The sequence below is a fragment of the Legionella santicrucis genome (assembly GCF_001468135.1).
In the GTDB taxonomy this organism is placed as follows: domain Bacteria; phylum Pseudomonadota; class Gammaproteobacteria; order Legionellales; family Legionellaceae; genus Legionella; species Legionella santicrucis.
In genome coordinates, this window is the sequence record NZ_LNYU01000081.1 from 115,344 (window position 1) to 171,028 (window position 55,685).

Sequence of the window (55,685 nt, forward strand, 5' to 3'; positions counted from 1 at the left end):
TGCAAAAGATCGACTTCTCTTTCTCTTTTAGTTCGAGGAGCCACAAAGCTTTCTTGCATATCTTCTTCTGAACTAAAAGTAACATCACTATGCTGACTTCCTTCGTAGCCCCTTTCAGAAATTTCTATGCCTGCTATCATCTCTTTAACTAAAACTATTTTATCGTCACCTAAATTAAGCTGTCTACTTAACAAATACTCTTGCATTTCCTGAGCTAATGCCAGTTCATCGAGTATTTGCTCAGAAGAAGTAACGATCTCGACTTTTGTTGGAGATATTTGCTGTAGTTGTACGTGTTCGGAAGGTGAAGAAAATTGTTTTTTAAGTTTCGTTTTTAATTGGCTTATTTCCTCATCCAGTTTTCTTAGTCGTTGTACGTGGTATTCAGTTAATTTGGAAGAAATAACAAAAAATTTTTTTCCCTTCTTTTCTTCATATTTTTTTAAACTTTTGGAAAATTCTTCATGGGATTCACATTTATTGAATTGTTCAATCACTTCCAATCGTCTTTTTTCAGCCAACATAAAAGATTTCATTTCGGCTTGAGCACGTTTTCCCATTTCATCTCCCTTGTCCAAATTGTAAAGAGCGATTAATTTACACTGAATACAAAAAAAAGACCATAAAATTAAAATAAAAACATTTTACGGGTTGTGATTCATTGTATTAAAAGAACTTTGATTTTTTAAAACAAAAAATATAATCCATTGAAAAATATAGATTGAATATTGTTTAGAAAATTTGTCATTGATTTATAAAACAAACGGTATCGAATAGGAAGTGTTAAATAAGCACACAACGTTAAAACCAAGAACTTTAAAATGGTTTTGATGACGAATAAATTTACTATTCCTTATTATCACACAAGCAATATAAATAAAATCTGGCTATAATACAACTAAATCATATAAGCGATGAGTTTTAGGTAGTTTGCTTCCCTATTTTATGATAAAATTATTTCATTTTTCGCTAAGACGTAAAAATTAGGTATGCAAGACGACTACAGCCACTTTGAACAATGCAAAAACGACCTTATTAAACTTGGCGTTAATGCCGGCTAACCCAAGGAGAAAGCATGCCTTTATCTTCTAATACTGATGAACTATTCCGCGGATTCTCAAAGCTGTCACGTGAAGAACGATTTAAACGCTTGCTAGCCTTAGGTGCAATCACTGCAGACGATGTTGCTTTTCTTAAAAGTGGTGGTGTAAAAAATTTAAACTTGGCAGATAAACTCATTGAAAATGTTATAGGCTACTTTCAGCTTCCTTTAGGTGTAGCAACTAACTTCAATATTAATGGACATGATTATGTTATTCCCATGGCTGTTGAAGAAACTTCAATCATTGCCGCTTTATCCAAATCAGCTAAATGGATCAGACAATGTGGTGAAATAAAAACATGGGTACAAGGTGAATGCATTTTAGGCCAAATCCAATTAGCTAAAGTTAGAGACTTCAACAAATTTTCTCAAATTTTTAATGAAAATCGCACCTATTTGATTAGCAAAGCAAATAAAGATGTAGCAGAGAATATGGTAAAGCGCGGTGGTGGCGTTGTTGATCTGCAGCTACGTCTGCTTAAAAGAGAAGACGGTCAAGAGATGGTTGTCATCCATTTAACAATGAATAGCTGCGATGCGATGGGTGCTAATATTATTAATCAAGTACTTGAATACTTAAAGACACCTATAGAACAGTTAACAGGTGAAGAAGTCACCATGTGCATTTTATCCAACCTAAACGACCAAAAACTAACTACAGCCCAAGTCACCATTCATACCATTGATCCAATACTTGGCCAAAAGCTCCAGGAGGCCTCTCTTTTTGCTGAAATGGATCCCTATAGAGCAGCCACGCATAATAAAGGAGTAATGAATGGAATTGATCCTGTCTTAATTGCAACGGGCAATGATTGGCGAGCAGTGGAAGCAGGAGTACATGCTTATGCGGCCCGTAATGGGCAATATCAGGCAATCACGCGTTGGCGCTATGAAGACGGCACTCTCACCGGCCAACTTACAGCTCCTATTGTAGTAGGTACTATAGGTGGAGTTACTTCGCTCCATCCTACAGCTCAGATGTGTTTACGAATGATGAATATTTCTTCTGCAAACCAACTATCACAAGTTATTGCTGCAGTAGGCCTTGTACAAAATTTAGGTGCAATTAAGGCATTATGCACTGAAGGCATTATTCAAGGACATATGAAACTTCATATCGACAATTTGCTCCTTGCTGCAGGAGCTAATGAAAGTGAAATGCCCCTTCTTAAAGAGCATTTACAAAAGTGGCTTGCTTTACATAAAAGAATCAGCCTAAATAACGCTCATGATTTATTGGCAAAAATCAGACAAACTCCAATTGCAGTATGAAATGGCTAATTCCTGCAAAAACATTTCTATTAGGAGAATACGCTGCATTAGCCGGAGCATCAGCGATTCTTTTAACCACATCCCCTTGTTTTGAGCTTATCTTAACGTCTGAAAGCAATAAACCATCAGAAATTCACCCTAAATCTCCAGCAGGAATATGGTGGCAACAGCAACACTTAGATCAAGGTTTAATTTGGAATGATCCATATGCAAAACGAGGGGGGTTAGGTGCATCCAGTGCACAATTTTTAGCAAGCTATTTAGCAAGCTGCTTTCTCAAAAAAAAGAAACCTAATTTAGATGACATGCTCAATGCTTACTATAAGGTATCATGGGTAGGTACGGGACTCAAGCCTAGTGGGTATGATGTTATAGCGCAAGCACAAGATGGTTGTGTTTATGTTAATCAACAAAAAAAAATGATTCAATCTTATGGGTGGCCCTTCCAAGAGCTGTCTTTTTTTCTTATTCATACAGGAGTAAAGCTTGCAACACATCATCATTTACAAACCACTGCCCTACCCGATCAGATTGACCATTTATCTGCTTTAGTTGATGAAGCTAAGCTAGCATTTGAGCAAATTGATTCTACAAAATTAATTGCAACTATTAATAATTATCATAAAAAATTAGTTGATTTGAATTTAGTCGCAGAGCACAGTTTAAATCTGATAAATCGACTTAAAGAATATGCCGAAATACTTGCCATCAAAGGTTGTGGTGCTTTAGGTTCAGACGTAATCTTAATCGTTACTGCAAATCATAAGGTCCAAATTTTAGAAAGCCGCTTAAAAGTACACAATTGTACGATTTTAGCTTCTGAAAAAAACATCTATTTTACAAATCAAAAATTAATAACTTTATCCCACTTTTGTTAATTCTTTGTCCTCAAAAACAAAAAATAACCACAAAAATAACAAAAATATGAGAAACATGATAAAAAGACTTGAAATTCTATCTTAATCCGGTATGATTCGAGCCTCTTTAGGGCCGTTAGCTCAGGTGGTAGAGCAGGAGGCTTTTAACCTCTGTGTCATAGGTTCGAATCCTATACGGCCCACCAGTTTTGTAGTATTGTTTTAAATATTTAGCTCTTTAGGGCCGTTAGCTCAGGTGGTAGAGCAGGAGGCTTTTAACCTCTGTGTCATAGGTTCGAATCCTATACGGCCCACCATTTTGGTTTCCAGCTATCAACCAAAGAAATAGATGCAGAAAATGTATCAAATTCTTACCTTATTGCGCTCGTAGCTCAGCTGGATAGAGTACTTGGCTTCGAACCAAGGTGTCGGGGGTTCGAGTCCCTCCGAGCGCACCATATTTATCAAAGACTTAGCTCTGATTTGTGTCATAAAAACCAAGCTACTGTGGCAAAAACGTGTCATAAACCTGTGTCATAAAAACCAACTACGCGGGTAAAGACACATCATGAATACGTTCTGCCGCCGTTCTTAAATGCTCACTAGAAAGGTGTGCATAACGCAGCACCATTTCATAAGTTGACCAACCACCCAGTTGTTGCAGCTCGTGTAACGGTGTACCATTTTGGACATGCCAACTTGCCCAAGTATGGCGTAAGTCATGCCAACGAAAATCACTAATGCCTGCACGCTCTAATGCTTTTCGCCACGCGTGATTGTTACAGCGTGTCACCGGCTGCCCCTGATAGGTAAAAACATAAGTAGGATTTTTACCTATTTGGTCTTTTAATATCGCAATCGCTTGTTGGCTCAATGGGACAGGAATGGGGCGTTTTGATTTAGATTCATCTGCATGAATAAGCGCATGCTTTTTTTCTAAATGAATTTCGCTCCATTTTAGTTGAGTCACATTGGATTCCCGAAGACCGGTCACTAAGGTAAAAGAAGCCATGTCCTTTAAGTGGCTTGGCAATTCTTTTAATAATTGACTAGCTTCGTTCTGTGTTAGCCAACGAATACGTCTATTTTCAACTTTTCTCATTCGGATAACGGGCAATGTTTCTAACCATCCCCACTCTTTTTGAGCACGGTTTAAAATGGCTCTGACTAACTCCAAAACCCGATTAACCGTAGTTGGTGAGACATTCGATTGCTCCTTCTTTTTTGCAATAGATTCGATTAAGTCACGATCAATATCTGTTAATTTTTTTGTTCGAAAGTGTTGATCGAGCCAAGCTAAATGAATTTTATCCGTTTCCAGACTGCGTTTATGCGCAGATTCCTCTAGCCATCGAAGTACCGCGTCCATCCATGTTTTATTGGGGATTGATTTTATTTGCTTTTCCGTCCATAACTCATGTTTTAATTGAGCATGAAAATATTCAGCATCTTGCTTTACTTCAGTCCCAGTACTTTTACGTACTCGTTTTCCTTGGTGGAAAATGTCAACCCACCAGATCCCATCTCTTTTGTAGAGTGCCATGTTTTACTACTCCTATTATGGACACCCTGCGACGCATCGCAGCTAGAGTACTTGTTTCTAATATGCATCACAAGATCTTGTTCTAAAAAAATCCAACTTCTACCAACCTTGACACCTGGTAATTTCCCAGTGGCAGCCATACGTCTAATAGTTTCTCTATGTGCACCAAGAAATTGTGCCGCCTGATTGATATCCAGTGTTTTCATGTGAACGACTCCTATTCGCTATCGCTATGCAATTTGTTTTTGTTCATTTGAATGTCGAGGATAATCTGATAAAGCCTTGTTAAAGCTATTTCGGACAAAAAATGTGGGGGTATCGTTTGATCATGATAAATTGAACGTATGCTGCTGATCGGTGCCCCTGTATGATTAGCAATATCCTTTAAGGTAAAGTGTGTCGATGACAATAAATAGTCAATTATTCCTTTATAAATAGTGACCTTGAATTTGCACTGGCACTTCATAAGATGGCACTCCTGTAATAACGCACAATTATTATTGTGTTATGAATTTAAAAATTGTTTAGTAAGTTCTTACTACGTGATATTTTCGTCAGATGTGTTAATATCTACTTTTACATCAGTGTAATTAGTTACATCGATGTAAACTATTACATTAATGTAACTAAGTCAAGGTATGTCGACAATTCTTTTAAACGATATTAATCAACTCTCATTGGCGCAAACGCTGACAGATTTAATTGAACGTGAAAATAAACTCACGCCGGCTGCCCTTGCACGAAAACTAGGAATTCCGACCAATAAAATTACCCGCATCCTAAATGGAGATGTTACCGATCCTAAAGCAAGTACTTTATTGCAAATCGCAAATTACTTTGGCATCACTATTGAACAATTGCTTGGTGTGGAACCTATGGTGCGTGAAGGCATCTCTCAACGATTGACAACAACTCAGGCATTGCCAATTTTTGAATTGAGTCATCCTGAACAAATGACAAAGGAATGGTATCGTTGGATTCCAAATGATATTGCCGGGGATTATTTCACTCTTGCGCTTAATACGGACTTGTATGAACCTACTTTCCAGAAAAATTCGCTACTGATTATAAACCGAGATATAGCTCCTGACGATCGTTCCTATATTTTGATTAAAAAGAACGATAACCCCCATCACTATTTGATAAAAAAATATGTTCAGGAAGGCGATCAAATCTATTTGTATCCAATTAATCCTAAGTTGCCGATAGAAATTTTTGATGAAAACTTATACACTGTTATTGGGGTAATATTAGAAGTGCATCAAAAATTACGCACTAAAAAATAAGTTTCAGGATGTAAAGATGGAAAAGTGGAGTAAAGGAAACAAATTTTTACGCTTTATATATCAGCATGTTGTTGTCAGATTTGTTGGCCAAGTCAGAGAGCCTTACTTGATACGTATTGATAATATTTTTACTGATCCCAATAGCAATGAACTATCGGTTGCGTTTCATGTTGCCAATAAACGTGTTAATGAAGAAAGGACCGTCGCTGATTTTGTGAAATCCGATATGATTTATCTTGTTGATCCGCGTATTGTTTTTGATATGGGACAACAATTTGGTTCTCATATGGAGAAACTTCTTGTTACAAAAAAGAAAAATCCCAGTTTAAAAGCAAAATGCGTTACTGGCTTAAAACGGGTATTTATTGATGACTAATTTAATATCGGGTAAATCAAAAACCCCCCCTTCAATTTAAAGTATTTCATACCTTGCTTGGTTTTGCAGTTTTCTTTTCCTTAATAACTATCCCTGCTGAAGCTCAGGTAATCGATATTTTTAGCATACGAATGGCATCAGAATTTTTGTGGTGGCCTGTTGTTTTTTTTGTATTTCAATTGATCTATAGAGTCTATGGATTAGCATACTTGCGGCATACTGTTTATTTAGTAATCGTGTTCCACGCGATCTATATTTTGTTCTTAAAGTTTGCTATTTGGTTACCTGCATCGTCGTTCTGGAAGATGCAAGAGATCTATACACAAGTCCTTGGCAGAGATTTCTTTTATGTGGTAAGGAGCTCACTATTTTTGTGGGGTTGTGCGTTGTTACCCATTCAATTTATAACGCGCATTGATACAAAACAAAGCCAATATGTATTTCTAACTTCGTTGTTTGTCTTTTTTGTGCTGAATATGGTTTGGCTTAATCCTCATGATGAAACCAGCAAATTACAGCTAATCATTGGATTGATGATTCTCGGTTTTTTGAATATTTTCTGTCAAATACTATGCAATCTTATTTCCAAGATCGAGCAAATAAACGCTCTGCATGAAGCTGATCAGAGACTGTTCCAATTTGGACCACCCCAACGATCACCTGAATATGGGAATAAATTTAAATATCATCATATTCTTTTTTGCTCAAGTATCGTTTTTTTTATTGCATCAAAAACTATGGCGGCTAAATTCATCTCGATAGGATTTCTAACCATTAATGTTGGTGGCATTGTTTTTTCACTAGCTTACTTAGCTGCAGATATGATGACCGATGTGTATGGCATTGAACGTACGAAGCAGATGATCTTATTCGTTATTTTTTGCAACCTACTGTTTGTTTTTGATGTTTGGATAACAAATTTGCTTGCTATTCATGAAAGTGATCCTTTTAGATCGATTTTACATAATCAGGCGCGCATGTTTATTGCCTCAGCTACAGCTTTTTTTCTTGGCATGACTATTAATTCAACGGTAATCTCCATTATTAAATCGAGACAACGAAAGCGAGGTATTTCGCTAAAGAAAGAGTTCATTACTACTGTATGGACGAGAATTGCTACGTCCTCTGCCTTTGGAATCATTATTGATGTAAGTCTTTTTTCATTGGTAGCTTTTTATGGCATAGTACCAACCGAAAAGCTAGGCAGTGTCATTGTCTTTGAAGACGCTTACAAAATATCGTATGAAGTTTTGCTGGCACCAGTTTCAATCCTGCTGATTTATTTTCTCAAGGTAAAAGAAAAAGTCGATATTTATGATGAACTATCGAATTTAAATCCCTTCAGGATTGACACTAATTACAAACTGAGTGCAAACAAATTTGCAGAAAATTATATTCCACCAGAGAGGAAAAATGATGGATAAATGCCTACATGATTTTATGACGGCAACAATAGAGATAGCTGCATCAAATCCCATAGCTCCTTATGGCGCAATCATTGTTTATGACGATAAAGAAATTTTACTGAAATCTGTTAATAGCGCCCATCATCATCCATTAATGCATGGTGAATTATCTGTTATCCATACCTTGTTTAATAAGGGCTTCAATGGTGATGTTAGCAAGCTAAGCCTCTATACTACAGCAGAACCTTGTCCTATGTGTGCGGCTGCGATTTACTGGGCAATGATTCCAAAAGTAGTGTATGGCACATCTATCCCTTTTCTCCATGATTTATTTGGTCGACAAATTGAGGTTAGAGCCACAGAAATTTTTTCAAAGACACCGAATTTTTATACTTGTGAGCTTGTTGGTGGTGTCAAAGAAGCAGAGTGCAATCAATTATTTATTAAAGCAAAAGAATTAAGAGACCTACAATCTGTCAAATAGGACGTTTGATTGACTGGCAAGAGTTCCGCCAGTAATTGTTCCTTTATAGAAGGATGACCTTTTATTAATTTCTGCCGCACGAATATTAATTTGATTCCAACCATGGTTTATCAAATATTCAAAAGAAGTGGCAAATACAACCCTTGATATTTTTGTCCAAACAACAGCACTTTGGCACATCGAACAAGGCTCAGCGGTGGTGTATAAAGTCACTTGTGACCAATCCACCTTGGGATGTTCTTTAACACAATTGTTGATCGCCACCATCTCCCCATGAAAAGTTGGATTAACTTTGCTTGCATTGATTCCTTTTGACAAAATTTCACCTGTTTTATTGTCAACGATGAGGGCAGCAAATGGAGCCTTTGGATTGCTTTTTGCGAGATCAATGGCTATCTGCATATAATATTCATCAGATTTTTTAGCCTGGAGCTGCTTGGTATCAACTGCGAAGCATTGCAGGCCATTTATTGTAAAAAAGATAATCGTTGAAATAGTAAGTTTGTTCACTTGTGATCCTCTATACCGCGATAATGATATTTAATCGATCCACCACGTTTTTTAATGGCCTAAGAATGTAAAATTTATATCGATAGCCATTTTTTTGCTATCCAAACAAGATGTTGATCTTGAGCGCTTTCCTTTAAAAGGATTTCAAGTCCATATTTTGTTCATTGTTTGGGCTCCTAAAATTTCATAAAATTTTTTTCATGTAATACCGTTTATGTCCAGTGGGGCAATCCTCAAGAATACCGAATATCTTATAGCCATGCTTTAAATAGAAATCTTTTGCCTGGAGGTTAAATGTATCTAAATGGATCAATTTGGCGCCCATAGCTCTAGCATCAGCTTCAACTTGATTAAGTAATAAAGCGCCTAATCCTTTGAGCCTATGATTTTCTTCCACAAAAAGCACATTAATAGCCAAGCATTCTCCTAGATAAAAACAGCTTCTAACGCCAGCAATAATCAAGCTATTTTCTTTGATAACATAATCTTTCAAAACTTCAGTATCGCCATGAAATGAAAATTGCTGGGCAACAAAAGCATTAATTTTATCATTGAGTGCTTCTGCTTCACCGTTTGTAGCAGGAGATAATTCGTAAGCAGATTTAATTGTGTTCATAACTTCTTTCTCATCTTTAAATAAGGGATATTATCTTCATCGAAATAATTACCCTCTGCCATATATCCATTTTTCAGATAAAAATTCACTGCTGAATCACGTGCATGACAGTAAATAGTTCTGAATACAACATCCAAATTCATTTACAATACCTTCTTGAGAAAAAATCGTGAATGTTCATACCAATATTTTTTTATTTCTCCTATGCGTTGATATCCATTTTTTAAATAAAAATCTTCTGCTTGAAAATCCAAAGTATCTGTTATTGAGAAAATGCAACCTTGTTTGATGGCTTCTTGCTCCGCAGCATTCATTAATTTTGAGCCATATCCTTGTTTTCTGAGTTTTTCATCGACCCACAATGCTTCTATATAAACTGATTCTTTATCAAAATGTGCTTGTATTCCACCCAAAACATTCCCTGAATCATTTTTTAAAAATACTGAAAATTCTTTATCCCTAGGCTCTCCCATGATACGTTCATTGGAGGAAATTAATCCTTCCATTACAGTATCATTATCAAATTGACTGGGACTATGATCGATAACAATTTCCAATTGGTCAGATTGATCATATTTATGATTCAACACCTTCTTCATAAAGAATCTCTTATGGCCTTTGGGGCAGTCGTCTAAAACGCCAAATACTTCATAACCCTGTTTGAGGTAAAAGTCTTTAGCCTGAAAATCAAATGTATCTAGATGAGCTAGGGTTGCCCCAAGTTTCTTAGCCTCGTTTTCTGCATGGCTGAGCAGTTTACTACCCAGACCGGTTTTATAATATTTTTCGTCTACTGCTAAAATATCTACAAACAGGATACCCCAACAATACATCAGAGATGTAATACCCGCGATAATTACCCCACTATCATCTTTTATAGAAAAATTTAAATTTATAAAAGGTTGTTCCTGGATAAATGGTACTTGGCTGTTATTGTATGATGTTATTTTACTTCCTATAACATCTATTTCATTTGGCTGGACTTTAACAATATGAAATGGTTCGATATCAAATGATAAAACCCAATCTGCCAATTCTTGAGCAACCTCATGCAAAGCAAGATCGGTTGTATCGAGGATTTGTACATTCGCAACTTCTTCATAACTTTTAAGAGCAGATAATCGGCTAAAATCCATGATACTTGCAGTATCTTCTTGGATAACATGTTGCATCCATTGCGGATCTTGATGATGCATACGCAGCCAAGATGACCAATTCAGCATGTTTTGATCAACACCGTAGGTACTACGCTTTTTGAGTCGTTGAATTCTTTGAAAATCGCTGACGTCTAAGAGACAGAAGTTGATTTTATCTATTTGCTTGGCTGAAGGACAGCTCAGTATTTCGCCCAAAACAATTTGACCAAGCAAACAAGCGTCTTTTCCATCACTCAATAATTTTTGCAACCACTTCTCTGTGGATTCTTGACGCCATTTTTTATCAGCACCTTCGGGTACACCTATATCATCAAAATCATAAACAGCGATATCACCTCCCAAAAGTTCTTTCAAATGTGATATTACTGCTGTTTTTCCGCTGCCACTGGCGCCGCCTATAAAATATAATCTCATAAAATTTTCCTCGTATTATAAGAGTCATATGCTCTCTCTATGGCACCATTCGGCAGAAAAACTGGCTGTAAGTGTTCAAAGCATTGCATTCGATCGTCACCACCTTCATCAGACAGAAAAATGTATTCACAATAATCGCCGATATCTTGGATGATACGCTCGAAGCGGTAATAAGCGATTACATCCCAATCTATCTTTGTTTGGCCATAGCCCTGATAAAATAATGACTCCTCGGCAAAAACTGTGCGACCGCTGCCCCAAATACCGGCTCCGATAAACATTAAATCACGTTCTTTAGGAGCAAAGATAAGGGTATCCCAATCAACAATATAAAAAACTGCTTCTTTATCAACAATCAGGTTCCAGCCATGCATATCTGCATGGCATAAAACATAGTTGAGGGGTTGTTTTTGGATCGTGATCGCAAGCTTTGCAGCGTGCTCAAGCAGTTTGAGTATTTCGTTCCTTTTGGATTTCAGGAACATGGCCATTTGTACAGCGACAGGCTCTTCAAAAATTTCATTTTCAATACGCATCAAAAATGCTTTGACGGTTTCTCTCCATTTGGAAGAGAACGCTTCCCGCGGTATATCTTTTGTTATTGATGAAGGAGTATCGGTGGTATGCAGCCTTTTAATTGCCACCCCAAATTGGGCCCATTGATCTTCCGATAGTTTGGCTTCGACACCATTACGCCCTTCAACATAGGGGTAGAGAATCGCCTTGAAGGATCCCAAGCTCGCCCAAAGTTGCCTTGTCTTGGTTGGAAGCGGAGGAATCACTTGTTTGACACCTAGATCCGCCAAGTATTTCGGAACTAATACCGAAGCCTCTAAAAATTCACCACTTCTTAATTTAAGAAAATAATCCGTTTGGTTGCTTGTTGTAATGCGATAAACAGCCGTATTAAAGTCAGCTCCAATAGGTAGAAATAAAATGGTTGCTACCTCTAGCCCATAGGCATCCTGTAAACATGTAATGATTGCTTCATCGTTAAGATCAGGTTTTATTAGCATAGTCTTTGTACCCCAAAATCAGCACTCATGGTTTCCTCGAATAAATATTGTTTTTAAAAAGAGGCTCAAACCCCAGTTTTTGATAGACTCCAAGCCCTGAATCAGAGGACTCTAAAAAGCAATATTGAGCACCTAATCTTTTTGCTTCGGATAGTACATAACGCATGAGCGCGCTAGCATATCCTTTGCCTTGAAATTTAGGCTGGGTTCCCACATCATCTATTCTTGCAATGCTGTTGTCGCACATTGATAAGGTAATCGACGCGATGGGTTTTTCCTGTTTGTATAAGCTGAAATGGCGAAGATTAATATTCTTTTTTATGGCAGTTTCATGGGTGATTGCATAGATCGAACAAATTTCAAATGTAGATTCGAATGCGCCTATCAATGGGATCATCCAGTCATTTAATTGATCATCATTCGATTTAATCACTGTTTCATCGGTAAGATTGGCAGTTTGATCAAATGAAAATTTATCTAGGTCCACAAGCATTGAAACCGATTTGCTTTTCTGGGAATAACCTATGGTATTTAAAATATCTATTATTTGAGGCGTGCACAATTCTTGTGGAATGATCACATCAAAAGAAAGGTTATCTTGGTCGAAAAACTGCTTTCCTTGGATTAAAATTTTATCCAGGGCATTTGTGTTTCTTGTAATGTAGATAAAATTGAGTTCAGCACCGCCGGTCATATAAGCATGAGCGCTGGTTTCTAGATCCATGCATTTTGAGGAAATACCTCTGAAAAAATAATCCTCAGCTTGGCGGTATAAATCTATTAACGGAGCGTTCATATGCCACTCCCATCTCTTGATTCAAATGCGTGTTGTTGAAGTTTCAGCAAATAAAAACCCTCCCACTTGTGTTTTCCAAAGAGCTGCAAATACACCACCCTGTTTTTTTGTTAAAAGCTCAAGCCTGCCTTGTTCAACTATCTCCCCATTATCAATAACCACAATGGTATCCACTTCCTGCAATGTTGAAAGTCGATGTGAAATAATCAATGTTGTTTTATCTTTCATTACTTCATGCAATGCTTTTTGGATGGCTTGTTCCGTTTCAGTGTCTAATGAAGAGGTTGCCTCATCAAGAATTAGAATTTTCGTATTTCTAAGGAATGCCCTAGCAATAGAAATGCGTTGTTTTTGTCCACCTGAGAGTTTTAAACCACGCTCACCAACAAGTGTGTTATATTGTTCCGGCAAGTTCATAATAAAGTCATGACAATTGGCTTTTTTTGCTGCACTAATCACTTCATCTTTGGTTGCAGTATCGTTAGCAAAGTGTATATTATCAAAAATACTTCGATGAAATAATTGCGTTTCCTGAGGAATAATTGTTATTTGTGAACGAAGAGATTTGAACTGCACTTCGCTTATCCTTTGTTTATCAATAACGATATTTCCTGAAGATGGTTCTACAAGACGCAGTAATAATTTCAAAAGTGTTGATTTACCACTGCCTGACTTACCTACAAGCCCAATTTTTTCTCCTGCAGCAATAGATAAATTAAGTTGATTAAAAAGGAATGCCGAATTAGGATATGAGAAGTTTATGTTGTCAAAAATAATTTCACCTTTTGAAACCTGTAATGGAGGGACGTTAGGTTTATCAATAATGGCATGAGGAATTTTAATGAAGCTTAATGCATCATTACATGCGCCAATAAGTTGGTGTACTTTCAAAATTTGCTGTCCTAATCCAAATATCATCATCAAACATGAGAGCGCAATACTAAGTACTAAAGCAAAATCACCTGCATGAATAGAATGTTTTTGAGCTCCATATATTAGCGCACCCACAAATGCTGATATTAATGCAGTGACTAAACACCCCTGATAAAAGAATACTTTAATCATTTGGCATTGTATTTTTTTCTCGGATTTTGCTACTTCAGTGACTGATTTTTGAATCGTTTTAGACTCTTTAGTACTACCTGAAAATAATATGGTGCTAGAAATATTGCTAATAGAGTCAGAAAGGTATCCGCTTAATTTTGTTTTGGCATTCGCTAGTTCTGCTGAGGAGGTTTGTGTTGTATCTGCAGTAATAAATGAGATACCTACAAATAGAATTGCCCAAATAAAGAGAATCAATGCATAAATACCACCTACAAATAGATACAGAGTGAGCACAGCAATTAAAATTCCCAAAATAGAGTTATAGATCCAACCTGAAGCGATTTTAAGTAATTCCTCAATATTTTCAGAAATATCTATTATTTTTTTGGTTAATGTACCCGAGAAATTACTTTCAAAAAATTCATAGGAATGACCTAATAAGTACTCAAACATATCTTTTTTAATGTCCGATTTCATTGAGGGGTATAAACAGGCCTCAAAATACTCTTTTGATCTAACAGCAATGTTAGTTACCATGGGCATCATTGCGTAAAATATGGCAGGCCAGAGGATAAGGGATAAAAACTGTTGGCTTGAATTATAATTACTTACAATAGAAACCATTTTTCCTAATAAATAGGGAGAGATCGAACCTTCTAATGCATAAATTGTAAACATTGCAAGTATGCCAATCATAAGACGCTTATTCTTTTTTATCTTTAGATAACGACTTATAAAATGGCGTAATGTCGATGGGATCTCTGGGTTATAATTCATATAGTGGGCCTTCTAATGTTGGATTTTTATCATCCCATTTGGTCTTGTTCCCTGAAATTGAACTACAATCTTAAACTGGTTCACCCAGTTTATATTTATATATCTTCGCAGATGACTTGATAGAAAAATGACGGTCAGAGTTATATGTGTAGCGACAATTAAAATGTCTTATTTTTATTCTATTTTTTGGAACTTAAACAAGGTCATGATTATACCATCAAAAAATCAAAATCTATCAAGTCATCTTCGTTAACCTAATGGCTTACTTCCCAAGGGCTTCCATAACTTTGTTGACATCTTCCTCAATAATTTTATTGATTTCCAAAGCATCATCTGAATAACCAACAGATTCAACAACCGTCGTTGCAACTTCTTCATAAAAAGCATCTCGTTCGCGATGTTGTTTTTCCAAGAAACTCTTCATATCATCCACCGGAAGTGATGGAACTCGTCCATTTTGCATACGACCAAGTTGAGTTGGAATAGAGACTTTCAAATAAACAACAAATTCAGAGGATAACAATTCCCGACATTGTTCGCTTGATACAACACACTCTTCCAATAAAACAACAACATTTTCTTTTCCAGTACAATGAGCAATGATGTCTGCTTGACAGCGATTAAATGCGGCTTCACCTTGCTCACCAAGAATATCTCGTGTCTGCCGGCCAATGTAACGTTCAATACTTGGGTTTGCATCGACTATTTGCCATCCTAATTTTTTAGCCAATGCTTCTGTAAATATAAACTTGCCTGCCCCCATATGGCCAACAATGAAGATACGCTTTGTCATTTTTTATACCTCTTTTTAGTTTTTGTATAAACTTTTTTCCAATAATTTAAATCAAACGAGCAAAAATAACATAAATAAAGAAGATGCCGCTAATATTACCACTGATGAAACCAACATAAACCAACCAAATTTCTTTGTCTGTTGTGACAGATCACGTGCCTCTGCCAATGAAACAGATATCATCCTGTCTATAGATTGAACCGATGCGTTAGTAGATTCCAGCAATAATTTGGCCATTGCCTCTTTACTACCCGCAAGGGCTGCATTAATAATTTTTTCAGCTTTTTCCTTTGCATCGTCTCTCCATTGAGAGGAAATGCTCTCCATTTCCTCTCTGAACTCTGTCAACATAGCTGCTTGGGCCTGCCGGGATTCTTCGATCAATCTATCATTCATAGTCTGCAGTATGAGAATCGGATCATCCTTGTTTAAAACCACACCATGTCTGACGGCGATCTCCTGGATAGCTGCATCAAATTTATCTGACATTAAATCACCCTGGCATTATCTAATTGACTAAACAGCTGATCACGAACAATTTTTAATCGCTGGCGAGTCATGATGCTTTTCTCTGGCATACCCAGGACTTCATCAAAGGTCAGCTTTTGTTGCAACATCTCGGTAAGATCCCAGCCGTAGGTTTCCTTTTTCAGATCGGGGATTTGAATTAAGGCTGATATTTTGTCTTTGTTATCTCGGTAGGCTTTCAGTTGTTCAAATGCTCTGCCTTCATGCTCTATGGCTCCCCAATAGGGATTGAGCCAGACGACAAACTGGGCTTCGTTTTCAAATTGGTCGATCAGTTGGGCGAAGCCGTTAATGGTGTCGAACATGGCTTGGCCGCCGGTGATGACGGTGTGGATCACCATTTCATGACCTAATTCCTGCAGCAAGGCCGGAACCTGGTTACTGATGAGGTAGTGTGATAGCGGTACAAAGGAACTGGCGCCATTATCGATGACTACATCGTTAGTTGCTGGGGCAATTTTTTCGATGAGGCTATCGAATAGCCGGGGGTTGATTTCGTCACCGCTCATGACCTGGATATGATCGACATTTAGGGCCTTAAAGCCATGAAAGGTTGAATTGATGGGGTCGGTGTCAATGCAGAGTGGGGCTTGGCCTTTGTAGTGTTTGTATTGGGCTGTGGTTGCTGAAATAAATGATTTGCCAACACCGCCTTTGCCTTGCAGTGTGATGTGAATTTTTGCCATTACAAGAGTTCCTCCAAATTGGGTTTTGGATTAAAAGTAAAGCCGCGAATTTCATTTTTTGCTTTACTTTTAGCCTGTTCATCTTCCTTGGTGTTTTCCTGCATAGACGGCTTTTTTTCTGCAGCAATCAAACGTGCTACATAGCCACAAAATGTTTTATATGAAAATGAGATTTTGCCTTCCTCAACTAAGGTTTCCCAGACAAGCTTTATGGACCAGCCGTCATTTAGCGCTGAAGCTATATCTTTTTTTAGCGCGAGAAAAGCGGCTTTATTTACAGATTTGTCAGAGGCTTTCCTTTTTATCTGCTTGGCTGCGATTCGTTCGCTGAGGGAGTTTCCCATGTCATACCGTCAATTTATTATTGTTCTCTCTGATGGTATGAAATATTGCGCTACTCTGCAATAGCCTATGTTAGTTTCTTTCCTTTTGGCGTAATTAAATATCTTCTTAATAAGATAAATGTGTAATTTAACGCCATTATTGGTAATAATCCGTAATTAATAGGGGTTTTAACGAAATAACCTTGAAATTACGTAAAATTACCTGATATTATGAAGTCAAATGAACTTAAAACACTGGGCAAGATAGGTGAAGTTAGCTAACCAGCAAGCTGGCTACCAAACTTCACTTAGCCTTATTCGCACCTTCGGTGCTCAACGGGAATCCAGTGATTTGAGGCCATAACCAGATACCCAAAGGATTGCATAACCACTTTATTTAAGAGGTCAGCATCCTTATGGACGATAAAACTAAATCCCCCACCAGAAAAAATGGGCGTCACCTTCGTGTTCCTGTTCTTCCCAATGAAGAATCGCAAATTAAAGCCAATGCGGCTAATGCCGGTTTGTCTATTGCGGAATACCTAAGACGTATAAGTCTTGGGTACCAGCTGCAAAGTGCAATTGATAAAGACCATGTAATCCAGCTTGCCAAAATCAATGCAGATGTCGGCAGACTTGGTGGACTGTTAAAACTTTGGTTGACCCAAGATAAGCGCGTCGCGCATTTTGACCATGCCACGATAATGACCCTGTTAAATAAAATTCGGATCTTGCAGGAGACAATGTTGCAGGTGGTGAAAAAGCTATGATTGTTCGCCATATCCCAATGAAAACCGCACGACTTAGCAGCTTTTCAGGCCTGGTCCAATACATCACCAATCCCCAGGATAAACAGGAACGGGTGGGAAAGATTAGCTTATCCAATTGTAACAGTATCGATCCCACTTGGGCGGTTCAGGAAGTCTTAGCAACTCAAGCCAAAAATCAACGGGCTACAGCGGATAAAACTTATCATTTATTGATCTCTTTTGCCCCGAGAGAGATCCTGTCTGATAAACTGTTGAACATTATCGAAGACCGGGTTGTCTCCTCTATTGGGCTTAAAGAGCACCAGAGAATCAGCACCGTCCATCATGATACGGATAATCTTCATATCCATGTCGCCATCAATAAAATCCACCCCAAAACCCTCAACATGATTGAGCCATACAGGGTTTATAAAATTTTTGCGGAGGTGGCAACCCAATTGGAAATTGAGTATGGACTGGAAATAACCAATCATCAATCACGAAAGGGACGGTCTGAAAATTTAGCCGATGATATGGAGCAGCATTCTGGTATTGAAAGCTTGATTAACTGGATGAAACGCCATTGTAAGGATCAACTAGAGGCGGCCAGCAGCTGGAATGAGCTTCACCAAACACTGGCAGCGCATGAGTTGGCAATTAAGCTCAGAGCCAATGGATTTGTTTTCTGTGACAAGAAGGGGCTAATGGTTAAAGCCAGTTCCGTTTCCCGCAATTTTTCCAAAAAGAACCTACTGTCCAAACTGGGGGAATTTACACCTGCCTCATTTCAGATTGAGGTCGGTTCAAAAAATACTTATCGCTATGAACCACTTAGTAAGACTATGTTCAATTCCGAGCTGTATGCCCGTTATCGTGATGAAAGGCTTAAGAACAAAATCATCCTTGCAGACAAGCTCAAAACACTACGTAGAACTAAGGCTGGTTCCATTGAAAAAGCCAAAAAACGAGCCAGGCTAAAAAGAAAGGCCTTGAAATTGATGAAAATGCCGATCATTCAAAAAAAACTTCTGTATGGGCAAATCAGCAAGACCCTCCTGGATGAGATTGAGAGAATTCGCAACAACTATTCCACCCAGCGCCAAAACCAGATTAACCGGCATCAGAATCGAACCTGGGCTGATTGGTTGAGGTATAAGGCAGAGACTGGGGATCTGGATGCTTTAACCGCACTGCGTTTTCAAAATCGAAAGAACAAAGGCAAATACTCTCTGTCCGGGGGCAGAGCAGATACATCCCCAACCGATCTCAATATCCTTGACTCGATCACCAAAGAAGGCACAGAGATATACAAAATTGATAAGGCCGTCATCAGAAATAATGGCCATGAGGTCAAAATTTCTAAAGGCGGTTCGATTGAAACATTAATAAAAGCCTTGGAAATGGCGCAGCGGCAATATGGCAACTGTATTCGGGTAAATGGCTCGCCGCTATTTAAAAAAATTATCCTGCAAATAGTGATTCAACATAACATCCCAATCACCTTCGCTGATCCAGATATTGAAGCCCAACGAACCAAATTGAAACAGGAGACCAACAATGAACATGCAAGACGAAACCGATATGGTAATGGAAGAGGAACTTCTGGAAACGATGAAGCTGCTAGAACAGGAGGCCGAAGACAGTGGGGGAAAACAAGAACAAAGCCCAACCCTTACCGCACTTGCTGCGGCACGCCGGCCGAAAATCAAAACGGCCTGCGAGACCTGTCCCAACTCGATGTGGTTCAGCTCACCGCAAGAGGTGAAGTGCTATTGCAGGATAATGCACCTGATAAGCTGGAGCGCAAAAGAGTCAAACCTGATAACCATGTGCGATGGTAATTTTTTAGGCTAAATAGTTCCTCTGAGGTGGGTAGTTGCATCATTATATTTCATGCTTCATCCAGATATCTAGCAACCTTGGAACCACATGTTGCACACTCGCCTTCAAGCGTAATTGTTCTGCCACTTTCTATGGCCACAGGGGATATCATTCTGCATACCCCACTGCATTGACCACACCAAACATTATTTAAAATCAACTCTTTCTGTTTTACCTTTTCCCATAACTGGAGCGCTTTTTTGGTCCCATGAACACCTGCATTTTCTGGAATCATAGTTCTTTTTTTTGCTAAATCCCAGTAGCGCATCAACTCATCAAATGATTTGCCCTGTAAATTATCCAAACCCTGCTCTTTAGCAATGACCTTCATGGCATTTAACCGATATTCAAATTTATTCAGGCTTTTTCGCAGGGTAAGCTCGGTATCAAAGTTACAATAAGTGCATAAGGAAAATACTGCGTGCATTAAATCACCTATTTCATCCTGCAAGGCATCTCTTTTGTCCTTTGCCTCCAGATGTTCTTCAATTTCCAGACACTCGTTGCGAATTTGCGCCATGATTTGAGCTTTGGTTTCCCATTGTAGGCCAAAAAGAACGGCTTCTTTTTCTAAATTATCAACATCATCAAAAATGGTTTTCTTCATAGATTAGCTATACTCCAAAAAAACATCAGCCAATGCATCCAGCGTTGCAAAATCTTATTGCGGAATGAGATGTTGCAACTTATTGTAAAAGCATCAAAGCCGTTAGTATATCATTACCGATTGGTTTTAAGCGATGTGAACAACATTACCTTGCTTTGAATAGCGTGGTTGATTATGCTTTTTTATGAACTTTTCTATTTTCGACTTAAACTGTCGCTTAACGCCCTCCACGCCCAGGCTACTATTCTTGGCCATGTCATTAAAATCGCTAAATTTTCTGGGATTTTCAGACTGTTCATTGGGTGCAAAAGTTGGCAAGATAATCATGCCATTGACGGCCATGGCGGCTTCTGTGGCCTTTTCCTTGCCCGGATTCATGCCCTTGCTTAGCTCAAGATGTTTGTCATCATCGGCAGCGATCATTATCGGGATATGTGGATATTTTTCATGCAAGGATTTGGCGACTGATTTAAGATTGCCTGAATCAAAGGCTGAAACAACGGCTGGTAGCGCTGTTGCTTCTTTTATTGTTGCGGCAGTGGCATAGCCTTCGGCGATGATAATTACAGGGGTATTGGCCAGTTTATCCAGCCCGCCCAAGACATGAAAACAACCTTCTTTTCTCGAATTTTTTGCAAAGCGCTTAGTGCCATCATCGGCGATATATTGAACCGTCCAAATGGATCCTTCAGTATCGATGGCAGGAACGCAGGTTAAATTGTTGGTTTCATCAGTGTAAACGCCAGAATGAACCTGTATTCCTTTTGCTTTCAAATAGGGGGTTGGTTCGTTTATCTCATTCATTAGGGATAGTTTTTTCTTGAGCATAATCGACGTACTTCTTTGCAACTCTTCAATCTCAAGCTCGCGATTTCTTTGATTTTGTAGGGCTTGAGACTTGAGCGCCAACCTTTGTTCATCAGTCAAAACATAGCCTTTGCTTTTCCATTTCAGCTCTTCCCCGGTACGGTTGTTTTTGATGTAGCCAGCCGGCATACCGTCTAAATGAGCCACATAGAATCCAGCCTTTTCACCCTGTTTATCCCCATCCATTTCGATTCGGTGCGGCTTGCTGTCCATGACAGGGTGTTTGCCTGAGACAATTGCCCCCATGCTACTCAGTGCCTCTTTGAATTCATCTTCTGGGGAGATGGCTTTGTCTTGGGCCAATGCTTGTGGATTGGGTAACCATGGCTTGATTTTATCTAAAGGAACACCCGGGTTTGCATACCAGCATTTTTGGGCTATATCCCAGGCGATGGCGGCTGTGCCATCAGGCAGTTTTCCTGTCAGGGCTTTGGCTATCTCTTTGTCTTTGAAGGGAATTCCTAACCAAGTCTTTTCAGTGATGAGTTGTTCATTTTCCATAACTCTTCCCTCAATAGTTCTGTCTTCCCTGATTTCTATGGGCTGTGCCTGCTGGATTTCCTGAACTTGATCAAGAGCACAGATGTGATGGACAATCTTTTCCGCGTCTGCAGAGGCTCTGAAAATTTCGAGGGGATCATCCTCCAAAACCCGAATCCATGACTTAATATAGGCAGTATGTTGTGATGGGTCATGACCAATGCCGAGTTCAGCCCCTAATAACATGCTGGCAATTTCTGCTCTAAGTTCTTCCTTGGCATAGGCCTCACTGCCAAAGGGATGCCCCAGATCCCTGTCAAGCCTTGAAGGATGGCCGCTCCAATGACCAAGTTCATGCAGTGCTGTGGCATAATAATTGGCAGCAGATTTGAATTGTTCTTTGGGCGGCAGGTGAATACTATCGCTCGAAAGTATGTAAAAGGCTTTGTCTGATTCAGAATGAAAAATGGCAGCACCGGATTGCAGCAATAGTTTTTCTGCTTTTTCCACCATAGACCATTCCGGCTCTTTTGTTACAAGGGTAGGCATATTCTCAATTTGTGAGGCGTGGAAAACCGTTGCATAAAAGACCTGAGGTCTTTCAAGACTGGCTTGAATTTTGACTGAATTGCCCTGCTCATCCAGCACAGGGCGTCCAGTCTCATCTTCTTTGACTCGTTCCTCGTTAAATTTCCAGTATTGAATGTTGGTGCCTTTCTCACCTTTTCGCACCTGCGCATCAATGCTTTGCGCCTGTTTGTAGGTCAGCCAGCGATTGTCATCGCTTTGATTGAGCATCAAATACAGAGCATTGATGCCGCGATACCGTTTGCCAGTGACTGGATTAAAGGGAGCCTGACCATTGCCAATCCCTGGCTCCCAAGGCTTTAGCCAGGGTGCCGTTCCGCCTTTTAGACTTTCAATAATCTGGTTGGCCACAATTTGGTGGTAGGGTATTTTAGTCATAAGCTGCCTCCATAGCCTCATCTTCGCTAAGTGCATCCTCAACAAATGCGCCCATGATGTCCGCCTCAATTGGACTGACTTCAACTAAAAATCCGGGGATGACCAAATCCTCGAATTTTTCTGAAATTACATCCATTAGTTCGTTTTTATTCATCATGACTTTTCTCCAGTTTATTGATGACCCATAGGGGCCTTAACATTCCCTTGATTTGCCCTGTATGAACAAGGCCGTAGTAGCGACCATCAAAAGACCATTCGCTTTGACTGGTCATGGTCATCAGCTCGTCTTTGCTGAGTTGATAATTTGTGGCATGCCATTGGGGTAAGAGGCGATTTAGTCCATCTTTTAACTTCGGCTTCGAGAAAGGAATACGCTCCTGATTTACAAAGACACCGACTTTGGTTGTTGCGACGGTATCACCAGGGATGGCCACCACCTTTTTCATCAAATAGCCATAACCTCCGCAGTTAAGACCATGGTCTATATAGCTTCTATCAAGGCCAAGCCTGAAAGCTGGCCTGTTATCAGGGCAAAAGATAACATAGGCATTCTTGAGTTCGCCCTCGTGGGTAATGCGATATAGGCCTACCGGGATTGAATCGGTGAGATTAATACGAAATCCCATGGCGATTAAGAGATAGACCAAGCCAATCAGACTAATCAGGCAGACAGATAATGCTTTCATAGTCTGATTTCCTCATCCTTGCTTAATCTCAGGCGTAAGATATCGGACAATTTCGGGGCTTCAATGGCTGCTCGGGCGATAAAAACCGGATCTTTAAAATACAGGGGTTGCTTGCCATAAATCGCCGGAAAGCCCGCCGCATAAACCACCATATCACCAGCCTCAGTGATCAAGCCATTGGCATCCTTTTTTGGTCCTGGCATGCGCAAACACTCATCGACTGTTAATAATGGTCTTGATACTTCCTGGATGGTTTTAGATATTTGCGAGAGAAATGTTGAAATGCGTTTGCCGCTGGTAGTGATGTGTTCTTTAACGATGGTGGTTTGCCCCGTCAGCTTGGATAAATGCTCGGCAGTTTCCACCCGGTTTGGCGGGTAGGCATTTTGGATGTGGCAATTGGATGTAATGGTTTCATCCTGGCCATAACCCCGCTCACGGCTTTTCAGCTGATTGATGTCCTGACAGATTAAATAAAATTTAAGGCCGTACCCGGCAACAAAAGCTAAGGACTCTTGCAAAATATCGAGTTTACCCAGGCTTGGAAACTCATCAATCATGCAGAGCAGTCGATGTTTATAAGTTCGTTTCGCCCTCACATAAGAAAGCCCCTTATCGTCAGGCACACGCTCAAACTCCATCCTGTCTGCCAATAGACGCACTATCATATTAATCATAACCCGAACCAAGGGTTGTAGTCTGGCCTTGTCGTTGGGTTGGGTCACTATATAAAGACTCACCGGGCTTTCATGGTTCATCAAATCGCGGATACAAAAATCCGAATCAGAGACATTAAAAGCGACCACCGGATCACGGTATAAAGCCAAATAGGATTTCAAAGTCGATAAGACTGAACCGGCTTCTTCCTCAGGCCTGTCTATCATATCGCGGGCAGAGGCAGAGATAACCGGATGGGTCTTGCCTTCGATATGCGGGTATTGCGTCATTTCGATGAGTAAATCAGCAATATTGGTATTGGGGTCAACCAGCATGTGGTCGATGTTGGGAAAGGTGGCGGGCTCTCCCTGATTTTTTAGCTTGTAAATCGCATGTAAAATAAAGCCGACCAGAAGGGCTTGCGAGGTTTTCTGCCAGTGGGTTTCCAGACCTTTGCCGTCAGGGTCAACTACCAGTGTTGCGAGATTTTGCACATCACCCACCTCTGATTCCGTGCCTACCCGGATTTCATCTAACGGATTCCAGCGGGCTGAGCCTTTTAATGTCGCTGGTTCAAAACGGATGACTTTGTTGTTGGCATATTGTTGTCTCCACCCGGCAGTCATTGCCCACAGCTCGCCCTTTAAGTCGGTAATAACACAGGAATACTTCCAGGATAACAGGGTGGGAATCACAAGCCCCACCCCTTTGCCAGAGCGGGTGGGAGCATAGGTTAAGATATGCTCTGGGCCATTGTGGCGCAGATAATGAATCTCGCCCTGTTCATCTTCAAATGCCCCAACATAGACCCCTTCGTCATGGCCAATAAGGCTGGCATTTTTTAAATCCTCCATATTGGCCCATCTCGCTGAACCATGCAGGTATTCGCTGATTTCACCTTTTTTAAGTTGTTGACTGACAAGAATCACCATCATCAAAAAAAGGCTTGTGCTCATCACCACGATGCCAAATGCGGCGTTAAAATAATCCGGGTAGTATTGGTGATATTTAAAATTCCATAAAAAAAGCTGCCAAGGCAGATAAACATGGGCAAGCGAAAAGCCTAAATTTACGTGGTAATGAAATTTCCAGGCCAAATATTGGGTGCCTATTTGCAGGCTGACTATCACAGACAGCAAGGCCAAGCCAATCAGCGGCAGGTTAAACCGCTGATTAGGCTTTTGTCTCACTTGAGGGCCAATGGCTTTATTGGGTTTGTTCAGTGTCATTGATTATCTCCGGCGACCTTGCGATTAACAAACTGACTGACTTCATCAGTGCCTGAGCTAAAACTTCCTTCTGGCGCACCCATTGATCTGACGTTTGGCGCGGGTGGGTCTGGCGGCGTTGGCGGGGATGAGTCATTATTAGCATCCATTCGTTGATGAATGGCGTCGGCGATTTTACCCCCCGTGGTTTCTGCAACTTTCGCCGAGAAGGCCTCTCGGATAGAGGCTGCCTTTTCACGCGCGACTTCTGCGGCACCTGAGGCCAAATGAGATCCGAGGTGACCGGCAAATTGGGTCGCCCGCCCCATGGCCTCACTTAATCCGCCAGATTTAGGGCTAGAACCGCCATCTGAAACAGTGCCTGTGCTGACGCGCGATGCAGCATTGAAGGCCGCCTTCAATGCTGATAAACCACCGGCACCTTCAGCGCTTGCTGTGCCAGCAGCGCTGGCCAGAGCGGCGCCAGCAATTCCTGCAGCACCCAAGGCACCACCCAAGCCCAGACCACCTCCACCACCTGAGCCACCCGTGACAATCCCGCTTAAGACAGGTGGGATTTTATTCACGAGTACCAGTAAAAGAATGGCAACGACCAGCATGATAAACATTTCTTTCAGTAAAATGTCCTTTGCCATAGCAGCGTAATATTGATCAACAAAAGACTTGCCAATGCCAATAATCAAAATCATGGCGAAGGCCTGCAAGGCGATACCCAGCACGGTTTTGTAGTATTGAATGGCAATATCCTGTGTCCATCGACCACCACCAAAGCCTAAGAGAATAATGCCGCCATAGGTTAAAATCCAGGCGGTGATAAGGACAATCAGCATGTTAATACTGACCAGTGCCAAAACAACCAGAATCAGCCCAGCGACTATCAAGCCGACTGTGGTGGCAGCTGGTGACCAAATGGATGAGTTATCAATCGCCTTGGAGACTATATCAAAACCCACATCGACAATATCCGATGGCGATACATGGGCATCAATCCCCGAAGCATTAGCGGCGAGCTTGCGCATGGAATCCATGATGGCTGTTGCAATGGCCGGACCATTCTCTAGAAGCCAATAAAAAAAGCCGACAACCACAAAAAATCGCACCGTTTCAGCGAGAAACTCCTGAATATCTGCCCGACGCAAAGCCATAAGACCATAAGTCCAGACCATGCTGATTAAGGCCAAAGACCAAAAAAGGTAACGGGCATAGGCGAGCAAGGTTTGGCTCCACATGGACGCTGTGGTGGAAAACCGATACAGGATATTATCCAGCAAATCCCTGCTGTCTATACCGCCGCCTTGGGCATAACTGTTAATGGAAAACACCAGTATAAAGAGTGCAATTAAACAGGTGATTGTATTTTTTTTCATAGATCACCATTTTTTTCCAGAACTTTTGGTATAGCTGCCTCGCTTGAAGCAGGCATCCCCAATAACTTGCAATTCCTCACTGGTGCGACCTTCTCTGCTGCTTTCACAGGTAAGGGTGGCCAGATGCGCGGCTTTTTTGCTTGCCTTGGTTTCTGCACTGTCACAACCGGACAGTAAACAAGCCAGAGCTGCTATTGTCAGACCTATTTTTTTCATTGTTTCTCCTTGTTGTTTGAATTGAACTACCATTTTTTCCCTGAGCTTTTGTGGTAGCTGCCTGCGCGAAAACGCTCATCTCCTGCCGATTGAATGGCTTTCTTGTCGGCAGCCACAGCATCTTTTACCGCTTGGGCATTTTGTTGCGCCATCAATAAACCCCGGATCTGCATGAGTTGGTGATTTTGTTGACTGGCTAATTGTGAAGCAGCTTGAAGTGCCTGCTTTTGACCTTCGGCACTTTGCGCCTGGGATTGCAGGGTACGGAGTTTGGCGGAATCGGTTTTTAAGCTTTGCTGTTGTTTGTCGATGCCTCTGATCATGGCATCATTGGCGCGCTTTTCGGCAACGGAAGACGCGAGCCTTGCTTGTTTGATTTTTCTTAAGTCTTCAGCTGAACATTGGCCACTGTCATTAAAACAGGAGGTCTTCTGGTAATATTCCTGGCTTTGAAAGCGATCAAGATAGCCTTGCAAACTGCCAGCTTCTTGCTTGTAATAATCAATGGTATCCGTTGATTCAAGCAAGTTATTAATAACTGAGTTGGCGTTATCCCATTCAAAGGAAGTCAGTGACTTCGTATTTGCCAACATATTCTGGTATTGATTAACCTGGTTTTTGTACTGATCAACTTGCGTCTTATACTCACTTAGTTGAGTTGTAATCATTTTCGCATTTTGAATCCAGTTTGCAACGTCGAACACAGGTGCACCACTTGCAAAAGCATGAAGCGACCAGAGATAAACAAGCATGATTCTCAATTTCATAACATTTCTCCTATATTAATAAGCAAATTGGCGATAAGGCCGGTTAAAGGTTAAGTCTTTCACCACGATAATATTGAACCGGTAGCCAGGCCGAATATTGATAGTCGGAGAGACATTCAAATTCTTGGACACCAGCTGCGAGGTTACCTCACCCAATTGCTGGCCTAAGGCCTGACTTAAAACACTGCCCGCGGTTGGTTGGGCAAAGCCGTATTGGTTGGGTTGATTAATATTTTGACTGTAGGTAATGCCAGCGACAATGCCAGACATCAAAAGTGCAGAGCCATATATTCTTGCATAATGATGATCAACCTGATCGCGATAGCCTGCATATCCCGCACTATCTGAACCAGGCATAGAGCCGATATCCAGTGCTTTACCATCAGGGAAAACCAGTCTTTGCCAAGCAACCAGCACTGAGTTTTGACCAAAGCTCACATCGCTGGAATAAACCCCTATCAGTTTTGTGCCTTGGGGAATCAAAAGATGTTTGCCTGTTGGCGTGTCATAAACATTCTGCGAGACTTGACCGATGATTTGCCCCGGTAATTCCGAGGTAATACCGCTTACCATCACGCCGGGGATAACAGAGCCTGCCCGCAACTCAAATCGACTATTGGGATTTTCAAGCCTTGAGTTTAAATGCCAGCGCATCTCGTTTTCCTCTCCACCAATATTCAAGGCCACGGGTCTTGCATTTTGCTTTTGCTGCAAGGCTTGCAGTTGTGCTTTAAAGTGAGAGGCTACGTCTATATCCATGGTTACATCCTGGTTGGCTGGCAATGCTCTTGGCTGCTCTTTATTGTTCAACCGGGTGTTATCAACCATGATGGCGGTCTTGGCCTTGACCGCTTCCTCAAAATCCTGCGTTTTTTCTTGGCGGATGCGCTCTATTTCGGTATCTGAAACAGTTTGATCTTCCAAATCCTTGGGCTTTGGGAGGGGTTCCGGTAAGTCAATTGATGGCTTAGCGGTTTGAATTTCTTCAAAAGCTGGCAAGACCCCGGCCTTGCGATTTCCCACTATCTCATTGGCAAGGCTTAAGGTATTTTTTTTGGCACTCGCAATTTTTAATGGTTCTACGATCTGATTCTGTGCATTACCGCGCTTATATGCCACCAAGGCAATCAGCAGGACAAAGACAGTCAGAACACTAATAGCAATGACCAGGGGTAGATTATTAACTCGTTTCACACCGGCTGTGTTGAGCTTTTGGGGTGAAGAATCAGGTGTCAGCAAATCATTATTTGGTTTCATCAATATTACTCCTTGTGCGACCAGGCGCTAACTGGGGCAAGCTGGTTCTTGTTGCTGTCGTAAAGCCTGCTCAAGGCTTGGCTGTTGATATACAGGCTGACCCGATACAATTGCCCCAGATCTATCTCATCGACCACATAGAAAAAATTGGCCTTTTGCTTTTTCTGGACGTTTTCAATCACGCCATAGCCTTTTTTTCGCATCTCTTGAATGAGACTTCGCCCAAAATCATCAGTTACTTTTTGATTAAGGCAAAAGATATTCTGCGCCGGGGGATAAATACGGATTAATTGCTGCACGGCATCCTGAGCCAGATAAGCATTACGGCCTTCCGCTGGAGCAGTGAAATTGCCATAACGCATGGTTGTACAGCTTGATAACAGAATCATCAGTAGTATCAGACTTAATTTTTTCATCTCTAACACCTCGTAATGGTAATTTTTTCTTGGGATGAGCCGCTGCCAATAACCAGAATTGCCTTGTCAAAGACATTGTCTACAATGTAGCGACAGCCTTGCAGTCTATAATTGACCATCACTGATTCCGGCTTTTTGAAAAGCCCGCCGCCTCGTAAGACCAAGAGCGCTGGGGCTTCGTTTTGCGACATATTGGCCGGCATTTCAATAATGGTTTTAACGCCATTGTTATAGACCCGAACCGGTTTAAATCGTGCGTTGCCTTCAATCCTGTAATTGAAATTCAGATTGCCGAGGTACTCATTGGTTTCAGCAAAAGTATTTTCTTTTTGCCGTACAGCCTGCATACGTTTCAGCATCCGCCATTTGGCTTTGGCCTCATCGGGATAGGTGAATGAAACATAAGGCATAAAGTCATAGCGATCCGACTTTAAACGGAAATGGTAGGTTCTTCTGTCGGTAGTGACCACCAGCGAAGTATCAAGGCCGGCATCTTTAGGTTTAATCAGCAAATGGATTTGTTGATCCATGCCTGAGCCAGTAATCGAGGGTTCAACGATAAAGCGCGGGTCGCCCACATTCATATCGTTAAATTCTTCCCCTGGCTGCAAGGCAATATCACAAACCTGCAAGGGTGCGCAGACCACTCTGATTTGACCAGAACCATAAACAAAACTGACTGAGCCATCAGACGATTGAAAAGGCTTGCTGGTCTTGTCCCCCTGTTGAAAACGCTCAGCGATATTTAAAGCCAACTTATCATGGGCAGATAATTCAGGCAGATTTTTGGAAAAATACAGGTTGGCGAGTTCGTTATTGTCTTGAGCAAAACCTGCCAGCGGCAGCAATAAGCCCAATGAAAGGATTAATTTTTTCATAGCTATTCCCCATGTTTTAAGTCATAAGACCAGTTAAAATCGCGGATATAAATCAGGTGCGGGTTTTTCAAAATGGACTCACTGGCAATGTCATTGATCTCACTTTCCTGATACATGGTGACAATAGCCTTCATCAAGGCAGGCTTTTGTTTAATGGTTCCATCGCGATTTCTAGCCGTCTCAATCCAATCAACCTGCCAGGTGTCCTCAGTCTCTTTCAGAACAGATCTGATTTCGATACTGACCAGCTCATGGGCTGCTCTTTCAAAGGGATTGGATTGTTGCTTGTCGCTGTAGAATTCCTGAACCTTGGTGAGTGCCGCATCGTTTTGGTTTAAATAGGCATAGACCTGAAAAACAGCCTTTTTCTGCAACTCGCTATCGGCACTAACCATGCGCAGGTTCTCAATGAAATGCGCAGCCGTGGTGCGATAATCATCAATACTTGCCTGTCCAACTCGGTCAGCACGAGTCACTGAAAGGGTGTTACCGCTGTAATCCTGCTGAAATACCAGGGGAACAAACTTTGACTGGCTTCCAATCGCAATCAATCCGCCAACGGCAGCCAAGGCTACCAGTAAACTGCTTAAGCCTATCAGCTGCCAGATTTGCAGTGATTTCATCAAGCCTGCGGTGTGTGTATTCCAGGCTCTTTTGGCATTGAGATAAGGGTTATTCGTGAGTTTTAGTTTTTTGGATGCGGGCGTTAGCCATTGTCTGATTTTATTCATGCTGCTTCTCCATATTGGTTCAACGTGAGGCCTTTTTCCAAGAGCCAGTAATTCACCCATTGTTCGCCAAATTGTTGTTCCAGCTGTTTCATCCGCGCGATAGAGTCAGGATCGGTTGACCCGACAAAGGCTAACGCCCGCGGTCCTAATGCCAACTGATAAAGCCGCTGGCCTTTTTCACTGACGTAGTAGTAATCGCGTTTGGGTTGGGCGGTGGCTATGATGTCGATTTGTCGCGGGTTTAAGCCCATGCGCTCATAAATCAACCGTGTCTCTGGATCACGAGCAAAAAGATTAGGTAAAAAGATTTTTGTGGCGGTGGATTCAACGATAATGTCGAGAATGCCAGAGCCTGCTGCGTGTGATAAATGCTGTGTTGCCATAAAGACCACACAGTTTTTCTTGGCCATGGAATCAAGCCACTCGGCAATTTTATTTTTAAACACCGGATGCGCCAGCATCAACCAGGCCTCATCCAACAGGATAAGGGTTGGTCTGCCATCCAACGAGGTTTCAATCCGTCTAAACAAATATAGTAAAACTGGTAAGGCGAATTTCTCACCCAAACCCATGAGATGCTCAATTTCAAATGTCATAAAGGAGGACAAACCAAGACCATCGCTTTCGGCATCTAATAAATGTCCCATCAGACCATCAATAGTGTATTGTTTTAGGGTTTCACGAATAGGTTCGTCCTGAATAGTCATGACAAATTCAGACAAAGTTTTAGAGCCACTTTGATGCATGCTCATGATGGCATGGCCAATCTCATTACGCTGGGCAGGCGTTGTGTTTAAGCCATTTAAGGCCAGAATGGTATCAATCCATTCCATAGCCCATGCCCTGTCTGCTTTAGCCGATAAAAACTGCAGGGGTGCGAAGGTAAGCGTTGATGCTTTATCGGCAATAGTGTAATGCTCGCCACCGGTTGCCTTGCAGGTGGGGTACATCGACATGCCTTTATCAAAAGAATAAATACGCGCCTCTTTATATCGCCGCCAGGACAAGGCAATTAACCCGAGATGGGTTGATTTACCCGAACGGGTTGGACCAAACATGATGCCATGGCCCAAATCCCTAACATGGAGGTTCAGCCTGAAAGGTGTATTTCCGCTGGTGACACAATGGAGCAAGGGCGGTGACAATGCAGGGAACAAGGGGCAAGGCGCCTTATTCTCACCTGTCCAGATGCTGGACGTCGGTAACAAATCCGCCAGATTCATGGTGTTAATCAAAGGCCTTCTGATATTTTCAACTCCATGACCTGGCAAGCTGCCCATGAAGGCATCGAGGGTATTAATGGTTTCAGTTCTTGCGGTAAAGCCTAAGGCATTGATGTTCTTTTCAATCATCAATGCTGCTTTTTCAACTAAAACTCTGTCTTCATCCATCAATATAACAACCGAGGTGTAATAACCTTGGCCGACCATGCCTGAATTGGTTTCTGCAATGGCTGATTGCGCGTCTTTGACCATATCCAGTGCATCCTCATCAATTACCCCAGAGTTGGTATTAAAAACCTGATCAAAAAAGCCTCTCACTTTTTGTTTCCATTTTTTACGATACTTAGTGAAATGCGCGACGGCCTCATGCGCATCCATAAAGATAAAGCGAGAACTCCAACGGTATTCAACCGGCAATTGGGTCAGTGCCGTTAAAATCCCGGGAAAAGACTCCATGGGAAAGCCTTCAATCGCCACGCATTGAATGAACTTTCTGCCAATTTTAGGGGTAATCCCTGTGACCAGCTCCTGGCCGCCAATCAAGGCATCAAGATAAATCGGGTTTTTAGGCAGGTTAACCGGATGATTAAGGCCTGTGATGCAAAATTGTAAGTGTCTTAAGAAATTATCATGGACAGGCGAATTAGACTCCTTTTCAGCAACCAGTCTTTCAAGATGAAGCCCAGAACTCATCCGCGACTCAAAGTTCCGGCAAGATTGATTAAATTCCTCGATCAACTGATCGGTTTTGGCTTTATCACTCAAATGAACGCCATCGTCATCAAACATCAACTCTACAAAACGCTTTTGCGCCAATACAGGGGGAAACCAGGTCAAGGTAATCACGAAATACCCTTCATAAAGGGTTCCCAGTTGTTCAAATAGTGCCCGTCTTTCCTCATCAACAGCTAAAGAAATGGCATCAGGAAAATGCGAATGATTTATATCGCTGTAACCAGGCGCGGCCCGTCGCACCGCATCAACATGGATCATCCACCCATTACCCATGGCCGATAAGGCCTGATTGATACGAAATGAAAGCATTTCTCGCGCCTCATCGGTGGTATTGGCAATGTCTTCACCACTATAAAGCCAGGCGGTCATGAATGAGCCGTTTTTACCAACAATCACCCCATCATCAATCACGGCAGCATAGTTGAGCAAATCGCTCAAACCAGCTTGGTGCGACCTGTGTTTTTTTAAAAGTCGTTCACGTGTTTTCAAGCGGATTTCCCAGAACAACAGGCTTAAAAGAACAAGCCCTGTGCTGCTGATTAAAAAACTGATTAATTCAATCATTGATAACCTCTTCGATTAGTCCTAAACGGGGTTGAGCGCGCTGGATAATAGGCCTGATAGCGTCTTTGTCTCAGATAAATTGCTCGCATTGATGGATCTGATTTGGCCATGAGACGAAGACCTTTTAAGGCTGAAAACCACATCAATACCCCAACAAAGGCCGCTAGCCAGTCTTGAGCTGCAAATATCAGAATGGCGGACAGCAAACCTGAAAACATCACGAGCTCTCGGTCACCGCCCATGAAAAGACTCGGGCGGTTTCCACATTGGCGGATTGGGATAGTGCGCAAACTCATGACTGGATATCCTGCGCAATTGTTATCGTAGAGGGCTTGGAAATTTCAGCGCCTTTTCCGGTAATAGCCGTCATGGTATTTTGAGCAGCAACTAAAAAAGCTAGCACTAGAACAAAAAAGATTAAGGAGCGCATAAAGCCATTTAACTCACCACCAAAAATCAGCGTTGCCCCTGCAGCAACCAGACCGATAATGGCCGCACTAAAGGCAAAGGGTCCTGTGACAGATTTTTGAATTTTGGTGAGCCACGAGTCAAAGGGAAGGCCGCCACCAGCCGTTGCTGCTAAGGCTGGATGGGTGATTAACAGCAAAAACAAAATCGTTAATCCCATCAAGACAAAGTTCTTTTGATTCAATCGGGTTACTTGGTGCATTCATTTTCTCCTTAAACAAGTTTTTCAATGTTGTAATGACCATTCTCATAGCCATGAACCGAGATGATTTCTTCTACCCTACGACCCTGCGGTGTTCTGGCGATATGCACAACACAATGCACAGCCTCGCCAATCAGCGGCTCAATCTCAGCGGGTGCTGCAGGGTTTCTGGTAATCAATGATTTCAAACGATAAAGACCGGCCAGACAGTTATTGGCATGGAGAGTTGCAGTACCGCCTTCATGCCCGGTATTCCAGGCATCCAGCAAATCCAAAGCCTCAGAACCACGAACTTCGCCAACAATAATTCTGTCGGGGCGCATCCTGAGCGTGGTTTTCAACAGCTGGGTCATGTTTACATCAATGGTCGTGTGATATTGGACACAGTTTTTAGCGGCACACTGGATTTCGCCGGTATCCTCAATGATAAAAATGCGTTCTTGAGGCGCATGAATCACCATTTCATTGATGATGGCGTTAACCAAGGTGGTCTTTCCTGATCCAGTGCCACCAATAACCAAGATATTGCGATGTGCTGCAACCGCCTGTTCAATGGCCTCACACTGCGCTTCGGTCATAATCGCCGACTCTACATAGTGATGGAGGGTAAAAACCGACAGCGCTTTTTTGCGAATTGCAAAGGTCGGTCGTGAAACAACTGGCGGAAGCTGCCCAGCAAAACGCGACCCATCCAGAGGCAGTTCACCTTCCAACAAGGGCTTAAAGCGGGTAACTTCCTTACCATGAAACCCCGCAACTGTTTTGATAATGCTCTCCGCCCGTGCCTCGTTGATACTTCCGATACAACGCATCCTTTCACCCAGGCGCTCTTGCCAAAGTCTGCCATCTGCATTGAGCATGATTTCTACCGTTTTAGGATCACTAAGCGCGCCTATAATCAAACCACCTAAATCACGCTTTAGCTTTTCGCAGGCTCTATCTTTAACCGTTATACTTTGTTCTTCTTGATCTATCATTTTGGTTAATTCCTGATTGATGATTTTGTTATTTATGATATTCACTAAGTTTTACGCTGCTCTTGAATTTGCTGATTAAACGGTCAACAATGCTTTCCTTATTTGGAGCATTGTCATGAAACCATTTATCTTTTTGGCGTTCTCGATAGATACGTCGCTGAATTTCATCACGATGGACGGGAATGGATTTAGGTGCGTCAAAAGCTAGCCGTACTTCTCCATCCCGATATCCTACGATCGTGCAGTAAACATCATCATGGATAACGACAGACTCCCCGACTCTTCTTGTTAATACCAACATGTGTTTTCTCCTGTAGTTTTTAAAATAAAAATGCTTTGCACTGTTTGATGGCAGCGAACGCGACCTCTTTATTTGCAGGGGCAAATTCTTTGGGTGCGACATAAACGTTATTTCGCTTTTTTATGTCACGACAAATGCCAATTAACTGAGGCAAACTTGGTGGCATTTCACAATGGTCCCGACATTCAATGATGGCGTGATTCAAAGTGTCATCACTGAATCGACTTAACCCCTCCAGCCATTCATTTTTGGCAAACTCCAAAAATCCGTCGCTCTTAAACTGACTGCGCCACAGGTGCCCATAAAAGACAGCAAAGCGTGTAAACAGATTCTCAATACACTTTTTATTGCTGTCGGTAGCATTGCAGGTTGATGATGTTGTTTGGCTTGTATTCATCTTCACTGGCGCTTGCTGTGTCTTCTGTTTCTGAGTTCCAGAATGGATCATGGGTTGTGTTTTTAGTACTTGGGCGATGCTTTGCATTCCTTTTCTCCTCAGTTACTTCAATTGTGACTTCATCTTCCCAGCATTTTTGTGCCAACCAGTTTGCTGGATATTTCCAAGCTGGCACCCACTCACCGCGTGACTCTTTTGCACTGCGGGCTTTAATTTGGCCTTCAATCGCTTGCAGCATAGTTCTTAGGAGCTGATCATCCGGATTGATTTTCTTAAAAGTTTCAAACGCACATTCACGCGATTTTTTCTCAGGGTAAAGCAACCAAAATTGCTCGAACATTTGCTGCAAGAAAATATATAAATAATTATCTTCTATATGAGGTGTGTCGGCTTTTAGGGGTTGAGGTATGTCTGGATTTGTGTCGATAACCTCTACTACGCTTGATTTTATTGATCGTCTTTGTGCTGGGTTTGTGTCGGCTTGCTGTGTCGGGTTTGTGTCGGCTTTATTTTGGACAGAATAATTCGAATTAGCCAACAAGCATTTTAAAATGAGGTGTTTATCATCGGATTGTATATACACTAGTCCTGCACGTTCTAAGGCTTTGATCACCCGTCTTAATTGTTGGCGGCTAGGACTACCTGATTGAATCCCTTGATGCGGTTCAACGTATAAGGTTTCCGCCAATGATTGGTAACTAATGCCTCTTTTGATTCCAACAAGCGAAGTAGTGGCATCCATATAAGGTCTTATGCCTAGCAAGTAAGTAACCTGCTGAAGATAGGGTAACCCCATTAATGCACTAAGTTCTTGTGAAGTTATTTTTAAATAACTATGCATAAAAATATCCAAATTTCTCGTTTTTATATTGTTTTTATGATAAATTGAACTCAATAAACATATTTATTGTCACTCAATGTGCTAATTAATGCTTATGATATAGCACGATTTGTGGTTAATCAAGAGTGATTTCAATTTTTTTAGGGGGGGGGATAGTGTCCACGATTAAAGAAAAAATTGGCCAACGAATTTATGAGGCACGTAAAGCAAAGGGATTGAGCCAACAAGGGTTGGCAAATTTGACTACCGATCTCAAGCAATCGAGAATTAATAATTGGGAAAATGGGCTACGCACCCCTGGGCCTGAGGAAATTAAACAGTTGGCTAATGCGTTAGAAGTACCCGCGGCTTTTTTAATGTGCTTATCGGATGAAAAACAAGAGAACCAAACAAAAAAACTCAGTAGGTTGATTCCCTTATTCAACCATCATCAGGCATGTGATGCCAAACATTGTCTCAATGAACTACGTGAACAAGGTAGTTCAGATAATGCTGTACTAATTTCTGTTAGCGCAGCGTTATTACCAACATTAGAAGGAGATGCTTTTGCTTTAAAGATGATTGATGACAGTATGATGCCTGAGTTCAGACTGAATGATACACTGGTGATCGATTCTTCTGCGCAGCCAAAACCGGGAAATTATGTAGTAGTTAGGATGGATGGTAAATCTGAAGTGATCATTTGCCAGTACAAAAAATTATCTTATACTTCACCAGAATTTGAATTATTAACGTTAAATGATAATTGGCCAAACATTAAAGTAGGTGATGATATTAAACTCGATATCATTGGAGTCGTGGTGCAATTTATTAGGAATGTCGCCTGACAAAATTAACAATTTTATTTTGAATACCTTCATATGGATAAAAACATTACAAACAATCAGATAGTGCAATTCTCTGAAATAATCGGGTTAATTCATAATGCTCGTGAAAAAGCTTATAAAGCAGTTAATACCTTGCTGGTTGATTTATATTGGCAAGTTGGACAATACATTAGCCTGAAAATAAAAAATGCAGAATGGGGTGATGCAATTATCCCTCAATTGGCTAGCCATATTGCTGAAACTCTACCAGGATTGCGGGGTTTTACTAAAGTAAATCTATTTAGGATGCGTCAGTTTTATGAAACATATTGCCACGATGAAATTATCTCACCACTGGTGAGACAATTACCATGGACTCATAATTTAATTATATTGAGTCAAAGCAAGAGTAGAGAAGAACGACTTTTTTATGTTAATCAAGCCATTCGCGAACAGTGGAGCAAGCGAGAACTAGAGCGACAATTAAAAGCCGCTCTTTTTGAACGAGCAATATTACACCCTCAAAAAAGCTCTAAGATACTTACTGAATTAAGGCCAGAAGCAATTAGCATATTTAAAGATGCCTATATGGTAGAGTTTTTGGATTTACCAGATGGACATGATGAAATAGATTTACAACGAGGGTTATTGCATAAACTAAAAGATTTTTTAATTGAATTAGGAAAAGATTTTTGCTTTGTTGGCTCAGAATATCCTATCCAAGTTGGTAATCGAGATTTTGCTATAGATTTATTATTTTTTCATCGGGGATTGAACTGTTTGGTTGCATTTGAATTAAAAGTAGGCCGTTTTGAACCAGAATATTTAGGCAAGCTTTCTTTTTATCTTGAAGCATTAGATCAAAATGTAAAAAAACAACATGAAAATCCAGCTATTGGAATATTACTGTGTGCAAATAAAGATGATGAAGTTGTTGAATTTGCTCTAAATAGAACCTTATCACCAGCAGTAATCGCAGAATATAAAACTCAACTACCTGATAAGAAATTATTACGAGAAAAACTACATGAGTTTTTCCTACAAAACGAACAGCCATGATTAAAAAAATAAGTTTGCTAATTATTCTAATTTTTGTTGTGTTAATTGCCACGTACCATAATGTTATTATCAGGACATATAAAGACTATCAATCCTTAAAATTATCTAAAAGCAGAGCCGAAATATATAGATTAAAAGGAAACACTGACTTTAAAGACATTACAGAGCAACTGTCTTTAGATGAGAGTATCCCTGCTGAATTAAAAGCCCCTTTAATCAGTGGTGATCGTAAGATTGTGATTTTCAAGTATCTTAGTGATGGACATGAAGTAGCTGGATATTTTAGCTACTTAACAAATCAAAAACAAAGCCCAACTTTAATATTTCTACGCGGAGGCAATAAATTTTTTGGTCTTATGCGACCCAATAATCGTTTCTCTTTTCTTAAGGGCTATAACGTTGTAGGTACCTTATATCGCGGAAATATTTATAAAGGTAAAGATGAATTTGGTGGAGAAGATGTCCATGATGTTGAAAACCTTCTTAAGTTTATCCCTCGTCTTGAAGATTTTTCGAATGTAAAACTGCAGGCACCTTATACAATGATGGGGGTAAGTCGCGGTGCTTTGGAAATGTTTCTTTCTTTACAACAAAGCAAATACGTTCAGCAACTTGTAAATAAAGCCATCTCTGTCTCAGGTAACGTAGACCTACAGGTAACGATGCAACAACGACCTGATATGAAATATCTTTTTAAACAGTTTTTCGAAAACAGTGCTCATACAACCTTTGAAAATTGGATTAAGAATCGCAATCCCGTCAATAATCTCACAAATATACCAAAAACACTTAAGGTACTAATCGTTTATGGCACAGCAGATGATAGAGTTTCTTTACAAGAGCAGTTGAATTTAAAACAAGCCTTGGAAAAAGAAAACATATATTCTAGGTTTGTTACTATTAATGGTGCAGATCATGGTTTCGAGAATCATTTTAATGAGTTTGAAAAAACTGCGCTGCAATTCATGAATGACATTAATTCCCAACTGGAAACATAATCCAAGCGATGATTTTTATCACCCTAAGCTTAGTGAAAACAGTCCTCTTAAGCGGCATGTGCTCTATAGATAATCTAAAAAAATTGGATGCTAGAATTTATTAAACATTAATGCGAAAAACGCATTCTTTTCTTGGGGAGTATTTGGTGAAACAATTTAAAAATAATATTTATCCCTTACTCCTTTTGGCACTTCCACTGGCGATGACCGGGCTCATTCAGTCTGCAACCTTCTTTTTTGAAACCATCTTCCTTGCCCACTTAGGTCCAGTAGCATTGGCAGCGGGTGCTATAGTTAGTTGGCTTGCTGGTACCTTTGCAGTTATTCTTTTTGGAACTTTAAGCTCCATTAATATTTTAGTTGCGCATAAATTCGGTGCCAAAGACAAGCATGGTATATCTCTTGTGGTGAGAGATGGAGTTTGGTTAGCCATTTTATTATCCATCCCTGCAGTATTCTTTTTTTGGAACATATCTCCTATTTTTCTGATTTTTGGTCAGAGTCCTCATACGGTTTTTCTTGCACAATCATACCTTCACGCACTTACTTGGGGGTTATTTCCTAACTTTCTAGTCATTGCTTTACTGGAATTTATAATTGGTTTGGGGCGAGCGCGTGTGATTTTGATATTTAGCATCCTTACAATGTCAATGACTATTGTCTTCAGTTTCGCCTTAATTTTTGGAAAATTTGGATTGCCGGCACTAGGTGTTGCAGGTGCAGGTTGGGGAATTACCATTGGTAATTGGATTACATTCATCCTCTTAAGTCTATATGTTTTAATGAACAAAGAGTACAGAAGCTATCTGAGTCATCTATTTACACTTACAAAAAAATCCTACTTACTTGAATTAATCAAAGTTGGTGCACCCATGGGCTTGATGTACTGCGTTGAGGTCGCGTTTTTCTTCGCCTTAACCCTGGTGATGGGTTCTTTTGGAGATGAGCTTTTAGCAGCAAATCAAATCGCCTTGCAGTATTTAGGCGTGCTTATGTCTATTGTTTTCTGTATCGCCCAAGCAATTACAGTACGTATGGGGCACTTACTGGGTGCAAGTGAGGTATCCTCTGCCAAACAAGCTGCTTATGCTGGAATCTGTATGTCTGCTAGCTTGATGTTTTTTGTCGCTCTTTGTTTTTGGACCTTCCCAAGCATCTTAATCTCCATCGATTTTAATATTTACAAACCTGAAAACTTAGAAACGGTACACCTTGCAACACAGTTTTTGGGAATCAGCGCGATTTTTCAAATCATTGAGGCTACGAGAATTTCTCTCTTTGGCTCCTTGCGAGGGCTAAAAGATACTCATTTTACTTTGCTCTCATCCATTATTGGTTTCTGGGGAATCGCTTTACCCTTTGGTTACATACTTGCCACTCGCTTCCATCTTAATGGAGTCGGGCTTTGGTGGGGAATGGTTATAGGTGCCTGCGTAAGTGTCATCTTGTTAGGTTGGCGCTTTAAATCCAAAATTAAGGATTATACTTAACTAAATCTAAAAGCCTCATAAAAAACCATTGACTTTAACGTTACGTCATCCTTTATCGTGTGGAAAGTCAGCCAGAGGAGTAAACATGCAATACACGGTAAATAAGCTTGCAAAGCTTTCAGGGGTCAGTACTCGAACCCTTCGCTTTTATGATGAGATTGGTTTATTAACGCCTGCTTTTTATGGAGATAATCAGTATCGTTATTATGGCGAAGAACAACTTTTGATGCTTCAGCAAATCTTATTTTTCCGTGAATTAGGTTTTCCTCTAAATGACATCAAGGGAATTATCAGTAGCAATGACTTCGATAAAATTGAAGCATTAAATACTCATAAATCCATACTTCAATCCAGTCTTGCGAGAACTGACACGCTCATCAAGACGATTGATAAAACCATTTCACATATAAGAGGAAAATTAATCATGCGTGATGCGGAAATGTATGACGGCTTTGATCCAAAAAAACAACAAGAGCATGAACAATATATGCTTGATACAGGAGTTATATCTCAGCAACAGATTGATGAAAGTTGGCAAAAAGTAGCACATTGGAAAAAGCCTAACTGGGAGACATTTAAAGAGGAAGGAGAACAATTGAATCAAGATTTGGCTGCAGCCGTAAATAATCACTTAAAGCCAAACTCCAGTGAAGTACAAACCTTAGTCCAAAGACATTACACATGGGTAAGTAATTTTTGGATACCCACTAAGGAAACATACAAAGGACTAGCTCAAATGTATCTTGATCATCCGGACTATCGCTCTTTTTATAGCAGATATCATGCTGACTTGGTTGAGTATTTAGTTGAGGCCATGCGATTTTATGCTGAAAACAAATTATCTTGAAAATTTTGTCCGCCATTATGTTTTATGGTGGGCACTATTTGCAATTGATGTGAGGTTTGATTATGAACAATAAAACAAGGAGTGATAGCTTAAGCATGACATTGCCTGACGGTCGACAACTTGGGTTTGCAGAGTTTGGTTCCCCTGATGGAACGCCTATTTTGTATTTTCCCCGAGCTGTTACTCAATATCAAGCACAATAATTATTATTTTCTAACCAATTTATTAAGTTTTGACATAAAACATTACCACAATCTGGGACAAGTAACGTGTAGTAGCTATCAATTTCAAAACCCATATTCAGACCTGTATAAAGAGAGGCTCGATTATCTATATTACAACTCCACTGTGGAATGATTTTCAATTTTTTACATTCGTTAATTAGATGAGCGACAATTAATGTAGCATACCCTTTGCGTTTATGCTCAGGATGGGTAATAACGCCTATTTCAGCATATCCACCGCCCTTACTTGCATAAGCTTCACTAACAACACTAGAGCCCTTGCATAAAGCGTAGCCGATACCATGGCGTAAAAAATTTTCATCTGCCCCATAAAGTTCAGATCGCTCTTTATACCAGGTACATTGTTTAAAAAGATCGATTGATTCGATAGGCTTAATTTCAAGGGTAGGATCGGGTGATATAATTTGCTTTAGTTTAAGCAGCGATAGAGAACTACGCAAATGAAAATTCCAGCCGCGTTTTAAAAACAGATGATGATATTTAGCCCGGCAGTACAGCATGGGGAACTCTAATCCACCAACAAGAGAGATGACCTCCGTCACATCTTCATCTTCCAGCTCACCTGCAATAAATAAAAATGGATCGGGGCAATTCTCCATAATCAAAATTGCCTTAGATGGTAGCTCGAATATTTTTCCTGTATTTTGATGTTCAATAATTTCCCAGAGTATCCCTTGATTAGGGAAGGTTTTGAATTCTTCTAAAATCCATTGATCTAAAATTTTATCAAGTATTTTTAACATACGACTTGTTCCAAAATAAATTCACATCGATAAGTGACCGTCAGCTCTTTTGATAACATCATAATATCAAAACCAAACTCTTTATAAACATCTAGATGAATCTGTTCAAAAACCAATGCATCTTCGTAGCTAATTTTTCTAGCATCAGTGTGCTCGATAAAGCCCAAATTTTCAAAAAAGAAGACCTTGTTTTGATAGACTCCACCCTCTAGGCAACGAAGAATTTCATCAAGCAATATGGAAGAAGGCTTAAAATCGTCATTGCTCCAATGAGATAAATATTTACCAAGAGCATAGGTACAAAAAGGTGAGCGATCATAAAACTGCATATTTCCGGTAGAATTCATCTGGCGTTCTTTTTGCATGTGTGCAATTTTATCTAAAAACCCGTGCTCTTCCCATGGTCTTTCTATACCCTTAGCTTGCTCTATGCTAATGACATCCGTCGCAGCTTCATGAAGAACAGTATGACCTAATTTTTCTAGCTCTTTGATGACAGAAGTTTTTCCACTTCCTGGGGTACCAGTGAGGATGAAGCGTCTTATGTCAATGCATTTTTTGTCCATTAGGAACCTTTGGATCAACTGTTATCAAACATATAGCGCCGCTTTCATCCGCAAATCCCACAAGCAAAAACTGAGAGGTAAAGCCCGCTATATTCTTTTCTCCCAAATTAACGCATCCCACAATCTGGCGCCCAATAAGAAACTGGGGCGTATAATGCACAGTCACTTGAGCTGATGTTTGCAATACGCCAATCTCAGGTCCAAAATCTGCCCACACTTTGAATGCCGGCTTTTTTGCCCTTGGAAATTCTTCTACTTTCACAATCGTACCAGAGCGCAAATTCACTCGCTCAAACTCTTCGTATGTTATTGTTGTCATAATTTACCTATCTAAAAATTGAATAATAGATTTTTGAATTTCATCCTTAATTTCCGGACTTCCTCGATCACACAAATCTATATGCAGAGCACCTTTCACATAAATAACTTGAACACCAGACTCAGGTACGACCCCTTCATCTGGTTCATCATCTATTGCTCCAAAACGTAAAATCTCTAATTTCGGATTTCTTGGGAAAGGATACCTTCTGCTATCAAGTGAAATAACTTTTGAAACCATTTTGGGATGAGTCTGAGCCATCAACATAGACATATCGCCTCCGTTAGAATGGCCTATTAAAATCACTTTGTTCAGATTCAACTGTGGTTCTATTTTTTGCAGTTCATTCATCACAAACAAAATGTTTTGAACACCACGTTCCCAAAGGGGGTTTCTTCTTTCAAATAGATTTCCTGTTGTAGAAAGCGGTTTATCCGTCTCCAAATCATGCTGTATAGTCACTACGAAATATCCACGTGTTGCAAGAGCATTTGCAATAAACGAATATTCTGTATTTTTGATGCCATAGCCATGGCTGATGATCACCGCGGGTTTATTTATCGTTTCCCCTTGATAAATAACCACAGGAACATTTCTGTCTCGGGTCTTGTCAAACATATCAAGCGTTTTGCTTTCTAGAGCATAAGCATTACTTGCAATGATGAATGCACATAATATAAGACAGAGATTTTTAAAATATTTCATTAAATTAACCGCCATATAAATCTTATTTAAAATCCGTTGCTGAGAAACATAGGTTTTTCTTAGAAAACTCATCAAGAATAAATTTAGTCGTTTCAGCAATCGCTTTATCAGCCTTCTGCGCATTATCTTTTTTATTTGAAAATGTATAAATTGCTAGTACTATTGGCTTACATGCAGGCGACCATACAATTCCTATATCATTAGAAATAACAGAGCCTCCACCTGTTTTTTCTGCCGCGCTCCAACCTAGAGGCAATCCATATCTGATTTTTTTGTAACCTGTAGTATTGTTCATCATCCAAGTTTTTAATATATTCTGATTTTCTTGACCTAACACATTATTTTCTATCAATAATTTTTGAACACTTTGGGCCATATCTTTGGGAGTAGAGCTATCATGAATATTATTTGGATCTGAGTTTAAATTAGGTTCTAAATTTTCTAAATTAAATGATCTGTCGCCTATTGATTTTGCAAATTCATTAATGCTTTTAGTTCCTCCAAGCCTTGTAATCAGAATATTAGTTGCAGCATTATCACTATAACGCATTGCTGCTTCTGCAAGCTCCTTTATCGTCATGTAACCTCTATCTAAATTCAGGCGAACGATAGGACTCCAAAACACAATATCATCTGAAGAAATTTTTATTCTCTCATCAGCTTCAATATTTTTTAAAGCAACAGCTGCTACTAGCATCTTAACAGTACTTTGAAATGGGAAGCGCTCATCCTGACGATAAGAAAAGCTGTTACCATTATTGGTGTCAATTGCATAAACGCCAATTTTAACATTGTACTTTGTCTCAATCTGCTTCACTCCTGCGTGTGCTTTGCAATTAACTGCAAAAGCAAATGTGCAAAACGCCAAGCTTAATACTTTCCAATATTTCATTTTAACTAACCTTTTTATAATTTATTACTCGTATGTTGTTTAACTTCTTCCATATCTTGTCCTTAAAAATATTTAACACCCATATCCTTACCTGCTTGCTCCATTGTCATTTTCAATCAATCCAACGATCCTTACCGGCGCTTCTGTACCATCTTTAATTTTGATGGGCAGGACCATGACAAAGCTTCCGGTCGGTAGCATACCCAGATTTGCTACATTTTCTATGATGATCTTATCCGCACCTAAAAAGAGTTTATGAACCTTAAAGCCATCTTCTGGGCGATCGGGCGAGAGTGTATCAATACCAATGGCGCTCACGCCTCGTTCAAGTAAAAGTGATGCGGCTTCAGAGGATACGGATGGGAACACATGGTTGTTATGATATTTCGAAGGTGTATGCCAAAATTTGCTCCAACCGGTTTTAACCATCACGCATGAGCCTTTTTGAATAAGCCCATACTTGCTTTCAAAATCGGCTACATCTTGCACGCTCAAGGAATAACGCTCAAAGCATTTACCTGATACATCAATCACCATGCACTGCATTACCAAATCATTTACATCAAAATCATGAATGAATCTCCCCTCAGGAATACAATGACTTGGCGCATCCATATGCGTGCCAATCCCAGCATGCATTCCCACTTTCATGACGCGAAATTTATCTTCACCTTGGCAATCAGCATAATCGATATGCACATCATGATTAAACCCGCATCCACCATTCCATGTAGGGATTGTGCTATCAAGTACGTGGGTTAGATCGATGATTTTGTAGGGGAAAGTCATAATATCTCTCAATTTAGTATCTTTTTGCATAAAGAACCCAAGGTCGCTTGAGGCCAGTTAAACCGGCCCCATATTTATTTGTTTTACAAAATTTTAGTTGCATAATGCCTCATTGCTTCGCATATAAATTTTTGCATTTTGGGATGATAAGCTTCAAAAAATGTTTTGATCGTGGCGTCATCATCTTCATACATGTGAATCAAGGCCAAATAAGCATCATGAGTCAAATTAAAAAAATTAGATTGCAGTTCGTAATGTTTCTGGATCAGCGCTTGTACATCTTCGCTTTCTGGTTTAGCATTTTTTGATATTAATTTCGCAATCGCTTTATCCAGCGTATCTACTTCATTTTTAAAATCAGACCATTCTTGCTCTGACCAAATGACATCATCTTTTTTAAAATGCTCCAACATTTTTTCTGCTGGTGTACCACGAGCTATACATGTATATTGGTTGCTCTTAGGCAGTTTTTTATCAAAACCAAAATATAATTCTTTGTCTGTCATAGCCTCTTTTCCTCTTAAATGTTGAATTGTTTTATCGATCGTAGTGATCAGATCATTTTTACGAACGATTTCATCTTCCAAAATTTTTCTATGCGCATTTAATGCTCTAATGTTGTCAAAGTCATTTTGCGAAAGAAGCCTTTGGATATCATTTAAGGCAAAGCCTAGCTCTTTAAAAAACAGAATTTGTTGCAAACGCAATAGTTGCTGCTCTTCATAATAACGGTAATTATTAGCTCCTTTTGAGAAAGGTTTAAGTAAACCAATTTCATCGTACCAATGCAGGGTACGTACACTTACACCAGATATCTTTGCTAATTCTTTTACCGTATAAGCCATAATCTTGCCCTCAAATAATACAATTCAAAGATAAGATATGACGTAACGTGAGGGTCAAGAGGTAATTTAAAGTAATTATCATAAATCCTGTTAACCTAATTTCTTCGTAAACCACAGCACCAGATCATCATCAAGCTGATAATGATTACCTGGAATCGTGGGTTCATAATTATAAGTAATACCCTTGCCATCAGGGATGTAGCCGCGTTTTACGTAAAGTCTTTGAGCTGCTCCATAGCCGCCATCTGCACCTGCATACAGGCCAACGCCGATGCCAATGATTTGGCTGTTCGTTGCAGCTTCTTTTTCTGCTGTATCAAGTAGTAAGGAGCCAACACCGATTTTTCGATAGGCCGGCAATACGTTTAAATCCACAATCTCGGGGATGCTTTGCTCTTGAAAAGATTGATACTGTGAGCACCATTTTAAGGTCACGTAACCGGCAAATTCGCCATTGAAGTGAGCCACCCAAACCAGTCGCTCTCCGGCGTCTTGTTCCTTCAAATATTCTTCGAAAAGCGATGGCGGTTTATTCCAGCCGATTGCGTTGAAAGCTTCAGAGATAAGTGGGATATGATCTGATGATAGTAATTCACAAGTTACAAAGGATTTCTCCATAAGGAAATTTGTCAGTTCTATATCACGAATTCGCACCGTTTGTTGCTTTATCACTTGAAATCCTTTGCTAGCAAAAAATGCTCTGGCAGTAGTGCTAACTTCTGCATAAATGCGCGGCAATAATTTTTCTCTCGCTTCAATTTCGATTTCACGCATAAGGGCCGTGCCAACTCCAGAACCTTGAAATTCATGATGGACATAAAAGCAATCGATATGGCCATTTGGCTCAAATTCTGCAAAGCCAACTACCGTACCATCTATTGTTGCAACAAAAGGATTTAGTTTTGCACATTTTTCTTGCCAAGCAGCATAATTATCATAGTATGATGTCCATGCATTAAGCTGCTCTTTACTATAATCCTTGGCATTGACTGTATGTACAGTGTTGTAAAAAATACTAGCAATATGTTTGGCATCCCCATCTTGATAGCATCGCACTTGAACCTTTCTTCTTTCATTCATTTCGTTTAATTCTCCCAAAATATGATTTATAAGTTCGCTAATATCAGCGCATCGATGGGGATGGTCTTTAGGGTCTGATCGCTTAAGAAGGTCAAGCAACGATGATAAATTCAATAAATGTATGGTAATGGGCCAATGAGCTGGTAATTTAATACCATTTTTTTGTAAGGCATCTACAAATGAGTTCTGGAATTCAGGTGGCATTTTATGGGCGTATCTGAGCATGTTAGCGATGTCCCAAAGATAAGACCCAGGAAAAGCAAATTCCCAGTCCAAAATGCCGGTAACAACCCAAGAGCCGTTAATTTGTTCTACCAAAATATTGGCGGGATCAAAGTCACCATGAACGAGGTGCTTTTCATCGTCAGTGGAAAATAGATATGCATATTGCTTTATAGCTTTTTTGATTTCATCAATCATCTCAGGCGATAGCACAGATACTACGGTTCTATCATTCAAGCAATCCAGTGCAAATTTTATAACATCAGAGGATTCGCACTCGACCACCTCCAAATCTTTGTTCAAGAAGCCAGATTTTGAAAATTCGTATGCTGTGATTTTTGAGAGAATCATCCCAACTTCACTCATGAGTGCACCGTTAGCATCAGAAGCGTTGCTTAACAAAAAATCACGAAGAGAAATGCCAGAAATAAACTCTGTAATAGCAAAGTGATACCCTTCAAGTTTGCCGATATAATGCGTTAGTGGTGCCGGCACAGTTTCTTTGATTAATGCGGCTAATTTTTGTTCTATGTGCGCTGCATCTTTGTCGCGCAAATAAACACGCAAAATCAGTGGCTTTTGTTCATTTTCCAACTGAATTTTGTAATTAAGATTAGCGCATCCGCCAGCAATCAATTCAGTGGAGGTAAGTTTTTTATCAGGATAAGCAAGGCGTACCATTTTTTCTGCCATGCCTTCTGGAAGCTGGTACGTGAGACTTGTTTTCTCCCAATCAACTTTAAACATTACAAGCTCCGCTTTAAAAAGATACAGCTAGAACCGCGCGTATAGCCCTGCCTTTCAAAATCAGTTACGTATCCTAATTTTTCATAGAATGCTTTAGCTCCCTGAAAGCTCATAGTCGCAACCGTTGCCATAGAACATCCTGACTTACGGCCATAATCATGCACAGCTTCCATCAATTGATATCCTAAACCTTTATTGCGATGATCGGGATGTACCCACAATTGATCTGTATAAATGCTGCCGAAAATCACACTGCCGTTGCAGCCTGCAATAATTTGGTTCTTATCATCTCGCATAAAGAATGCAAAAGGATAGGCTTCGCCCAATTTAGGTGTCTCTTGATTGATTTTATTGGTTAGAAAATCTATGTCTTCACTTGCGGTCGTGGATATAAACTCTATGGTCAAGGGCGATCTCCTTTATACTCAAAGCATTCAAACTTTCCTGCTTTAGAAAAACCAAGGCGTTCGTAAATATGATAACCAGAGTCACTTGAAGCTGACAAAGTTAAAGAAGTAGTGTCCTTAGGTGCTCCATATACAATACTAAACATACTTGTTTTTAGGTCACAATTAATGACGGTCACACTGTTCATTTCATAAACGTCAAAACCAAGATTTTTTAGTAGATATGCAAAATGACCCAGGTGGTTTTGCTCTGTTGTATTGAGTTGCTTATTACTTAAATTCATTTATTTTCCGCATAAATTCGTTTCAATTCATCTATCTTGCCATTGGTTATAACCTCAAGATTATCCGTGATTTTTTGGACGTCCCAGTCCCACCATTTTAGAGCAAGCAACAATTGGATCGTTTCTTCATCAAACCTTTTGCGAATTTCCTTTGCAGGATTTCCGCCAACAATCGTGTAAGGCTCAACATCTTTGGTCACTAAGCTGTTTGTGCCGATAATAGCGCCATCGCCAATTTTTACACCTTGCATGATAGTTACGCTATTACCAATCCAAACGTCATTACCGACAACTGTGTCCCCCTTACTCACTACTTGCATAGGATCTTTTTCTGCCCATTCTCCACCAAAAACCTTAAATGGATAGGTGGAAAAACCATTCATTGCATGGTTTGATCCATTCATGATGAAACGGACTCCTGTGGCGATTTGGCAGAATTTGCCGATGATGAGCTTGTCCCCCATAAAGTCAAAGAGATAAAGAATATTTTTCTCAAAGTTGTGCACGTCTTCAGGATCATCATAATAAGTATAATCACCCACAATAATTTGAGGGTTTGTGATGATGTTTTTTAAGTATGCTGTCCTTGAAACGCCCTCTATGGGGTAAAGAGTGTTGGGATTTGGATAATTTCTCTCTACCATGACTTTCCTCCCCAAGACATACCACCGTCTATATTTAGGCATGCGCCTGTAACATATTTTGAGGCGTTGTTGGATGCAAGGTATAACACTAGCCCGTCAAGGTCAGTTGGTTCAGCAATATCTCCATAAGGAATCAAGGGAATTATTTGCTCTAAGTCAGGTCCATTCATAGGGGTTCTAATCCAACCTGGAGAAATACAATTGATCCGTATTTTATGGGGCGATAACTCACCAACCAAGGTTTTGGTTAAATGAATCACTGCTGCCTTGCTAACACTATAGGCAGCACCGCATTTTGCAGGAATGGCATCCCCATTCACACTGCCGATATTAATAATCGATCCATGAATACCATGGTTCTTCATATGATTCGCCACTGATTTTGTGACATACCAAACACCCATCAGATTCGTTTGAATGATCGACTCAAAATTATCGTTATCATCCTCTTCAAAAATAGGAGTAAGAATAGCAATTCCGGCATTATTAACGCAGATGTCGATCTTTTCACCATTCTTTTCTAACTCAGAAAAACAATTTTTTACGGATTGTTTGTCTGACACATCCATCTGGATGGCCCTAGCGTTATTAAGCTTAAGCGCCAAGTCGTTCAATTTATCAATCCTGCGAGCGGCCAAGATCACACGTGCGCCTGCACCTGATAGGCAACGGGCGAATTGTTCCCCAAGACCACTTGAAGCCCCGGTGATTAATGATGTTTTACCATTTAGATCAAATAGTTGCATTTTTAATTTTCCGCCAGATGACAAAATTATGAGATTCCTACAGCTTTATCTTGACATAAAACTATATTTTGTGCATCTATAATATGCATAATCATGTTATGATGGTTATTTTTTTTCTAAAACAACCCCTTTTTATGGAGAAAAATACATGTCAGGTAACGCCACAAAAGACTACAAAATCCCAGTGTTAGAGGGCCCAAGTTTTACTTTTGCTCAGGCATATTTTACGTGGAAGCGCATCACAGACAGGGCTTTAGAGGCTATTGGCCTAACGCATACACAGTATGTCTTTATGGGGACACTGTTTGAGCTAGAAAAACATCACGACAAGGCAACGCAAAATGATCTGGCTAGGCTCACCAATTCTGATGTAACCATGACATCCCAAATTCTTCGTACTCTACAAAAACGTGGGCTTGTTTGCCGCGCGCAAATAGAAGGTGATGAGCGGGCAAAATACTCTAGCCTATCACTTGCCGGAAAAAAGCTCGTCAAAAAAGCCGCTGAAATTATGAAAACAAATGAGAAGGAGTATTTTGCTCCCGTAGAACAAGATATGGAACAATTTTTGACTTCCCTGAAGGTTTTAACACGCGTTAAAGAGATTAATCTGCTATGAAAATCACTTTCACTCCCTTAGCTGAGTCACATTTTCCTCTGTTACTGAAGTGGCTGGAAGCGCCGCACGTTAAAGCATGGTGGGATCAGAGTGTGACGTATACGCTGGATTTGGTTCATGAGAAATATAGCTCATACGTCAAAGGCTATAAGCTTGTAGAAGGCCTTGAGAAACCCATCAAAAGCTTCATTATTCAGCATAACCAAAATCCAGTTGGTTACATTCAGATTTATAATGCATACGATTTTCCCAGAAGTAAGTCACTCTTAGGCCTACCAGAAAACTTGGGTGCATTTGATATTTTTATTGGCGCAGAAGAGGCATTACAACAAGGTGTTGGCTCAAAAGCAATTTTAGAATTCCTTAAATTACAAGGCAATCAGTACTCCCACATTTTTGCCGATCCAGATAGTAATAATGTTGCTGCCGTTAAATGCTACGAGAAAGCAGGATTCAAGAAGGTATCAGAACAGGAAGATACTGGAGAAGTGTGGATGTTAAAGGATTTATCTTCGAGGAATGAACCATTGCCAACCATCCAAAAACTTATTAAAGAACGCTATCCTGATGCTAAAGCCATATTCTGGGCGGGATCTGTTTCAGTTAATAAGGGAACAAATACATCCGATCTAGATCTTGTGATTATTTTTGAAGAAATAGCCCACGCTTATCGAGAAGCCTTTATTTACAATGGTTGGCCTATTGACGCATTTATTAACGATTTTAATACCTTGCGATATTTTTTTGAGGAATCAAGGACAGGGAATGGTATCTCTGGCCTCTGCCATATGATTTTGAATGGACGCGAGGTAACAAACTCCAGCGCTTTTTCAGAAAATGTTAAAACACTCGCGCAAGAAGTTTTGAATGCAGGGCCAGCTACATGGGACCAAGAACAAATCAACAAAGAACGATTTTTAATTACCGATGTTCTGGATGATATTAAATGTCCAGCCGGGCGCGATGAGCAGATTGCATCCGCTGCATGGTTACTTGAGGCTCTGGGGCAATTTTATTTTAGAAGCCAAAATAAGTGGTGCGCCAGCGGTAAATCAATTATCCGTTATCTGAAAAGCGATAATCCCGATCTTGCTTTAGAATTCACGCAAGCTTTTGAAGGTCTCTTCCAAACAGGCCATTCTACTGCATTAGAATTATTAGTAATGAAAATTCTAGAATCTTATGGTGGATTATTTTGGAATGGATTCAGGTCAGATGCCCCAAAAGAATCAAGGATAACCGAGGCTGGCATTTTGTCAAAATCGATTGAAGCGATGGAGCGATCCCTTTTAGACTCTTCTGTAAGACAATCCACCGAGCAATTAAGTAAGTTAATCGCCGATGATTTTCTTGAGTTTGGCACCTCCGGTAAGATTTATAACAAGCAGGATTGTATCAAACCAGATGAAACCTCAAGAAAATTTGTGGTCAGCGACTTCAAGATTAAGGAATTATCCAAGGACGTGACGTTAGCAACATACAAAACAACAGAAGATGGCATTGCTTCGCTGCGATCTTCAATTTGGCAGCGATATGGTGATGAGTGGAAAATGATATTTCATCAAGGCACAAAATGTGAGGTTGAAGATGAGCACGAAGAATAATATCCACGTTTTGAGTCGAGGCGTGATAATAGATCAAGACCATATTTTGCTTTGCAAAACACTTGACCTGCCAATCAGTTTTTATTTTCTCCCAGGGGGGCATGTTGAGCATGGTGAATCGGTTGAAACATCGCTCCTTCGTGAATTAATAGAAGAAACTGGAGCTCATTGCAAAATCAAGAGATTTTTAGGATGTATAGAATACAGCTTCGAACCTGGTCATAGCAGTATCTGTCACAACCATGAATATAATTTTATTTTTGAGGCTGAATCAGAATCTTTGAAAAGCAATCATAAAATTCCCCAGCTTGAAAAGCATATTGAATTAATCTGGGTTCCCTTGCATCAATTATCTGAGATTGATTTTAGAGCCGAGCCCTTGAGAGAACTCGTGCCTCAGTGGCTGAAAACGCGGGCCTCAGATGTATTTAGGAGCGTGATGATATGACACAACCAACAACCATCATCTATTTAACAGGCAAGCCTGGGGTCGGTAAATACACCATTGCTAAGGAGTTGGCTGCAAACCATGGTTTTATCGTTTGCGATAATCAGCTGATCAATAATCCTATTTTTGAGCTATTGCAATATGACGGATATGCCAAGATACCTGATTTTGCTTGGGATACTATCGCTCGCATAAGGGCTGAACTTTTCGATTTCCTGGTCCATCACACCAAGAATAGTTATGTGCTTACAAACTGTTTGGCAGATACTCAGGAAGATAGAGAACTTTACGGACAAGTGCAACAAATGGCCGAAACACGAGGGTCATTATTTATTCCAGTACAAATTCAAATTAATAAAGAAGAGCATCTAAAGCGCCTGACACGACCAGAAAGAAGAGAAAGGTGGAAGTCAATTGATCCAAACGATGCTGAAGATAATGGGCCAATTATCTCGATCTCCCACCCTAATTTATTTTCGCTAAATGTTAGCAATTTAAGCCCGGAAGATGCAGCGGAGGCCATTATGAATCATATAAAAATACTAAGCCAAGGGTGAAGATGAAAACACTTAAACATACAACAGCAAAAGCCTCTTATTACAACACAAGGGCTGAGTGCTATGATGAATTTAATGAAAATAATTCGAGGGCCATCAATGCGCTTTTAGAGAAAATATTAAAAGAGCATCAGATTACTACCGTTCTTGATCTTACTTGCGGTACCGGTTCTCAAGTCTTTTGGCTCATCGAGGCAGGCTTTGAAGTTATGGGCAGCGACATTAGCCGGAGCATGCTCAACATTGCTAAACAAAAAGCGAAACTTAAGCAGTTGAAAATTAAATTCTTACAAGGAGATTGCCGCACTGTTCATGCAGGCCAGTTCGATGCTGCGATTACCATATTTAATGCAATTGGTCATTTGACTCGCGAAGACTTTAAACTCACCATCCAAAATATAAATCGTAACTTAAATGCAGGTGGTTTGTATATTTTCGACATATTTAATTTAGATTATCTGAAAGCCGGTAATAACATCACAAAATTAACTGGAGATTGGATGGCTGCAACCGATGGTCAGAAATTCAGAGAAATTCAATTTAGCACCATCTCTGATGACAGCATTTTAGCATCCTATAGTACCTATGTTTATCAAGATGGAAATGAGAGTCCTACAAAAGTATCAAAAGGTTATGAAAACACGCTTCAAGTTTACGGTAGCGATGAGTTACAAGAAATCTTAAAAGAAAATGGGTTTGTTGTATTAGCTCAAACCGACATAAATGGCGAAGCGTTTTCGAAAGAAAATTCTGAGCGGATATTAACGATTGCCAAGAAGGTGTAATGCTATGAATAAAATAATCCTCTATATTGCAACTGCGCTTGATGGCTTTATCGCAGATATTAACGGCGGCGTTGATTGGCTTCCGCATCCAAAAGATGATGCTGAACTAGAAGCGGTTGGCTACAAAGACCTAATGGAACGCATCGATACAATTCTAATGGGAAGCCGAAGCTACAAACAAATTTTAAGCTTTGGTGATTGGGGCTGGCAGGATAAACACACTTATGTTTTCACCTCCAAAAAACTTGAACCCGATAAACCCTACATCAGCATTACGCACGATAGCCCATTTGAGTTTATGGCCAAGTTCAAAGACCGCACATCAGATAAAGACATCTGGCTTCTGGGCGGTGCAGAGCTTGCTAAAAGCTTTGCACAAGAAGGCCTACTTAATGAAGTCATTCTTACAATTATTCCTCAGACTTTAGGAGAAGGTATACCGCTTGGCTTAACTTTTGAAAAGTTTGATTTAACAGCCGAAAAAGCTTTAACGGATGGCATGATGCAAAAAATTTATTCAAGGAAAAACACATGAACATTACGTTTCAAAAAGCGTCGACATCATACATAGACACCATCTTTAGTTGGCTTACCGAGCCTCATATGATGGAGTTCTGGGATAACAGCCAAGAACATAAAGATGATATTCTTAATTTTATCCAGGGAAAGCCGCAAACTTATTTTGCAGGAACAACTCAGTACTGGATCGGTTTTATAGATAAACAGCCGTACGCTTTTGTTCTGTCTGATATTCTCAAAAAAGATCAAGAAGACCTTTCGAATACGC

65 protein-coding genes and 3 tRNA genes (2 of these 68 cut by a window edge) are annotated in these 55,685 nt (G+C 40.2%); 24 read left to right on the plus strand and 44 right to left on the minus strand.

Annotated features, from left to right (window positions below; translation table 11 throughout):
* A protein-coding gene (locus Lsan_RS13955; protein ID WP_058514820.1) for a hypothetical protein crosses the window boundary here: on the minus strand, nt 1-560 show its 5' portion. Its footprint begins 433 nt before the window's first position; 560 of the gene's 993 nt are visible here — the first part of the coding sequence; it begins with the start codon at nt 558-560; its stop codon lies off the left edge, out of view.
* Nucleotides 561-1,075: 515 nt separating this feature from the next.
* Between Lsan_RS13955 and Lsan_RS13960 the strand changes: the two genes are divergently transcribed.
* From Lsan_RS13960 to Lsan_RS13980, 5 genes are all read left to right on the plus strand, one after another.
* A complete protein-coding gene (locus tag Lsan_RS13960) occupies nt 1,076-2,374 on the plus strand; it encodes a hydroxymethylglutaryl-CoA reductase, degradative (protein ID WP_058514821.1) in 1,299 nt (432 codons plus the stop codon).
* On the plus strand, nt 2,371-3,252 hold the full coding sequence (locus tag Lsan_RS13965) for a mevalonate kinase family protein (RefSeq protein ID WP_058514822.1): 882 nt from the start codon (nt 2,371-2,373) through the stop codon (nt 3,250-3,252). Before Lsan_RS13960 ends, Lsan_RS13965 begins: the two co-directional genes overlap by 4 nt.
* 109 nt (nt 3,253-3,361) lie before the next feature.
* Nucleotides 3,362-3,437 (plus strand) — tRNA-Lys (locus Lsan_RS13970).
* 35 nt (nt 3,438-3,472) lie between these two features.
* A tRNA-Lys gene (locus tag Lsan_RS13975) sits at nt 3,473-3,548 on the plus strand.
* A 64-nt stretch (nt 3,549-3,612) separates the two neighbouring features.
* Nucleotides 3,613-3,689 (plus strand) — tRNA-Arg (locus Lsan_RS13980).
* 89 nt (nt 3,690-3,778) lie between these two features.
* Here Lsan_RS13980 and Lsan_RS13985 read toward each other — a convergent pair.
* A complete protein-coding gene (locus tag Lsan_RS13985; protein ID WP_058514823.1) occupies nt 3,779-4,774 on the minus strand; it encodes a tyrosine-type recombinase/integrase in 996 nt (331 codons plus the stop codon).
* A complete protein-coding gene (locus tag Lsan_RS21710) occupies nt 4,687-4,980 on the minus strand; it encodes a helix-turn-helix domain-containing protein (protein WP_080448973.1) in 294 nt (97 codons plus the stop codon). The genes Lsan_RS13985 and Lsan_RS21710 overlap by 88 nt, the downstream gene beginning before the upstream one ends.
* A gap of 432 nt (nt 4,981-5,412) precedes the next feature.
* Between Lsan_RS21710 and Lsan_RS13990 the strand changes: the two genes are divergently transcribed.
* The 4 genes from Lsan_RS13990 to Lsan_RS14005 all read left to right on the plus strand — a co-directional run bounded on the left by Lsan_RS13990 (nt 5,413) and on the right by Lsan_RS14005 (nt 8,326).
* Nucleotides 5,413-6,060 (plus strand): helix-turn-helix domain-containing protein, encoded by a 648-nt coding sequence (locus Lsan_RS13990; RefSeq protein WP_006871074.1) that lies wholly within the window; start codon nt 5,413-5,415, stop codon nt 6,058-6,060.
* 16 nt (nt 6,061-6,076) lie between these two features.
* The gene (locus Lsan_RS13995; RefSeq protein ID WP_006871073.1) at nt 6,077-6,436 is read left to right on the plus strand and encodes a hypothetical protein; all 360 of its coding nucleotides are present in this window, start codon (nt 6,077-6,079) and stop codon (nt 6,434-6,436) included.
* 371 nt (nt 6,437-6,807) lie between these two features.
* Nucleotides 6,808-7,860, plus strand: coding sequence for a VUT family protein (locus Lsan_RS14000; RefSeq protein ID WP_237762144.1), 1,053 nt, complete (start codon nt 6,808-6,810; stop codon nt 7,858-7,860).
* Entirely contained in the window at nt 7,853-8,326 is a 474-nt protein-coding gene (locus tag Lsan_RS14005) for a nucleoside deaminase (protein WP_006871071.1), read from the plus strand. The genes Lsan_RS14000 and Lsan_RS14005 overlap by 8 nt, the downstream gene beginning before the upstream one ends.
* Here the strand turns inward: Lsan_RS14005 and Lsan_RS14010 are convergent.
* The 10 genes from Lsan_RS14010 to Lsan_RS14055 form a co-directional block, all read right to left on the minus strand.
* On the minus strand, nt 8,309-8,836 hold the full coding sequence (locus Lsan_RS14010; RefSeq protein ID WP_006871070.1) for a nucleoside deaminase: 528 nt from the start codon (nt 8,834-8,836) through the stop codon (nt 8,309-8,311). The genes Lsan_RS14005 and Lsan_RS14010 overlap by 18 nt on opposite strands.
* 184 nt (nt 8,837-9,020) lie before the next feature.
* Nucleotides 9,021-9,452, minus strand: a complete 432-nt coding sequence (locus Lsan_RS14015) for a GNAT family N-acetyltransferase (protein WP_006871069.1) — start codon at nt 9,450-9,452, stop codon at nt 9,021-9,023.
* Nucleotides 9,453-9,595: 143 nt separating this feature from the next.
* A complete protein-coding gene (locus Lsan_RS21285) occupies nt 9,596-11,023 on the minus strand; it encodes a GNAT family N-acetyltransferase (RefSeq protein ID WP_006871067.1) in 1,428 nt (475 codons plus the stop codon).
* Nucleotides 11,020-12,039, minus strand: coding sequence for a phosphotransferase enzyme family protein (locus tag Lsan_RS14025; protein ID WP_006871066.1), 1,020 nt, complete (start codon nt 12,037-12,039; stop codon nt 11,020-11,022). The genes Lsan_RS21285 and Lsan_RS14025 overlap by 4 nt, the downstream gene beginning before the upstream one ends.
* A gap of 25 nt (nt 12,040-12,064) precedes the next feature.
* Nucleotides 12,065-12,835 carry a GNAT family N-acetyltransferase gene (locus tag Lsan_RS14030; RefSeq protein ID WP_006871065.1) on the minus strand — a complete coding sequence of 257 codons (771 nt, stop codon included), beginning with the start codon at nt 12,833-12,835 and terminating at the stop codon, nt 12,065-12,067.
* Nucleotides 12,836-12,856: 21 nt separating this feature from the next.
* Complete coding sequence (locus Lsan_RS14035; protein ID WP_040535135.1) at nt 12,857-14,659, minus strand: ABC transporter ATP-binding protein; 1,803 nt, start codon at nt 14,657-14,659, stop codon at nt 12,857-12,859.
* 262 nt (nt 14,660-14,921) lie between these two features.
* Nucleotides 14,922-15,452 (minus strand): shikimate kinase, encoded by a 531-nt coding sequence (locus tag Lsan_RS14040; RefSeq protein WP_006871063.1) that lies wholly within the window; start codon nt 15,450-15,452, stop codon nt 14,922-14,924.
* 51 nt (nt 15,453-15,503) lie between these two features.
* Nucleotides 15,504-15,941, minus strand: coding sequence for a conjugal transfer protein TraM (locus Lsan_RS14045; protein WP_006871062.1), 438 nt, complete (start codon nt 15,939-15,941; stop codon nt 15,504-15,506).
* Nucleotides 15,941-16,666, minus strand: coding sequence for an ArsA-related P-loop ATPase (locus Lsan_RS14050; RefSeq protein WP_006871061.1), 726 nt, complete (start codon nt 16,664-16,666; stop codon nt 15,941-15,943). The genes Lsan_RS14045 and Lsan_RS14050 overlap by 1 nt, the downstream gene beginning before the upstream one ends.
* Nucleotides 16,666-17,010 carry a TraK family protein gene (locus tag Lsan_RS14055; RefSeq protein WP_006871060.1) on the minus strand — a complete coding sequence of 115 codons (345 nt, stop codon included), beginning with the start codon at nt 17,008-17,010 and terminating at the stop codon, nt 16,666-16,668. The genes Lsan_RS14050 and Lsan_RS14055 overlap by 1 nt, the downstream gene beginning before the upstream one ends.
* 395 nt (nt 17,011-17,405) lie before the next feature.
* On the opposite strand from Lsan_RS14055, the gene traJ reads away from it, so the two are divergent.
* Nucleotides 17,406-17,759, plus strand: a complete 354-nt coding sequence (gene traJ, locus Lsan_RS14060; protein WP_006871058.1) for a conjugal transfer transcriptional regulator TraJ — start codon at nt 17,406-17,408, stop codon at nt 17,757-17,759.
* Nucleotides 17,756-19,579 (plus strand): TraI/MobA(P) family conjugative relaxase, encoded by a 1,824-nt coding sequence (gene traI / locus Lsan_RS14065; RefSeq protein ID WP_006871057.1) that lies wholly within the window; start codon nt 17,756-17,758, stop codon nt 19,577-19,579. Before traJ ends, traI begins: the two co-directional genes overlap by 4 nt.
* A 50-nt stretch (nt 19,580-19,629) precedes the next feature.
* Here traI and Lsan_RS14070 read toward each other — a convergent pair whose 3' ends face one another.
* The 19 genes from Lsan_RS14070 to Lsan_RS14160 form a co-directional block, all read right to left on the minus strand.
* Nucleotides 19,630-20,226 (minus strand): MazG nucleotide pyrophosphohydrolase domain-containing protein, encoded by a 597-nt coding sequence (locus Lsan_RS14070; RefSeq protein WP_006871056.1) that lies wholly within the window; start codon nt 20,224-20,226, stop codon nt 19,630-19,632.
* A 126-nt stretch (nt 20,227-20,352) separates the two neighbouring features.
* Nucleotides 20,353-22,539: a zincin-like metallopeptidase domain-containing protein gene (locus tag Lsan_RS14075; protein ID WP_006871055.1), complete on the minus strand. Its 2,187-nt coding sequence runs from the start codon at nt 22,537-22,539 to the stop codon at nt 20,353-20,355.
* Nucleotides 22,532-22,696 (minus strand): hypothetical protein, encoded by a 165-nt coding sequence (locus tag Lsan_RS22515; protein WP_040535132.1) that lies wholly within the window; start codon nt 22,694-22,696, stop codon nt 22,532-22,534. Before Lsan_RS22515 ends, Lsan_RS14075 begins: the two co-directional genes overlap by 8 nt.
* Nucleotides 22,686-23,225 carry a conjugative transfer signal peptidase TraF gene (gene traF, locus Lsan_RS14085; RefSeq protein ID WP_040535129.1) on the minus strand — a complete coding sequence of 180 codons (540 nt, stop codon included), beginning with the start codon at nt 23,223-23,225 and terminating at the stop codon, nt 22,686-22,688. Before traF ends, Lsan_RS22515 begins: the two co-directional genes overlap by 11 nt.
* Complete coding sequence (locus Lsan_RS14090; protein ID WP_006871052.1) at nt 23,222-25,111, minus strand: type IV secretory system conjugative DNA transfer family protein; 1,890 nt, start codon at nt 25,109-25,111, stop codon at nt 23,222-23,224. The genes traF and Lsan_RS14090 overlap by 4 nt, the downstream gene beginning before the upstream one ends.
* On the minus strand, nt 25,108-26,478 hold the full coding sequence (gene trbL / locus Lsan_RS14095; RefSeq protein WP_040535126.1) for a P-type conjugative transfer protein TrbL: 1,371 nt from the start codon (nt 26,476-26,478) through the stop codon (nt 25,108-25,110). Before trbL ends, Lsan_RS14090 begins: the two co-directional genes overlap by 4 nt.
* 3 nt (nt 26,479-26,481) lie before the next feature.
* On the minus strand, nt 26,482-26,694 hold the full coding sequence (locus Lsan_RS14100; protein ID WP_006871049.1) for a hypothetical protein: 213 nt from the start codon (nt 26,692-26,694) through the stop codon (nt 26,482-26,484).
* Nucleotides 26,695-26,720: 26 nt separating this feature from the next.
* Complete coding sequence (gene trbJ / locus Lsan_RS14105; protein ID WP_006871048.1) at nt 26,721-27,461, minus strand: P-type conjugative transfer protein TrbJ; 741 nt, start codon at nt 27,459-27,461, stop codon at nt 26,721-26,723.
* Nucleotides 27,462-27,476: 15 nt separating this feature from the next.
* Nucleotides 27,477-28,718, minus strand: a complete 1,242-nt coding sequence (locus Lsan_RS14110) for a TrbI/VirB10 family protein (RefSeq protein WP_006871047.1) — start codon at nt 28,716-28,718, stop codon at nt 27,477-27,479.
* 5 nt (nt 28,719-28,723) lie between these two features.
* Entirely contained in the window at nt 28,724-29,134 is a 411-nt protein-coding gene (locus Lsan_RS14115) for a conjugal transfer protein TrbH (RefSeq protein WP_040535123.1), read from the minus strand.
* Between the two features lie 2 nt (nt 29,135-29,136).
* On the minus strand, nt 29,137-30,012 hold the full coding sequence (gene trbG / locus Lsan_RS14120) for a P-type conjugative transfer protein TrbG (protein WP_006871045.1): 876 nt from the start codon (nt 30,010-30,012) through the stop codon (nt 29,137-29,139).
* A gap of 2 nt (nt 30,013-30,014) precedes the next feature.
* Nucleotides 30,015-30,743, minus strand: a complete 729-nt coding sequence (locus Lsan_RS14125) for a conjugal transfer protein TrbF (protein ID WP_006871044.1) — start codon at nt 30,741-30,743, stop codon at nt 30,015-30,017.
* Nucleotides 30,740-33,265 (minus strand): VirB4 family type IV secretion/conjugal transfer ATPase, encoded by a 2,526-nt coding sequence (locus Lsan_RS14130; RefSeq protein ID WP_006871043.1) that lies wholly within the window; start codon nt 33,263-33,265, stop codon nt 30,740-30,742. Before Lsan_RS14130 ends, Lsan_RS14125 begins: the two co-directional genes overlap by 4 nt.
* Nucleotides 33,262-33,561 (minus strand): conjugal transfer protein TrbD, encoded by a 300-nt coding sequence (locus Lsan_RS14135; protein ID WP_040535119.1) that lies wholly within the window; start codon nt 33,559-33,561, stop codon nt 33,262-33,264. The genes Lsan_RS14130 and Lsan_RS14135 overlap by 4 nt, the downstream gene beginning before the upstream one ends.
* On the minus strand, nt 33,558-33,935 hold the full coding sequence (locus tag Lsan_RS14140) for a TrbC/VirB2 family protein (protein ID WP_006871041.1): 378 nt from the start codon (nt 33,933-33,935) through the stop codon (nt 33,558-33,560). The genes Lsan_RS14135 and Lsan_RS14140 overlap by 4 nt, the downstream gene beginning before the upstream one ends.
* A gap of 11 nt (nt 33,936-33,946) precedes the next feature.
* Nucleotides 33,947-34,912, minus strand: a complete 966-nt coding sequence (gene trbB, locus Lsan_RS14145; protein ID WP_058514946.1) for a P-type conjugative transfer ATPase TrbB — start codon at nt 34,910-34,912, stop codon at nt 33,947-33,949.
* Nucleotides 34,913-34,940: 28 nt separating this feature from the next.
* Entirely contained in the window at nt 34,941-35,213 is a 273-nt protein-coding gene (gene csrA / locus Lsan_RS14150; protein WP_006871039.1) for a carbon storage regulator CsrA, read from the minus strand.
* Between the two features lie 19 nt (nt 35,214-35,232).
* On the minus strand, nt 35,233-35,541 hold the full coding sequence (locus Lsan_RS14155; protein WP_040535194.1) for a hypothetical protein: 309 nt from the start codon (nt 35,539-35,541) through the stop codon (nt 35,233-35,235).
* 16 nt (nt 35,542-35,557) lie between these two features.
* A complete protein-coding gene (locus tag Lsan_RS14160) occupies nt 35,558-36,451 on the minus strand; it encodes a hypothetical protein (RefSeq protein WP_006871037.1) in 894 nt (297 codons plus the stop codon).
* A 155-nt stretch (nt 36,452-36,606) separates the two neighbouring features.
* Here Lsan_RS14160 and Lsan_RS14165 point away from each other — a divergent pair, with 155 nt between their 5' ends.
* The 6 genes from Lsan_RS14165 to Lsan_RS22195 all read left to right on the plus strand — a co-directional run bounded on the left by Lsan_RS14165 (nt 36,607) and on the right by Lsan_RS22195 (nt 41,854).
* Nucleotides 36,607-37,278, plus strand: a complete 672-nt coding sequence (locus Lsan_RS14165; protein ID WP_058514824.1) for a helix-turn-helix domain-containing protein — start codon at nt 36,607-36,609, stop codon at nt 37,276-37,278.
* A gap of 33 nt (nt 37,279-37,311) precedes the next feature.
* Nucleotides 37,312-38,316 (plus strand): PDDEXK nuclease domain-containing protein, encoded by a 1,005-nt coding sequence (locus Lsan_RS14170; protein ID WP_006871035.1) that lies wholly within the window; start codon nt 37,312-37,314, stop codon nt 38,314-38,316.
* On the plus strand, nt 38,313-39,314 hold the full coding sequence (locus Lsan_RS14175) for an alpha/beta hydrolase family protein (RefSeq protein ID WP_006871034.1): 1,002 nt from the start codon (nt 38,313-38,315) through the stop codon (nt 39,312-39,314). The genes Lsan_RS14170 and Lsan_RS14175 overlap by 4 nt, the downstream gene beginning before the upstream one ends.
* A gap of 146 nt (nt 39,315-39,460) precedes the next feature.
* Nucleotides 39,461-40,804 carry an MATE family efflux transporter gene (locus Lsan_RS14180; RefSeq protein WP_006871033.1) on the plus strand — a complete coding sequence of 448 codons (1,344 nt, stop codon included), beginning with the start codon at nt 39,461-39,463 and terminating at the stop codon, nt 40,802-40,804.
* Nucleotides 40,805-40,889: 85 nt separating this feature from the next.
* On the plus strand, nt 40,890-41,651 hold the full coding sequence (locus tag Lsan_RS14185) for a MerR family transcriptional regulator (RefSeq protein ID WP_058514825.1): 762 nt from the start codon (nt 40,890-40,892) through the stop codon (nt 41,649-41,651).
* 62 nt (nt 41,652-41,713) lie between these two features.
* Nucleotides 41,714-41,854, plus strand: a complete 141-nt coding sequence (locus tag Lsan_RS22195) for a hypothetical protein (RefSeq protein WP_006871031.1) — start codon at nt 41,714-41,716, stop codon at nt 41,852-41,854.
* Here Lsan_RS22195 and Lsan_RS14190 read toward each other — a convergent pair.
* The 12 genes from Lsan_RS14190 to Lsan_RS14245 form a co-directional block, all read right to left on the minus strand.
* On the minus strand, nt 41,842-42,639 hold the full coding sequence (locus Lsan_RS14190) for a GNAT family N-acetyltransferase (RefSeq protein WP_006871030.1): 798 nt from the start codon (nt 42,637-42,639) through the stop codon (nt 41,842-41,844). The genes Lsan_RS22195 and Lsan_RS14190 overlap by 13 nt on opposite strands.
* On the minus strand, nt 42,633-43,205 hold the full coding sequence (locus tag Lsan_RS14195; protein WP_006871029.1) for an AAA family ATPase: 573 nt from the start codon (nt 43,203-43,205) through the stop codon (nt 42,633-42,635). The genes Lsan_RS14190 and Lsan_RS14195 overlap by 7 nt, the downstream gene beginning before the upstream one ends.
* Complete coding sequence (locus Lsan_RS14200) at nt 43,186-43,524, minus strand: tRNA-binding protein (RefSeq protein WP_006871028.1); 339 nt, start codon at nt 43,522-43,524, stop codon at nt 43,186-43,188. The genes Lsan_RS14195 and Lsan_RS14200 overlap by 20 nt, the downstream gene beginning before the upstream one ends.
* A gap of 3 nt (nt 43,525-43,527) precedes the next feature.
* Nucleotides 43,528-44,229, minus strand: coding sequence for an alpha/beta fold hydrolase (locus tag Lsan_RS14205; RefSeq protein WP_006871027.1), 702 nt, complete (start codon nt 44,227-44,229; stop codon nt 43,528-43,530).
* Nucleotides 44,230-44,251: 22 nt separating this feature from the next.
* Nucleotides 44,252-45,121, minus strand: coding sequence for a class A beta-lactamase (gene bla / locus Lsan_RS14210; RefSeq protein WP_006871026.1), 870 nt, complete (start codon nt 45,119-45,121; stop codon nt 44,252-44,254).
* An 87-nt stretch (nt 45,122-45,208) separates the two neighbouring features.
* On the minus strand, nt 45,209-45,940 hold the full coding sequence (locus tag Lsan_RS14215; RefSeq protein WP_006871025.1) for a cyclase family protein: 732 nt from the start codon (nt 45,938-45,940) through the stop codon (nt 45,209-45,211).
* A gap of 53 nt (nt 45,941-45,993) precedes the next feature.
* Nucleotides 45,994-46,755, minus strand: a complete 762-nt coding sequence (locus Lsan_RS14220) for a MerR family transcriptional regulator (protein ID WP_006871024.1) — start codon at nt 46,753-46,755, stop codon at nt 45,994-45,996.
* Between the two features lie 90 nt (nt 46,756-46,845).
* A complete protein-coding gene (locus Lsan_RS23090; RefSeq protein WP_006871023.1) occupies nt 46,846-48,804 on the minus strand; it encodes a GNAT family N-acetyltransferase in 1,959 nt (652 codons plus the stop codon).
* Nucleotides 48,804-49,211, minus strand: coding sequence for a GNAT family N-acetyltransferase (locus Lsan_RS14230; RefSeq protein WP_058514826.1), 408 nt, complete (start codon nt 49,209-49,211; stop codon nt 48,804-48,806). The genes Lsan_RS23090 and Lsan_RS14230 overlap by 1 nt, the downstream gene beginning before the upstream one ends.
* Entirely contained in the window at nt 49,208-49,495 is a 288-nt protein-coding gene (locus Lsan_RS14235) for a hypothetical protein (RefSeq protein WP_006871021.1), read from the minus strand. Before Lsan_RS14235 ends, Lsan_RS14230 begins: the two co-directional genes overlap by 4 nt.
* The gene (locus tag Lsan_RS14240) at nt 49,492-50,139 is read right to left on the minus strand and encodes a CatB-related O-acetyltransferase (protein WP_040535114.1); all 648 of its coding nucleotides are present in this window, start codon (nt 50,137-50,139) and stop codon (nt 49,492-49,494) included. The genes Lsan_RS14235 and Lsan_RS14240 overlap by 4 nt, the downstream gene beginning before the upstream one ends.
* Nucleotides 50,133-50,909, minus strand: coding sequence for an SDR family NAD(P)-dependent oxidoreductase (locus Lsan_RS14245; protein ID WP_006871019.1), 777 nt, complete (start codon nt 50,907-50,909; stop codon nt 50,133-50,135). The genes Lsan_RS14240 and Lsan_RS14245 overlap by 7 nt, the downstream gene beginning before the upstream one ends.
* A 124-nt stretch (nt 50,910-51,033) precedes the next feature.
* On the opposite strand from Lsan_RS14245, the gene Lsan_RS14250 reads away from it, so the two are divergent.
* The 7 genes in view from Lsan_RS14250 to Lsan_RS14280 are tightly spaced (at most 4 nt apart) and all read left to right on the plus strand, a layout consistent with a single transcriptional unit that may run on beyond the window.
* The gene (locus tag Lsan_RS14250; RefSeq protein ID WP_006871018.1) at nt 51,034-51,504 is read left to right on the plus strand and encodes a MarR family winged helix-turn-helix transcriptional regulator; all 471 of its coding nucleotides are present in this window, start codon (nt 51,034-51,036) and stop codon (nt 51,502-51,504) included.
* Nucleotides 51,501-53,108 (plus strand): GNAT family N-acetyltransferase, encoded by a 1,608-nt coding sequence (locus Lsan_RS23095; RefSeq protein ID WP_065236313.1) that lies wholly within the window; start codon nt 51,501-51,503, stop codon nt 53,106-53,108. The genes Lsan_RS14250 and Lsan_RS23095 overlap by 4 nt, the downstream gene beginning before the upstream one ends.
* Nucleotides 53,092-53,556, plus strand: a complete 465-nt coding sequence (locus tag Lsan_RS14260) for an NUDIX domain-containing protein (protein WP_040535112.1) — start codon at nt 53,092-53,094, stop codon at nt 53,554-53,556. Before Lsan_RS23095 ends, Lsan_RS14260 begins: the two co-directional genes overlap by 17 nt.
* Nucleotides 53,553-54,113, plus strand: a complete 561-nt coding sequence (locus Lsan_RS14265) for a P-loop nucleotide/nucleoside kinase family protein (protein WP_006871015.1) — start codon at nt 53,553-53,555, stop codon at nt 54,111-54,113. Before Lsan_RS14260 ends, Lsan_RS14265 begins: the two co-directional genes overlap by 4 nt.
* Nucleotides 54,114-54,115: 2 nt before the next feature.
* Entirely contained in the window at nt 54,116-54,898 is a 783-nt protein-coding gene (locus Lsan_RS14270) for a class I SAM-dependent methyltransferase (protein WP_006871014.1), read from the plus strand.
* A gap of 4 nt (nt 54,899-54,902) precedes the next feature.
* Nucleotides 54,903-55,433, plus strand: coding sequence for a dihydrofolate reductase family protein (locus Lsan_RS14275; RefSeq protein ID WP_006871013.1), 531 nt, complete (start codon nt 54,903-54,905; stop codon nt 55,431-55,433).
* Nucleotides 55,430-55,685, plus strand: the 5' end (the start) of a protein-coding gene (locus Lsan_RS14280) for a GNAT family N-acetyltransferase (protein ID WP_006871012.1). It continues 290 nt past the right edge of the window; only the first 256 of its 546 coding nucleotides appear in the window; it begins with the start codon at nt 55,430-55,432; the stop codon falls past the right edge of the window. The genes Lsan_RS14275 and Lsan_RS14280 overlap by 4 nt, the downstream gene beginning before the upstream one ends.

What these genes read in the sequence shown, in the direction of transcription:
- Lsan_RS22515 (WP_040535132.1), bottom strand. Translation starts at nt 22,696, where the DNA reads ATGATGAATAAAAACGAACTAATGGATGTAATTTCAGAAAAATTCGAG.
- Lsan_RS14200 (WP_006871028.1), bottom strand. Translation starts at nt 43,524, where the DNA reads ATGACAACAATAACATACGAAGAGTTTGAGCGAGTGAATTTGCGCTCT.
- Lsan_RS13990 (WP_006871074.1), top strand. Translation starts at nt 5,413, where the DNA reads ATGTCGACAATTCTTTTAAACGATATTAATCAACTCTCATTGGCGCAA.
- Lsan_RS14275 (WP_006871013.1), top strand. Translation starts at nt 54,903, where the DNA reads ATGAATAAAATAATCCTCTATATTGCAACTGCGCTTGATGGCTTTATC.
- Lsan_RS14185 (WP_058514825.1), top strand. Translation starts at nt 40,890, where the DNA reads ATGCAATACACGGTAAATAAGCTTGCAAAGCTTTCAGGGGTCAGTACT.
- Lsan_RS14190 (WP_006871030.1), bottom strand. Translation starts at nt 42,639, where the DNA reads ATGTTAAAAATACTTGATAAAATTTTAGATCAATGGATTTTAGAAGAA.
- Lsan_RS14140 (WP_006871041.1), bottom strand. Translation starts at nt 33,935, where the DNA reads ATGCACCAAGTAACCCGATTGAATCAAAAGAACTTTGTCTTGATGGGA.
- bla (WP_006871026.1), bottom strand. Translation starts at nt 45,121, where the DNA reads ATGAAATATTGGAAAGTATTAAGCTTGGCGTTTTGCACATTTGCTTTT.
- traI (WP_006871057.1), top strand. Translation starts at nt 17,756, where the DNA reads ATGATTGTTCGCCATATCCCAATGAAAACCGCACGACTTAGCAGCTTT.
- Lsan_RS14250 (WP_006871018.1), top strand. Translation starts at nt 51,034, where the DNA reads ATGTCAGGTAACGCCACAAAAGACTACAAAATCCCAGTGTTAGAGGGC.
- Lsan_RS14125 (WP_006871044.1), bottom strand. Translation starts at nt 30,743, where the DNA reads ATGAATAAAATCAGACAATGGCTAACGCCCGCATCCAAAAAACTAAAA.
- Lsan_RS14235 (WP_006871021.1), bottom strand. Translation starts at nt 49,495, where the DNA reads ATGAATTTAAGTAATAAGCAACTCAATACAACAGAGCAAAACCACCTG.
- Lsan_RS14035 (WP_040535135.1), bottom strand. Translation starts at nt 14,659, where the DNA reads ATGAATTATAACCCAGAGATCCCATCGACATTACGCCATTTTATAAGT.
- Lsan_RS13960 (WP_058514821.1), top strand. Translation starts at nt 1,076, where the DNA reads ATGCCTTTATCTTCTAATACTGATGAACTATTCCGCGGATTCTCAAAG.
- Lsan_RS14110 (WP_006871047.1), bottom strand. Translation starts at nt 28,718, where the DNA reads ATGAAACCAAATAATGATTTGCTGACACCTGATTCTTCACCCCAAAAG.
- Lsan_RS14055 (WP_006871060.1), bottom strand. Translation starts at nt 17,010, where the DNA reads ATGGGAAACTCCCTCAGCGAACGAATCGCAGCCAAGCAGATAAAAAGG.
- Lsan_RS23095 (WP_065236313.1), top strand. Translation starts at nt 51,501, where the DNA reads ATGAAAATCACTTTCACTCCCTTAGCTGAGTCACATTTTCCTCTGTTA.
- Lsan_RS14160 (WP_006871037.1), bottom strand. Translation starts at nt 36,451, where the DNA reads ATGCATAGTTATTTAAAAATAACTTCACAAGAACTTAGTGCATTAATG.
- Lsan_RS14135 (WP_040535119.1), bottom strand. Translation starts at nt 33,561, where the DNA reads ATGAGTTTGCGCACTATCCCAATCCGCCAATGTGGAAACCGCCCGAGT.
- Lsan_RS14015 (WP_006871069.1), bottom strand. Translation starts at nt 9,452, where the DNA reads ATGAACACAATTAAATCTGCTTACGAATTATCTCCTGCTACAAACGGT.
- traF (WP_040535129.1), bottom strand. Translation starts at nt 23,225, where the DNA reads ATGAAAGCATTATCTGTCTGCCTGATTAGTCTGATTGGCTTGGTCTAT.
- Lsan_RS14005 (WP_006871071.1), top strand. Translation starts at nt 7,853, where the DNA reads ATGGATAAATGCCTACATGATTTTATGACGGCAACAATAGAGATAGCT.
- Lsan_RS14270 (WP_006871014.1), top strand. Translation starts at nt 54,116, where the DNA reads ATGAAAACACTTAAACATACAACAGCAAAAGCCTCTTATTACAACACA.
- Lsan_RS21285 (WP_006871067.1), bottom strand. Translation starts at nt 11,023, where the DNA reads ATGAGATTATATTTTATAGGCGGCGCCAGTGGCAGCGGAAAAACAGCA.
- Lsan_RS14265 (WP_006871015.1), top strand. Translation starts at nt 53,553, where the DNA reads ATGACACAACCAACAACCATCATCTATTTAACAGGCAAGCCTGGGGTC.
- Lsan_RS14195 (WP_006871029.1), bottom strand. Translation starts at nt 43,205, where the DNA reads ATGGACAAAAAATGCATTGACATAAGACGCTTCATCCTCACTGGTACC.
- Lsan_RS14030 (WP_006871065.1), bottom strand. Translation starts at nt 12,835, where the DNA reads ATGAACGCTCCGTTAATAGATTTATACCGCCAAGCTGAGGATTATTTT.
- Lsan_RS14025 (WP_006871066.1), bottom strand. Translation starts at nt 12,039, where the DNA reads ATGCTAATAAAACCTGATCTTAACGATGAAGCAATCATTACATGTTTA.
- Lsan_RS14215 (WP_006871025.1), bottom strand. Translation starts at nt 45,940, where the DNA reads ATGCAAAAAGATACTAAATTGAGAGATATTATGACTTTCCCCTACAAA.
- Lsan_RS13985 (WP_058514823.1), bottom strand. Translation starts at nt 4,774, where the DNA reads ATGGCACTCTACAAAAGAGATGGGATCTGGTGGGTTGACATTTTCCAC.
- Lsan_RS14240 (WP_040535114.1), bottom strand. Translation starts at nt 50,139, where the DNA reads ATGGTAGAGAGAAATTATCCAAATCCCAACACTCTTTACCCCATAGAG.
- Lsan_RS14205 (WP_006871027.1), bottom strand. Translation starts at nt 44,229, where the DNA reads ATGAAATATTTTAAAAATCTCTGTCTTATATTATGTGCATTCATCATT.
- Lsan_RS14260 (WP_040535112.1), top strand. Translation starts at nt 53,092, where the DNA reads ATGAGCACGAAGAATAATATCCACGTTTTGAGTCGAGGCGTGATAATA.
- Lsan_RS22195 (WP_006871031.1), top strand. Translation starts at nt 41,714, where the DNA reads ATGAACAATAAAACAAGGAGTGATAGCTTAAGCATGACATTGCCTGAC.
- Lsan_RS21710 (WP_080448973.1), bottom strand. Translation starts at nt 4,980, where the DNA reads ATGAAAACACTGGATATCAATCAGGCGGCACAATTTCTTGGTGCACAT.
- trbB (WP_058514946.1), bottom strand. Translation starts at nt 34,912, where the DNA reads ATGATAGATCAAGAAGAACAAAGTATAACGGTTAAAGATAGAGCCTGC.
- Lsan_RS14220 (WP_006871024.1), bottom strand. Translation starts at nt 46,755, where the DNA reads ATGGCTTATACGGTAAAAGAATTAGCAAAGATATCTGGTGTAAGTGTA.
- Lsan_RS14130 (WP_006871043.1), bottom strand. Translation starts at nt 33,265, where the DNA reads ATGATTGAATTAATCAGTTTTTTAATCAGCAGCACAGGGCTTGTTCTT.
- Lsan_RS14070 (WP_006871056.1), bottom strand. Translation starts at nt 20,226, where the DNA reads ATGAAGAAAACCATTTTTGATGATGTTGATAATTTAGAAAAAGAAGCC.
- Lsan_RS14040 (WP_006871063.1), bottom strand. Translation starts at nt 15,452, where the DNA reads ATGACAAAGCGTATCTTCATTGTTGGCCATATGGGGGCAGGCAAGTTT.
- Lsan_RS14045 (WP_006871062.1), bottom strand. Translation starts at nt 15,941, where the DNA reads ATGTCAGATAAATTTGATGCAGCTATCCAGGAGATCGCCGTCAGACAT.
- trbL (WP_040535126.1), bottom strand. Translation starts at nt 26,478, where the DNA reads ATGAAAAAAAATACAATCACCTGTTTAATTGCACTCTTTATACTGGTG.
- Lsan_RS14050 (WP_006871061.1), bottom strand. Translation starts at nt 16,666, where the DNA reads ATGGCAAAAATTCACATCACACTGCAAGGCAAAGGCGGTGTTGGCAAA.
- traJ (WP_006871058.1), top strand. Translation starts at nt 17,406, where the DNA reads ATGGACGATAAAACTAAATCCCCCACCAGAAAAAATGGGCGTCACCTT.
- Lsan_RS13965 (WP_058514822.1), top strand. Translation starts at nt 2,371, where the DNA reads ATGAAATGGCTAATTCCTGCAAAAACATTTCTATTAGGAGAATACGCT.
- trbJ (WP_006871048.1), bottom strand. Translation starts at nt 27,461, where the DNA reads ATGAAATTGAGAATCATGCTTGTTTATCTCTGGTCGCTTCATGCTTTT.
- Lsan_RS14170 (WP_006871035.1), top strand. Translation starts at nt 37,312, where the DNA reads ATGGATAAAAACATTACAAACAATCAGATAGTGCAATTCTCTGAAATA.
- Lsan_RS13995 (WP_006871073.1), top strand. Translation starts at nt 6,077, where the DNA reads ATGGAAAAGTGGAGTAAAGGAAACAAATTTTTACGCTTTATATATCAG.
- Lsan_RS14090 (WP_006871052.1), bottom strand. Translation starts at nt 25,111, where the DNA reads ATGACACTGAACAAACCCAATAAAGCCATTGGCCCTCAAGTGAGACAA.
- csrA (WP_006871039.1), bottom strand. Translation starts at nt 35,213, where the DNA reads ATGTTGGTATTAACAAGAAGAGTCGGGGAGTCTGTCGTTATCCATGAT.
- Lsan_RS14100 (WP_006871049.1), bottom strand. Translation starts at nt 26,694, where the DNA reads ATGAAAAAAATAGGTCTGACAATAGCAGCTCTGGCTTGTTTACTGTCC.
- Lsan_RS14175 (WP_006871034.1), top strand. Translation starts at nt 38,313, where the DNA reads ATGATTAAAAAAATAAGTTTGCTAATTATTCTAATTTTTGTTGTGTTA.
- Lsan_RS14075 (WP_006871055.1), bottom strand. Translation starts at nt 22,539, where the DNA reads ATGACTAAAATACCCTACCACCAAATTGTGGCCAACCAGATTATTGAA.
- Lsan_RS23090 (WP_006871023.1), bottom strand. Translation starts at nt 48,804, where the DNA reads ATGTTTAAAGTTGATTGGGAGAAAACAAGTCTCACGTACCAGCTTCCA.
- Lsan_RS14115 (WP_040535123.1), bottom strand. Translation starts at nt 29,134, where the DNA reads ATGAAAAAATTAAGTCTGATACTACTGATGATTCTGTTATCAAGCTGT.
- trbG (WP_006871045.1), bottom strand. Translation starts at nt 30,012, where the DNA reads ATGAAAAAATTAATCCTTTCATTGGGCTTATTGCTGCCGCTGGCAGGT.